This window comes from Ruegeria sp. F11 (genome assembly GCF_056533855.1).
This window is the reverse complement of record NZ_JBQFOW010000011.1, coordinates 55,015-111,323: the sequence shown is the minus strand read 5'-3', so window position 1 is coordinate 111,323 and position 56,309 is coordinate 55,015. Positions and strand designations below refer to the sequence as shown.

Here is a 56,309-nt window from a genome sequence, read left to right as displayed (position 1 = left end):
CCGTCCCCCGATCAGTTCCAGATAGACCTCGGCCAGAATCTCCGAGTCGAGCAGCGCCCCGTGCAGCACCCGGTTCGAATTGTCGATGTTGAACCGGCGGCACAGCGCATCCAATGAGGCCGGAGAGCCCGGAAACCGCTTGCGCGCAATCGCCAGCGTATCCAGCGCCTGATCCATAGGGATGGGCGGCAGGCCCATCCACTTGAGTTCCGCGTTCAGGAACTTCATGTCGAAGGACGCGTTGTGGATCACCAGCTTGGCGTCACCCACGAAATCGCGAAAGCCCTGACCGACCTTGGCAAAAACCGGCTTGTCCTTCAGCGTGACTTCGCCCTTTTCCGGCGGGCGTGGGGTTTCCAGCAGGTCGGGGCCGATGCCGTGCACGCCGAACGCCTCTTCGGGCATCGAACGTTCGGGGTTGATGTAGACATGATAGGTTTCGCCCGTGGCGACATGGTTCCAAAGCTCGACCGCGCCGATCTCGACGATCCGGTCGCCGCTTTCGGGGTCGAACCCGGTGGTTTCGGTATCGAGTACAATCTCACGCATCTGCCAGCCCCGCCCGTATCTGCCTGATCACATCCTGCACCTGCGCGCGGGCGTGGTCCAGCGTATCCGTCACGATCACGTAATCCGACCGCGCGCACTTTTCCTCATTCGGCATCTGTTTGGCGCGGATCTGTTCGAACTGCGCCTCGGTCATCGTGCCGCGTTCCATCACGCGGCGCTTTTGTTCCTGTTCCGGGATCGAGACACAGGCGACGGCGTCCATCGCCGTATCCCCGCCGGTTTCAAACAGCAGGGGGACGTCGAAGATCAGAATATCTGCCGTGGCGCTTTCGCGAAACGCAGCCCGGTCGGCAGAGACCAGAGGATGCACGATGCCCTCGATTACCTTCAGCGCGGTTGGATCGTCCGCAATAGTCACCCTCAGCGCATCGCGGCTGACCGCACCGTCGCGAATGGCAGACGGAAAAGCCGCGCCCATCGGCGCGACAGCCGCGCCACCCTTCGCATAAAGCCGATGCACCGCTGCATCCGCGTCCCACAGCGCGCAGCCTTCCGCGACAAACATCTGCGCCGTGGTGCTTTTGCCCATACCGATAGAGCCGGTCAGGCCCAGCGCGAAGCTCATGCCATGACCGCCGCACGCAGATCGTCATCGACCTCGGGCCGCACACCGAACCAGCGTTCAAAGCCCGGAATGGCCTGATAGAGCAACATGCCGAGGCCATCGACGGTGGTACATCCGGCCTCTTCCGCTTGCTGCAAAAGCCTTGTTTTCATGGGCGTATAGACCAGATCGGTGACAACTGCGCCCGGCTGCAGCCCATCCAACGGAACCCGCAGGTCTGGCTGGCCCTGCATGCCCAACGAGGTCGTGTTGACCACCAGTTCCGCGTTTTCAATGACATTGCCCGCCTGCACCCAGTCGACCACGGTGATCCGCTGGCCGAACTCCTCTTTCAGATGATCCGCCCTGGCACGGGTGCGGTTGGTCAGCAGAATCTCGGGCACGCCGGCATCGGCCAGTGACTGCAGCACCGCCCGCGCTGCACCACCCGCGCCAAAGACCACAGCAGGTCCGTCCTGCGCGTTCCAGTCGGGCGCGCCGCTGCGCAGGTTCTCCATGAAGCCATAGCCATCCGTGTTATCGGCATGGATCGAGCCATCCTCGCGGAACACCAGCGTATTCGCCGCACCGATCACCGTCGCCCGGTCCGACACGTGATCGGCGATGCGCAAGGCGGCCTCTTTATGCGGAACCGTCACATTGGTGCCGACAAACCCGGCCTTGGGCAGGGTGCGAAGAACGGTTTCCAGATCGGCGGGGGCCACATCCATTGGAACATAATGCCCCGGCAGCCCATAGGTTTTCAGCCAATACCCGTGCAGCTTGGGCGACCGTGAATGCCCGATGGGATGCCCGACAACCCCTGCCAGAGGAACCCGATAGTCCGTCATTGATCGATCACCCCTTTGACAGCCAGATAGTTGAGCAGTTCCAACAGGGGCATACCCAAAACGTTAAAGTATTCGCCGTCAATGGTTGCAAACAGCCGCACGCCTTCTTCCTCAAGTTTATATGCGCCCACCGAATGGCGAATACTGTCCCAGTTCCGCGCCACGTAATCGCGCAGATAGGCATCCGAACTGGCCCGCATCCGTAGGCGCACCTGGCCCACATGGCGCCAGATCGGCTCACCATCCTGACAGATCACTGCGGCAGACAGCAACATATGCCGCTTGCCCCGCATCGCCTTGAGCTGCGCAAGCGCATCCTCGGGCGTTTCCGGCTTGGACAGCAGGTGGCCTTCGAAATCCAGCACCTGATCGCAGCCCAGAACCATCGCACCCGGCATCTTGTCACTGACCTTGCGAGCTTTCATTTCCGCCAAAGCATCGGCAATATCCCGTGGTGGCGCATCTTCAGCCAGCAGGGCCGCCTTTACCGCGTCTTCATCCACGCGCGCGACCTGAACAGTAAACGGCACGCCTGCCTTTTCCAGCAGCTGTGCGCGGATCGATGACCCCGAGGCCAGAATGATGGGGACAGACATGTGGACAACCCCGTGTGCAAATCATTGAGCGTTCCTGAACGGTTTGTATGGTTTTCCGGTTGACACGCAACCCCGGGATTTTCGCGCAAAACTTCCCCGAGTCGCCCGAACTCTGTCCATCCGGGACAAGGATAAGTTGCCCGGTCAGGATAACCGGGATTTCCGCAGATACCCCATGATTTATCCCCAAGATACAGTAGATAATCACATTTTAAGTGTATGTAAAAAAACAGTTTTTACTGAAACTAACAGAATCATCGGAAAATCCGGGAATTCTGTCCACCTGGGGAAAACTATAGGGCAAAAAAATAATCCACGGAATTCCTGCACCCTACAAAACCATCATCCTTTTTCTTTTCTTATTTTTTTATTAGGGAGGGTTCCGAACAACGCCCCGAGGCCGGAATGACCGATCTTCTTTTCACGCTATACCCCTGGGTGAAGGCAATCCATATCATGGCCGTGATTTCATGGATGGCCGGGTTGTTCTATTTGCCCAGACTGTTCGTCTATCACGTGGAAAAGGCGCATGCCGTCGAGGGCGCGCAGGACATTTTCTTTGAAATGGAAGAGAAGCTGCTGCGCGTGATCATGCGCCCAGCGATGATCGTGGCCTGGGTCTGCGGGCTGATCATGGTTTTCACCCCAGGCATCGTCGGCTGGGACTGGGCCTGGCCCTGGGTCAAAGGGGCGGCAGTTATTGCCATGACCTGGTTCCATCACTGGCTGATGGCCCGGCGCAAGGATTTCCTTGAGGGGCGAAATAAGCTCACTGGGCGGCAGTATCGCATGATGAACGAGGTTCCGACCGTTTTGATGATTGCCATCGTTCTGGCGGTCGTTCTGAAGTTCTAGGCCCTTTACGTTTCTGTAAATGATATGGATTGAAACGCGCGTTCGACCGAAGGGATAGGCAGCGCGTTTCAATTCAGGTCTAACGTAAAGTGCTTTGACAGGCGTTTGACTCTCGGTCAGTAACCGCTTACTTATCGCTTAACACGCCCGTCCGGGCGACGTGTCTTCCATATTGAAATTCTATCCCGTGCCGCGCGTTATGCGGCCAAGGTTCGTATCATCATGTCCACTGACTCCCTGAATCTGGCTGATCTCAAGGCCAAAAGCCCCAAAGACCTTCTGGCGATGGCCGAAGAGCTGGAAATCGAAAACGCCTCGACCATGCGCAAGGGCGAGATGATGTTCCAGATCCTGCGCGAACGCGCGGATGACGGGTGGACCGTTGGTGGCGACGGCGTGCTGGAAGTACTGCAGGACGGGTTCGGCTTCCTGCGCTCGCCCGAGGCGAACTATCTGCCCGGCCCCGATGACATCTATGTGTCGCCCGACATGATCCGCCTGCACTCACTGCGGACCGGCGACACCGTGGAAGGTGAGATCAAAGCACCGGATGAAAACGAGCGCTACTTTGCGCTGACCAAGGTCACGAAGATCAACTTTGAGGACCCTGAAAAGGCCAAGCACAAGATCCTGTTCGACAACCTGACGCCTCTGTACCCGGATGAGCGGCTGAAGATGGAGATCGAGGACCCGACCATAAAGGACAAATCGGCCCGCGTGATCGACCTGGTCTCGCCCATCGGTAAAGGCCAGCGGTCGCTGATCGTGGCACCTCCGCGGACCGGTAAGACGGTGATCCTGCAGAACATCGCGCACTCAATCGAACAGAACCACCCCGAGTGTTATCTGATCGTCCTGCTGATCGACGAGCGCCCGGAAGAGGTAACGGATATGCAGCGCTCGGTGAAGGGTGAGGTTGTGTCTTCAACCTTTGACGAACCGGCGACGCGCCACGTGGCCGTTTCGGAAATGGTGATCGAAAAAGCCAAGCGTTTGGTCGAGCATAAACGAGATGTTGTTATTCTTCTCGATTCGATCACAAGACTTGGTAGGGCGTTTAACACTGTTGTCCCATCCTCGGGTAAAGTACTGACCGGTGGTGTTGATGCAAATGCGCTCCAGCGGCCCAAACGGTTCTTTGGTGCGGCGCGGAATATCGAAGAGGGTGGTTCGCTCACCATCATCGCCACCGCGCTGATCGACACAGGCAGCCGGATGGACGAGGTTATCTTCGAAGAATTCAAGGGCACCGGTAACTCGGAAATCGTGCTGGATCGGAAAATCGCCGACAAGCGCGTGTTCCCGGCCATCGATATCCTCAAGTCCGGCACACGGAAAGAGGATTTGCTGGTCGACAAGGGCGATCTGGCCAAGACCTTCGTGTTGCGTCGCATCCTGAACCCGATGGGCACCACCGACGCCATCGAGTTCCTGTTGTCGAAGTTGAAACAGACCAAGACAAACGGCGAGTTTTTCGATTCGATGAACACCTGACACAGGTCTTAACGCACGCGAGGCCTTCGAATGGACACGATATTCGCCTTGGCCAGCGCGCAGGGCAAAGCTGGTGTTGCTGTTATCCGTTTGTCGGGACCGGGCGCGCATGCAGCTGCGTCTGGGCTCACCGGAGGCGCTCTGCCGCCGCGCGGGATGAATCTGCGTACCCTGCGGGACCGGGATGGAACGCGGCTGGACGACGGGCTGGTCCTGACCTTTCAGGCCCCGGCCAGTTTCACCGGCGAAGATGTGGCCGAGTTGCAAATCCATGGAAGCACGGCCTCGGTGAACGCCGTGCTGCGCTGCCTGTCCGAGACCGAGGGCCTGAGGATGGCAGACCCCGGCGAATTCACCCGGCGGGCGCTGGAAAACGGCAAGATGGACCTGACACAGGTCGAAGGCCTGGCGGATCTCATCGACGCGGAAACCGAAGCGCAGCGCAAACAGGCCCAGACCATTCTGGCGGGCGGGCTGGGTACGCTGGCCGAGCGCTGGCGGCGCGATTTGATCCGGGCGGCTTCTTTGTTGGAAGCCGTGATTGATTTCGCCGATGAGGATGTGCCCACCGATGTGACGCCGGAAGTGCGCATGCTGGTGACCGGCGTGATGGATGACCTCCGGCAACAAGCGGATGGCGTCAAAATCGCCGAACGAATCCGCACCGGGTTTGAGGTCGCCATTGTCGGCCTGCCCAACGCGGGAAAGTCTACATTGCTGAACGCGCTGGCCGGGCGCGAAGCCGCGATTACGTCAGAATACGCAGGGACCACGCGGGATGTGATCGAAGTGCGAATGGATCTGGCGGGCTTGCCTGTCACCCTGCTGGACACGGCAGGAATGCGGCAGACCGAGGACTACGTCGAAAATCTGGGGATCGAATTGGCCCGCAAGCGGGCTTATCAGGCCGACCTTCGGGTGTTTCTGACCGACACGCCCGACCAGTTGGGCGTCGCGATGCAAGACGGGGATATTCAGGTTTTGCCGAAAGCGGATCTTCGGTCTGATGCCTCTGGCGGGATTTCTGGAAAAACGGGGCAGGGTATCGATGCACTCATTTCCCAGGTTTCGCGTGTTCTTGGTCAGCGAACTACCAGTTATGGTATTGCAACCCGCGAACGACACCGTATTGCGATCCTCAAGGCCGCTGATGCGCTGCAGGCCGCAATGGCGGTTCTGGAATCAGGCCCGGACCTGTATGATATCGCTGCCGAAGAACTTCGAACGGCCATTCGGGCCCTTGAATCTTTGGTCGGTCGCATAGATGTCGAAAACCTGCTGGACGAAATATTCTCCAGTTTCTGTCTGGGTAAGTGAGGAGTGTTTCACGTGAAACATTCGAGATTTGATGTCGTCGTCATCGGCGCCGGTCACGCCGGAACCGAGGCCGCCCACGCCGCAGCCCGCATGGGTGCGAAGACCGCTCTGGTCACCTTATCGGCCAATGACATTGGTGTCATGTCCTGCAACCCAGCCATTGGCGGATTGGGTAAAGGCCATCTCGTGCGTGAGATTGATGCGCTGGACGGCGTCATGGGCCGCGTGGCGGACCGGGCGGGAATTCAGTTCCGGCTGTTGAACCGCCGCAAGGGACCGGCGGTTCAGGGGCCAAGAACACAGGCGGATCGGGCGCTTTACCGCGCGGCGATGCAGCAGGAAACTCAGAATCAGCGGAATCTTTCGGTTCTCGTCGGTGAGGTTGTTGACTTCCTGATGGAAGGGGATCGCGTCGCCGGAGTGAAACTCGCCGATGGGTCCGAGGTTCCGGCGCGGTCTGTTATCCTGACCTCGGGCACATTCCTGCGCGGTGTTATTCATATCGGAGATGTATCGCGCCCAGGCGGACGTATGGGCGACCGCCCATCGGTTAAACTGGCGGAACGCCTGGACAGCTACAACCTGCCCATGGCGCGCCTGAAAACCGGCACCCCGCCGCGCCTGGACGGGCGCACAATCGACTGGAGCGATCTTGAACGGCAGGACGGGGACGAAGAGCCCACCCTGTTTTCCTTTCTGTCCAGCTCTGTTACGGCCCCGCAAATTTCGTGTGGCATTACCCATACGAACGCTCGAACGCATGAGATCATTGAACAAAACCTGTCTAAATCCGCCATGTATGGCGGTCATATTGATGGGGTGGGGCCCCGCTACTGCCCGTCGATTGAGGACAAGATTGTGCGTTTTGCGGACAAGGACTCCCACCAGGTGTTTCTGGAGCCCGAGGGCGTCAACGATCACACGATTTATCCCAACGGAATCTCGACCTCATTACCGCAGGATGTTCAGCTGGATTATGTCCGGTCTATCAAAGGGCTGGAACAGGCTGAAATTTTGCAGCCCGGCTATGCCATTGAATATGACTATATCGACCCCCGGGTTTTGACATCTTCCCTGTCTCTGCCAGAGGTTCCGGGCCTATATCTGGCGGGTCAAATTAACGGAACCACAGGATATGAGGAAGCCGCAGCGCAGGGCATGGTTGCAGGCCTGAACGCGGCTCTGGCCGTTCAGGACCGCGAGCCTATCCATTTCACCCGCGCGGACAGTTATATCGGGGTAATGATTGACGATCTGACGACGCGGGGCGTGGCAGAACCCTACCGGATGTTCACCTCGCGCGCGGAATTCCGTTTGTCTCTGCGCGCGGACAATGCGGATCAGCGTCTGACACCCATTGGATTGCAAATTGGCTGTGTTGGCGAAACCCGGCGGCTTCATTTTGATGCAAAAACTGAGAAATTGGATGCGGCGAAATCCAAGCTGACTGATCGCACGTATACGCCAAAGGACATGCGTGCGGCGGGTATCAGCGTCAATCAGGATGGCAACCGTCGCGACGGTATGGCGATTTTGGCTTTCCCGGATGTGTCTTTCGAGGACCTGCTACCTCTGATACCAGGTCTGGAAGATGTTGAACGCGATATCCGCCTCCAGGTTGAGCGTGACGCCCTTTATGCAAACTATATCGCCCGGCAGCAGCGCGACGTTGAGGCTATGAAGCGGGATGAATCCTATGAAATCCCCAGAGAATTCGACTATTTCGCGTTGGATGGGCTGTCATCCGAAATGAAGCAGAAGCTGTCTCAGGCGAAGCCAGCTAATATTGCGCAAGCCAGTCGGGTTGAAGGTGTCACGCCCGCTGCGCTGACCCTGGTTCTGGCGAAGCTGCGGCGGGACCAGAAGGTCCGCAAGGCATGACCGCAGATTACTCGAGTTTCGAACAGCTGGATGTTTCACGTGAAACATTCGCGCGTCTGGAAACGTATGTTGAGCAGGTCCAGCGCTGGAATCCCCGGATCAATCTGGTGTCCCGCAACAGCCTGAACGAGATATGGACGCGGCATATCTTGGATTCTGTGCAGGTATACCGCTGTGCGGATGAATTCGAGACCTGGGTCGATCTGGGCAGCGGCGGTGGTTTCCCCGGTATGGTCTGCGCCATCATGGCGATTGAGGACTCCCCCGCATCCCGCTTCACCTTTGTCGAAAGCGACCAGCGCAAATCCGCCTTTTTGCGCACTGTCGCACGGGAATGTGGCGCCAACTGCAAAGTTGTGTCCCGGCGCATTGAGGCTGTCGAACCGCTGAATGCGGATATCCTAAGCGCCCGTGCACTGGCAGATTTACCCACGTTATTGTCCTTTTGTGACAGACATTTAAGCAAGACAGGCACCGCCTTGTTGCCGAAAGGCGCAAGCTGGAAAAAAGAACTGGACGAGGCGCTCAAGGAATGGAAATTCGAGGCCGAGCCGATTACAAGTTTAACTGAACCTCAAGCCGTAATCCTTAAGGTTAAAGGAGTATCACGTGGTTGATCTGTCTCGCCCCACCGGACCCCGTATTATTGCGGTCGCCAACCAAAAGGGCGGAGTTGGAAAAACCACAACAGCGATCAACCTGGCGGCAGGGCTAGCGGAAGCCGGGTGTAAGGTCCTGGTGGTGGATCTGGACCCGCAGGGCAACGCATCGACCGGGCTGGGGGTCGAGGATCGGGATTGGACAACCTACGATCTGATTCTGGATGACGCACCGCTTGAGGCCGTGGTGCAGGAAACGGAAATCGGTGGGTTGTTTGTCGTTCCCGCCACGGTTGATCTGAGCTCGGCGGATATCGAGCTGATTTCCAACGAAAAACGCAGCTATCTGCTGCATGATGCCCTGCGCCAGACGGCAATTGACCAGTTTGATCTGGATTTCGTGCTGATCGACTGCCCGCCCTCGCTGAATCTGTTGACCGTCAACGCCATGGTGGCTGCGCATTCTGTGCTGGTTCCCCTGCAAAGTGAGTTCTTTGCGCTGGAAGGTTTGTCACAGCTGATGCTGACGATCCGAGAGGTGCGCCAGACCGCGAATCCGGACCTGAGAATCGAAGGTGTTGTGTTGACCATGTATGACAACCGCAACAACTTGTCCCGTCAGGTCGAAAAGGATGCGCGTGACAATCTGGGTGAGATGGTATTTAAAACCAAGATACCCAGAAATGTGCGGGTCAGCGAGGCGCCGTCTTACGCGCTGCCGGTCTTGCAATACGACTCGGGGTCTTTGGGGGCGATGGCCTATCGGCACCTGGCCCGCGAGGTCATGCACAAGAACAATAAAGCCGCCGCATAAGTGGCACTAAGGAGAGTTACGTGAACTCCAAAAAAACAAAACCAAGAGGGCTGGGGCGCGGATTGTCGGCGCTGATGGCCGATGTCACGCAAGACGCCGAGGGCCGTCCGGCGGCCGAGGCCAGGCGTCCCGACCTGAAGGTCCCGATTGAAAAGCTGCGCGCAAACCCGAACCAGCCGCGTCGGACCTTCATGCCGGAACAGCTTGATGAACTGGCCGCGTCGGTGAAGGAGAAGGGCATTATCCAGCCTCTGATCGTGCGCGAGATCAGCGGCGGGGACTATGAGATCGTCGCTGGCGAACGCCGCTGGCGGGCGGCGCAAATGGCGCAACTGCATGATATCCCGGTGATTGTGCGGGATTTCGACGATACCGAAGTTCTTGAAGTTGCGATCATCGAAAACATCCAGCGGGCCGATTTGAACGCAGTGGAAGAGGCTGCGGGCTACAAGCAATTGATGGACCGTTTTGGCCACACGCAGGAAAAACTGGCCGAGGCACTGGGGAAAAGCCGCAGCCATATCGCGAACTTACTGCGTTTGTTGTCTCTGCCGATGGATGTGCAGGCTCTGGTCATCGAAGGGAAACTGTCCGCAGGCCATGCGCGGGCGCTGATTACCGCCGAGAACCCGTCGGAACTGGCGAAACTCATCGTCAAGGATGGGTTGTCGGTTCGGGCGACTGAGGCGCTGGTCAAAAAGCAGCAGCGGGGCGACGCCCCGCAGGCGGCCCCCCGGTCCAGAAACCTGAATGCGGGCAAGGACGCGGATACGCGGGCGTTGGAAAAGGATCTTTCGGCGATTCTGGCGATGAAAGTGTCGATCAATCACAAGCCGGGGTCCGAGACGGGGCAGGTGATCCTGACTTATGAGAACCTCGATCAGTTGGACGATCTGTGTGCAAAACTCAGCCGTTAGGGCGGGTCCAGATAAACACCATGACCGCGCTTAGCACGACGGCCTGAATGATCAGCACGTGCGGGGGCAGGGCGAGTGCAAGTGACAAGGCAAAGACAGCGGCGACCGACAGGGTGGCCGCTTTTTTGGCTGCAGGGCGGATTGCGCCCGAGCTTTGCCAGTCGAGGATCATCGGCCCGAAGGTCCGGTGACTGACGAGCCAATTGTGCAGGCGCGACGAGGACCGGGCGAAGAAAAACGCAGCCAGCAGCAGGAACGGGACGGTCGGCAGCAGGGGCAGAACCACGCCAATCATCGCAAGCGCGACGCAAAGCAATCCCAGAGTGGCCCAGACATAGTGCATGCTCTACCCCAAAAGTTCCCGGATCACGGCGTTCAGCACGGCGCGCCCGTCTTTTGTTGCGAACAGCTGGTTGCCCTGCTGTGCGATCATGCCGATCTCGGCCAGATGATCGATCCTGGATTGGGGCAGGGCTGAGCCGGAAATAGCGTGGTAGCGGTCAATATCTAGTCCTTCGCTTACTCTCATTCCCATCATAAGGTATTCGCTTGCTTGATCTGCGATGGATAGCGGGCTGCGGTCCTTCTCTCCCGAACCGGCGAGGGCTGCGGTCAGCCATTTTTGCGGCGACAGATAAGTTTCAGTTGCAACTTTCTGCCCGTTTACCGTGATCCGGCCATGCGCGCCGGGCCCAATCCCGACATAGTCGCCATAGCGCCAATAGATCAGGTTGTGCTGCGATTCCGCGCCCGACCGTGCGTGGTTCGAGACCTCGTAGGCGGGCAGGCCGTGTGCGTCGCAGATGTCTTGCGTGGCCAGATACATATCGGCGGCGTGATCGTCTTCGGGCAGGCCGCGCAGCTTGCCCACCGCATAGCGGTCGCCGAAGGCGGTGCCCTCTTCGATGGTCAACTGGTACAGCGACAGGTGATCGACGGCCATCGACAAGGCCTCGGTCAGTTCGGCCTGCCAGTCGGCCAGCGTCTGGTGCTGACGGGCATAGATCAGGTCAAAGCTGACCCGGTCAAAACAGTGCCGCGCGATGTCAAAGGCGGCGCGGGCCTCGGCGACGGTGTGGATGCGGCCCAGTCGGCGCAGGTCATCATCCTTCAGCGCCTGCACGCCCATGGAAATCCGGTTCACGCCTGCGTCGCGATAGGCGGCAAAGCGCCCAGCCTCGACCGAACCGGGATTGGCTTCGAGCGTGATCTCCATGTCATTGGCCGGGCGCCAGAGCGCGCGGGCCTCGTCGATCACAGCAGCCACAGTCTCGGGCTCCATCAGGGACGGGGTGCCGCCACCGAAGAAGATCGTGTTCAAGACCCGGTCGGGCGTTTCGGCGGCAGAACGGCGCAGTTCGTTTAGATACGCATCAAGCCATTGTTTTTGATTGATATTTCTGGAAACATGGCTGTTGAAGTCGCAATAGGGGCATTTGGCCTCGCAAAAGGGCCAATGCACGTACAGGCCAAAGCCCCCGTTGCGCCAATCATCCGCCAAAGCAGCCTTTCACGAACATCTCCACCGCGCGGCCGCGATGGCTGATCTTGTTCTTTTCCCAGCGATCCATTTCCGCAAAGGTAATGTCGTGGCCCTCGGGGACAAACATCGGGTCATATCCGAACCCGCCCTCGCCGCGGATCGGCCAGACCAGATGGCCGGGGGCGATGCCCTCGAACACTTCGTCATGACCGTCGGGCCACGCCAGCACCAAGGTACTGCGGAATTGTGCGGTGCGGGGGTGGGGGGCGTTTTTCGCCTCAAGCTCATTATGGGCGCGGGTCATCGCCATCAGGAAATCGCGGCCATTGCCGGTTTCGGCCCAATCGGCGGTGTAAACACCGGGCGCACCGTCCAGCGCGTCGATGGTGATCCCGGAATCGTCTGACAGGGCAGGCAGGCCAGTGGCCTTGGCTGCGGCGTGGGCCTTGATCCGGGCGTTGCCGACGAATGTATCCTCGGTTTCCTCGGGTTCCGGCAGGTTCACGTCGCCCGCACCCACTACCGTGACGCCAAAGGGTTCGAGAAGATGCGCCATCTCCTCAAGCTTGCCTTTGTTATGCGTGGCGACCAGCAGCCGGTCACCGTCGAATTTGCGGGTCATGCGGTGGCGGCCTTTTGCGCGGCGGCCAGTTCGCCGACGCCTTTTTCGGCCAGATCCATCAGCTGATCCATCTGCGCGCGGCTGAAGACGGACCCTTCGGCGCTCATCTGAACTTCGATCAGTTTGCCCGAGCCTGTCATGATGAAATTGCCATCGACCCCGGCCTCGCTGTCTTCGGGGTAATCCAGATCCAGCACCGGTTGACCCGCGTAGATACCGCAGGACACCGCAGCCACCGGATCGACTAAGGGATCAGAGATCACGTCACCCGCTTTCATCAACTTGTTGACCGCCAGACGTAGCGCCACCCAGCCACCGGTGATCGAGGCACAACGGGTGCCGCCGTCGGCCTGAATGACATCGCAGTCGACGGTGATCTGGCGTTCGCCCAAGGCGACCCGATCCACACCAGCCCGCAGGGCACGGCCGATCAGGCGCTGGATTTCCACGGTGCGACCGCCTTGCTTGCCGCTGGCGGCCTCACGCCGCATCCGCGTGTTGGTTGCGCGGGGCAGCATGCCGTATTCCGCCGTTACCCAGCCCAGACCCGAGCCCTTGATGAAGGGCGGCACGCGATCCTCGATCGTGGCGGTGCACAGCACATGGGTGTCGCCCATCTTGATCAGGCAGGACCCTTCGGCATGTTTGGTGAAACCTGTCTCGATGGAAACAGCGCGCATTTCGTCTAGATTACGTCCTGAGGGTCGCATGGGCATTCCTTTATCTGATGGCTTGGGGATACCGCCCCGTGGCGTTACGATGCAACCCCGATTGACCTTTCGAATACCTGCTATTTAATGACGACCCAGCAGGGGATGCGGATGAGCGAAGCAAGCAAGATTCTGAACGAGATGAACGACCGGTCGCGCGAGGTGTTCCGGCTGATCGTCGAAAGCTATCTGGACAGTGGCGAGCCGGTGGGCAGCCGCACCCTGACCCGCACCCTGTCGGAAAAGGTCAGCGCCGCCACCGTGCGCAACGTGATGCAGGATCTGGAGTTTCTGGGCCTGCTCGACAGCCCCCATGTCAGCGCTGGGCGGATACCGACGCAGCAAGGGTTGCGCATGTTTGTGGACGGGCTGCTTGAAGTCGGCGATCTGGGGGTCGATGACCGGCAGAAGATTGACGAGACATTAGGCTCTAACGCGGGCGATGTGGGCGGAATGCTGGACCGGGTGGGTTCGGCCCTGTCACACGTGACACAAGGCGCGTCGTTGGTGCTGACGCCCAAACATGAGGCCGAGATCAAACATATCGAGTTCGTCTCGCTGGGTCATGACCGGGCGTTGGTGGTGCTGGTGTTCTCGGACGGGCATGTGGAAAACCGGTTGTTTTCGCCGCCGCCGGGGCAGACGCCCAGTTCCATGCGTGAGGCGGCGAATTTCCTGAATGCGCTGATCGAGGGGCGGACCCTGGGTGAAGTGCGCAAGCAGATGCTGTCTCAGATCGATGCGCGCAAACAGGAAATTGATGTCCTGGCCCGCGAGATGGTCGAAAGCGGGATTGCGGCCTGGGACGGGGATGGCAGCGACTCGGCCCGGCTGATCGTGCGGGGGCGGGCGAATCTGCTGGGTGATCCCGGTGAGGCCGAGGAGTTGGACCGCATTCGTACCCTGTTTGACGATCTGGAACGCAAACGTGATATCGCCGAATTCCTTGAATTGACCGAAGACGGTGAGGGTGTGCGCATTTTTATCGGCTCTGAGAACAAACTTTTCTCACTTTCGGGTTCCTCTTTGGTGGTGTCTCCATATATGAACGCTGATCGTAAGATAATCGGTGCGGTCGGGGTCATCGGGCCCACACGTCTGAATTATGGACGGATCGTGCCGATCGTGGATTATACGGCGCAACTGGTCGGCAAGCTGATTTCCGACCGGAGCTAGAGGGTAAGAGATGGCAGAGCCCAAGAACGAAGAATTTCTGGACGACATCATGTCCGCCGAAGCGGAAGAACTGGCCGAGGAAATCGCTGAGATCAGCGAAGAAGCGCTGGAGCTGGATGAGCTGCGGGCAGAGCGGGACGATTACAAGGACCGGTTCATGCGCGCGCTGGCAGATGCCGAGAACGCGCGCAAACGCGGCGACAAGGCGCGCCGTGATGCGGAGCAGTATGGCGGGTCGAAACTGGCCCGTGACATGCTGCCGGTTTACGACAACATGAAACGCGCGCTTGAGGCCGCGACCGATGAGCAGAAAGAGGTTGCCGCTGGTCTGCTGGAGGGCGTTGAGTTGACCATGCGGGCGCTGAAGGATGTGTTCCAGAAGCATGGGATCGAAGTGATCACGCCCGAAGTGGGTGATCGGTTTGATCCGAATGTGCATGAGGCAATGTTTGAAGCCCCGGTGCCGGGGACGCGGGCAGGCGATATCATTCAGGTGTCCGCCGAAGGGTTCCTGCTGCATGACCGGTTGCTGCGACCGGCGCAGGTTGGGGTTTCTTCGACGCCTGCGAGCTGATTGGCCTTATCAGGCCAAGCCTCCGGCGGAGGTATTTTTGAACAGAAGAAGGGGCGGTCAGGATTTGGCCGCCTCTTTCAGTTTGTAGATCAGGTCGAGCGCCTCGCGGGGGGTGAGTTCATCGGGGAGGATTTCGGTAAGCATGTCCGCGACGGGCGAGGCTTTGGGGGCGGGCGGCGGCGGTGGCGGCGCGGCTGAGAAGAGGGGCAGGTCGTCGATCAGCGCCTTTTGCTTGCCGCCCTCGCGTTCGGTCTTTTCCAGCTGGTCCAGCACGACGCGGGCGCGGTCGACGACCGAGGCGGGCAGGCCTGCGAGTTGCGCGACTTGAACGCCGTAGGAGCGGTCGGCGGCACCTTTGTGGACCTCGTGCAGGAAGATGACCTCGCCTTCCCATTCCTTGACTGCGACGGTGGCGTTTTCGACGCCTTCGAGTTTTCCGGCCAGCGCGGTAAGTTCATGATAGTGCGTGGCAAACAGGGCGCGGCATTGGTTGGCGGCGTGCAGGTGTTCGAGCGTGGCCCAGGCGATAGAGAGGCCATCATAGGTGGCGGTGCCACGTCCGATTTCATCAAGGATCACCAGCGCGCGGTCGTCGGCTTGATTGAGGATGGCGGCGGTTTCGACCATCTCGACCATGAAGGTCGAGCGGCCGCGGGCCAGATCGTCCGACGCGCCGACGCGGCTGAACAATTGGCTGACGACGCCGATATGGGCCTGTTCGGCGGGGACATAGCTGCCCATTTGGGCCAGCAGCGCGATCAGGGCGTTCTGGCGCAGGAAGGTGGATTTACCGGCCATGTTGGGGCCGGTCAGCAGCCAGATCGCGGCCCCATCCTCGGCGCTGAGATCGCAATCATTGGCGATGAACGCATCGCCGCCTTGCTGGCGCAGGGCGTGTTCAACGACCGGGTGACGGCCGCCCTGAACGTCAAAGCTGCGCGAGGTGTCGACCTGCGGGCGCGCCCAGTTTTCACCGCGCGCGAGATCAGCCAGAGCGGTGGTCAGGTCAAGCTCGGCCAGCCCTCGGGCGGCTTGGTTCAGGTGGGCGGCGCGGTCCAGAATTGCGTCTGATAGCCTTTGATAGAGCCTTTTCTCGATCTCCAGCGCCAGATTGCCTGCGTTCAGGATGCGGGTTTCGATCTCGGAGAGTTCGACGGTGGTGAACCGCACCTGATTGGCCGTGGTCTGGCGGTGGATATAGGTTTCAGAGAACGGCGGGTTCAGCATCTTTTCGGCATGGGTGGCCGTGGTTTCGATGAAATACCCCAGCACGTTGTTGTGCTTGATTTTCAGTGAAGTGATGCCCGTATGTTCCGCGTATTTCTGTTGAAATCCGGCAATGACCGACCGGCCTTCGTCGCGCAGGGTGCGGGCCTCGTCCAGTTCGCTGTCAAAGCCCGGGGCGATGAAGCCGCCGTCGCGGGCCAGCAGCGGAGGCTCGGCTACAAGCGCTTCGTCGAGCAGGGTCAGCAGGTCGTCGAACCCCACAAGGTTCTGCACTGCTGTGGCCAGCAGGACCGGCAGAGTGTGGTTGGTGCACAGACCGGCAATCGCGGCCGCTTGCGTCAGCCCGTTGCGGATGGCGGCCAGATCACGAGGGCCGCCGCGGTCCAGCGACAGGCGCGACAGGGCGCGGTCCAGATCGGGGGTTTTGCGCAACGCCTCGCGCAGATCCGAGGCGGTCAGGCTGTCTTCGGTCGCGAAGGTCACCGCGTCCAGCCGGGCGTGGATCACGTCGAGCGTGCGCGAGGGGCTGGACAAGCGCTGCTCCAGCAGCCGCGCGCCGCCCGGCGTCACGGTGCGGTCGACCACCGACAGCAGCGATCCGGCGCGGCCACCGGACAGCGACCGGGTCAGTTCCAGATTGCGGCGTGTGGCGGCGTCGATCTGGACGGTGCGATCCTCAGATTCCTTCAGCGGGGTTTGCAGCAGGGGCAGTTTGCCCTTCTGAGTGATCTCAAGATAGTCGATCAGCGCGCCCATGGCCGAGACCTCGGCGCGAGTGAAACTGCCGAACGCATCCAGCGCGCCCACGTGAAACAGCCCGCAGATACGCTTTTCCGCAGCCGTGCTGTCAAAGCTGGCGCGTCCGATAGGCGTCAGCGAGATGCCCAGATCGCGGGTGGGTTCGTGCAGCGCAGGCTCGGCTCCGTCGGCCACGATCAGTTCCGACGGGGCCAGCCGCGCCAGTTCCGGACTGAGCCGCGCGCCGGTCAGCGGCATCACGTGAAACGCGCCGGTCGAGATATCGGCCCAAGCCAACGCCGCTTCGTCCCGCACCGCGCTGTAGGCGGCTAGAAAGTTGTGGCGGCGGGCCTCAAGCAGCGCGTCCTCGGTCAGTGTGCCGGGGGTCACCAGACGCACGACATCGCGGCGAACCACCGACTTAGAGCCTCTTTTCTTTGCCTCGGCAGGGCTTTCCATCTGTTCGCAGACGGCGACGCGAAACCCTTTGCGGATCAGCGTCAGCAGATACCCTTCGGCGGAATGCACCGGTACGCCGCACATCGGGATATCCGCGCCCTCGTGCTTGCCGCGTTTGGTCAGGGCGATGTCCAGCGCCTCGGCCGCGTTGACGGCATCGTCAAAGAACATCTCGTAGAAATCGCCCATGCGGTAGAACAACAGCGCGTCGGCATGGGCCGCCTTGATTTCCAGATATTGTGCCATCATGGGCGTGACACTACCGGATGCTGATTTGCTCATACGCCGCCTTGTCCAAATTCTCTGAAATTATCGAAATTACTAGGGTTGCAAGTAATTTTGATAACTTCTATCAGTTTCCTCATGGATCAGGTCACCAATCCGTATACCCCGGGTGCCGGGACGCCTCCGCTTGTTCTTGCCGGACGCGATGACATCTTGCAAGCGGCAGAAACCGCGCTGAGGCGGATCAAGATCGGGCGTCCGGGACGGTCGCAGATGTTTCTGGGCCTGCGGGGCGTCGGCAAGACGGTTCTGTTGAACCATGTGTTCAACGTGGCCGAGGACGAAGGGTTCTTCACCATCAAGATCGAAGCGCCAGAAAATGGCGATTTCGCCCAGCGGTGTTTTCCCGAACTCAAACGTATCCTGCTGCGGTTGAGCACACAGAAGAACCTGCGCCACAAGCTGGAAAAAGCCGGTGCAGCGATGCGCAATTTCGCGTCGGTCTTTCAGCTGTCTTACGAAGGGTTTGAATTCGGCGCGACCCCAAGCCCCGGCGTTGCCGATACCGGCGATTATGAGACCGATTTTGCCGAAATGATCCGCATGGTGATCGAAGCCGCGCAGGCGGCGGACCGGCATGTGGCCCTGTTTGTGGACGAGGTGCAATACCTGTCGCCGGATGAGCTGGCCGCGATCACGGTCACCTGCCACGATGCCGCCCAGCGCAAGCTGCCCTTTGTCTTTTTCGGAGCAGGCCTGCCGCAGATCGCCAAACTGGCCGGGGATGCGAAATCTTATGCCGAGCGGCTGTTTGAATTCCCCGAGGTCGGATCGCTCAGCGATACGGCGGCCATCCGGGCCCTGCGTCAGCCGGCGCAGGATGAAGGCGAGGATTTTGACGACGACGCGCTGCACGAGATTTTGCGGAGATCGCGCAATTACCCTTATTTCCTGCAGGAATGGGGGTCGCATGTGTGGGCAGTGGCGGACACGTCGCCGTTCACCGTGGACGACGTGCGTCGGGCCGAACGCTCGTTGATCCGGCATCTGGATTCCAGCTTTTTCCGCGTGCGGTTCGACCGGTGCAAACCGGTTCAGCAAAAATACTTGCGGGCGATGGCGGAACTGGGTCCGGGCCCTCATACCACCGGCGCAATTGCCGAAGCGCTGGGCTGCGAGCCGTCGCAGGTGTCGACCACCCGCGCGAACCTGATCCAGCTTGGCATGATCTGGAGCCAGCGGCACGGCGAGACAGCCTTTACCGTTCCGCTGTTTGACGAATTCATGCGACGGCAGATGCCCGAGCTTGTGAAACACACACCAAAGAAACGAAAGGCATAAGCCATGCCCAAAACGAAGATCACCAAAGAAGAGGCGCTGGCCTTTCACCTGGACCCCACCCCCGGCAAGTGGGAGGTGCAGGCCACCGTTCCCATGACCACGCAGCGCGACCTGTCGCTGGCCTACAGCCCCGGCGTTGCGGTGCCGTGTGAGGCCATCGCCGAAGCGCCCGAGACCGCGTATGATTATACCAACAAGGGCAATCTGGTTGCCGTGATCTCGAACGGGACGGCTGTTCTGGGCCTTGGCAATCTGGGCGCGCTGGGCGGCAAACCGGTGATGGAGGGTAAGGCGGTTCTGTTCAAACGCTTTGCCGACGTGAACTCGATCGATATCGAGTTGGACACCGAGGACCCGGATGAGTTTTGCCGCGCCGTGCGTCTGATGGGGCCGACCTTTGGCGGCATCAATCTGGAAGATATCAAGGCACCCGAGTGTTTCATCATCGAACAGCGCCTGAAGGAAGAGATGGACATCCCCGTCTTCCACGATGACCAGCATGGAACAGCGGTGATCTGCGCCGCGGGCCTGCTGAATGCGCTGCATATCTCGGGCAAGAAGATCGAAGATGTGAAAATTGTTCTGAACGGCGCGGGGGCCGCCGGGATTGCCTGTATCGAACTGCTGAAATCGATGGGCGCGCGGCACGAGAACTGCATCGTCTGTGACACCAAGGGTGTGATCTACCAGGGCCGGACCGAGGGGATGAACCAGTGGAAATCGGCCCACGCTGTCACAACCGATCTGCGCACGCTGGAAGAGGCGATGAATGGCGCGGATGTGTTCCTTGGCGTGTCGGTCAAGGGTGCGGTGACGCAGGACATGGTTGCCAGCATGGCGGACAATCCGGTGATCTTTGCCATGGCGAACCCGGACCCGGAAATCACTCCGGAACAGGCGCATGAGGTTCGTGTGGACGCCATCGTTGCCACCGGTCGCAGCGATTATCCCAATCAGGTCAACAACGTGTTGGGCTTTCCCTACCTGTTCCGTGGTGCGCTGGATATCCACGCCCGCGCCATCAATGACGAGATGAAGATTGCCTGCGCCCACGCACTGGCCCGTCTGGCGCGCGAAGATGTGCCGGACGAAGTCGCCATGGCCTATGGCAAATCGCTGACTTTTGGCCGGGACTACATCATTCCCACACCTTTTGACCCACGCCTGATCCATCGCATTCCGCCGGCGGTCGCCAGGGCAGGCATGGATACCGGTGCAGCGCGGCGTCCGATCATCGATATGGATGCGTATGAGCTGAGCCTGAAATCCCGCATGGACCCGACCGCCAGCATCCTGCGTGGTCTGAACGCCCGGGCACGTCAGGCGCAAAGCCGGATGATCTTTGCCGAAGGCGATGACCCCCGTGTCCTGCGAGCGGCGGTGATGTATCAACGCTCGGGCTTTGGCAAGGCGCTGGTCGTCGGACGAGCCGAGGATGTGAAGGAAAAGCTCGAGGCCGCTGGCCTGGGTGACGCCGTGCGCGAGCTTGAGGTGGTGAATGCAGCCAACACAATGCATCTCGAAACCTACAAGGATTTTCTGTACCAGCGGCTGCAGCGCAAAGGGTTCGACCACAAGGATATCCACCGGCTTGCGGCCCGTGACCGGCATGTGTTTTCGTCTCTGATGCTGGCACATGGGCACGGTGACGGGCTTGTCACTGGTGCCACGCGGAAATCGGCACATGTGCTGGACCGGATCAATCACGTTTTCGATGCCGATGCCGCGCACGGAGCAGTCGGCGTAACAGCCGTATTGCACAAGGGTCGGATCGTGCTGATTGGCGACACGCTGGTGCATGAATGGCCTGATGAAAACGATCTCGCCAATATCGCCGAACGCTCGGTTGCCGTTGCCCGCCATATGGGGCTTGAGCCGCGCGTGGCTTTTGTCAGCTTCTCGACCTTTGGCTACCCGGTCTCGGAACGGGCGGAAAAGATGCACCGCGCCCCGGCGGTTCTGGACGGGCGCAATGTCGATTTCGAATACGAGGGTGAGATGACCGTGGATGTCGCCCTGAACGTGGACCAGCAAGAGGCCTATCCGTTTTCGCGCCTGACCGGTCCGGCCAACATCCTGATCGTGCCTGCGCGGCATTCGGCCAGTATTTCGACCAAGCTGATGCAGGAAATGGGTGGAGCGACCGTGATCGGCCCGATCCTGTCCGGAATCGATAAGCGGGTTCAGATCTGTTCCACCGTATCGACCGCGAATGACATTCTGAACATGGCCATTCTGGCCTCGTGCGATATTAAATAAGCCATGACGATCTGGAATCTGGGTTCAATCAACGCCGATATGGTCTACGACCTGCCGCATTTGCCTGCGGCGGGTGAAACGCTTGCCGCCAATGGTCTGGATCGGTTTCTGGGCGGGAAAGGGGCCAATATGTCGGTGGCGGCGGCCCGCGCCGGGTCGCAGGTTAGCCATATTGGCGCGGTTGGCTCGGATGGGCGCTGGGCGAAGGATCGGCTGACGGAATATGGTGTCGACACCCGGCATATTGTCGAGGCGGATGTCGCCACCGGCCACGCGATCATCGCGGTCGATGCGCAGGGCGAGAACCTGATCGTGCTCTATCCCGGTGCAAACCACGCGCTGGAGGTCGGGCAGGTGGGGCAGGCGCTGGCCTCGGCCAATACCGGCGACATTCTGGTGATGCAGAACGAAACCAACGCGCAGGTTGATGCCGCGCGGCTGGGCCACAGGCTGGGCCTGACGGTCTGCTATGCGGCAGCCCCGTTTCAGGCGCGGGCGGTGCAGACGGTACTGCCCTATCTGGATTTCCTGATTCTGAATGAGGTCGAAGCCGAACAATTGCGGCAGGACACCGGTCTGGACGCCGCTGATCTGCCGGTGCGCCATGTGATTGTGACGTTGGGCTCAAAAGGTGCGCGGTATCTGCAACAGGGCCGTGATCCGATGGAGTTTGCGGCCCATAAGGTGCAGCCTGTGGATACGACCGGGGCGGGCGATACCTTTACCGGCTACGTTCTTGCGGGCATGGATCGCGGCATGCCAATCGAACAGGCCATCCTGCAGGCAAACCGTGCCGCGGCCCTGATGGTCACGCGGCACGGCACGGCAGATGTCATCCCCGATCTGCAAGAGGTACGCGACGCCCGGTTTGATTAAGACCCGGCGAAGGGCGCATCCGTGCCCCAAAGCTGCTTAACCCGGGCGTCGCGCCCGCAGGCTTTGCGGTAGGCTTTGTAGGCATTCTTCTGGCGTTTGGGACCAAAGCGCGTGAAGACCAGCTTGTCGCCCTTGTAGTAATCCTGATGATAGGCCTCGGCCGGGTAAAAGGTCGATTGCTGCAGGATCGGCGTGACCACTTTTTGCCCAAGGGCGGATTGGGCCGCTGATTTTGCGGCCTCTGCCTGCGCCTTTTCCCCTGAGTTAGAGACGAAAATCGCCGTGCGATAGCTGTCGCCCCGGTCGCAGAACTGACCGCCTGCATCTGTTGGGTCGACCGAGCGGAAGAACATGTTCAGCAGCGTTGCACGTGAAACGCGGGCCGGGTCAAAGGTGATCTGAACCGCCTCATAATGCCCGGTGCCGCCTTTCGACACCTGGTCATAGCTCGGGTTTGCCGCTTTGCCGCCGGTATAGCCCGAAACCGCTCCGATCACGCCGGGCACGGATTCGAAATCGGATTCGACGCACCAGAAGCACCCACCGGCCACTGTCAGCGTCTCGGTTCCGGCGGCGGGGGCTGGCAGCGCGCGCAGCATTGCGGCCACGGCGATCAAGGTAAACAGAAGGGCGGTTTTGAAGTTGTCGAGGTAAGCAGTCCGTGTCATGGCAGGTCTCCTTTTGATCCAAGGGTGGCCAATGTTTAGGCCCGTTGCAATTGCCTGACATGGTTTATAACGCGCTGGTGAGACGAGTTTATCGTCGCTGCTGTGCGGCGCCTGACTTGCACGGCGTCGCCAAAAAGCATCTTCTGATCGGCAAGGCAAAATGGGCTTTGGAGGACGGGATGGCACAGACCGCGCGGGCTGAAACACGGCTGGTGGTAATTGTTGCGCCCAACTTCAACATGGCCGCGACGATGGGCTTTATCGACCCGTTCCGGGCGGCCAACTATCTGGACGGTCGGTCTTATTTCCAGTGGGATATCGTGTCCGAGACTGGGGGTTTTTGCGTGGCCAGCAATGGCGAGGGCATTGAAACCAACCCTCTGACGATGGACCAGGCTGACATCGTCATCGTGTCCGCAAGCTGGACCCCCGAAAAACACCAGACGACAAAGCTGGGCACCGCGCTGCGACACTGGGCACGCGGCGGCGCAACATTGGGCGCGCTCGACACCGGGGCGTTCATTCTGGCGCAGGCCGGGTTGCTGAAAGGGCGGCGGGCGACGGTTCACTATGAACATCTTGACGCCTTTCAGGAGCTTTTTCCGGGCGTTGAGGTGGTGGAAAACCTGTATGTACTGGACGGCAACCGCCTCACCTGCTGTGGCGGCTCAGCGGCGGTTGATTTCGCGCTGCAGATTGTGCAGGGCATCCATGGCAGCGCGATGGCCAATGCAGCCGCCCGGTACATTTTCCACGACCGGCTGCGCGGCCCGGCTGAGATGCAGCAGCCCAGCGGCAGCGAACCGCTGGGCTCGACCGTGCCTGCCAAGCTGCGGGCAGCGATTCAGGTGATGGAGGCCAATCTGGAAGAGCCGATCCCGATCCCCGAGATCTGCCAGCAGGCGGGCCTGTCGCACCGTCAGCTGGACCGGTTGTTCGCCATCTATATCCGCAAAACCCCGGCGCTCTATTACCGGGACATTCGTCTGGACCGGGCGCGCGGGCTGGTGACTCAGACCGAATTGCCGCTGGCCGAGGTGGCGCTGGCCTCCGGCTTTGCCAGTCCGGTGCATTTCAGCCGGTCCTACAAGGACAGGTTTGGCCTGCCGCCCAGTCAGGACCGGATCGAGGGGCGCGTTCCCTTCGAATTCCGCGCCTGGCCGATGCACCGCACGCGCCGGGACTAGGGATGAACGTCCATATAAATTAAAACCGCGGCCAATATTGTTAAGGAGAGATCAGGCTTTCAGCAGATCATATGCGCCAAAGATCAGTTATCCGAGTCGACCATGCGCCAGTTGCCCTCTGAAACCCAGTTCCAGCGTATCTCTGACGGATACAGCCCCGATCCGTTCAACACCAGCTCGCTAAGGGCCGAGGCCTATGTCGATCCGGCATGGCATCAGGTCGATCTGAACGAGATCCTCGCCAAAACATGGCAATGGGTTTGCCACGTCGAAAAGCTGCGCAATCCGGGCTCGTACATGACGGTCGAAATCGCCGGGCGGCCCATTGCCGTGGTGCGCGACCGCGAGGGCACTTTGCGCGCCTTCTACAATGTCTGCAAACACCGCGCCCATCACCTGCTGTCGGGCGAGGGCGAAACCACCCGCATCATGTGCCCCTACCACGCCTGGACCTATAAGCTGGACGGCCAACTGGTCCGCGCGCCCGAGACGGAGAATCTGGCAGAGTTCAGCACCAAGGACATCTGTCTGGATCAGGTGCAGGTCGAAGAATTCGCAGGCTTCATCTATGTAAATTTAGACCCAAATGCTGAACCTTTGCATGAGGTCTCAGGCAATCTGGAAACCGAAATCCGCCACTGGGCCCCGGATATCGAGAACCTCACCTTCGGCCATCGTCTAACCTATGACATCAAGTCGAACTGGAAGAATGTGGTCGACAATTTTCTGGAATGCTACCACTGCCCAACCGCGCATAAGGACTTCTGCGATCTGGTCGACATGGACACCTATAAGGTGACGACCTACGGCATCTACTCCAGCCATATGGCCGAGGCGGGCAAGGGTGCAAACACCGCCTATGACGTGTCCAATGCCACCGTGCGCACCCATGCGGTCTGGTGGCTTTGGCCCACAACCTGCCTGATGCGCTATCCCGGGCGGTCCTCGATGATCGTGCTGAATATCATCCCTATGGGTCCGGATCGAACGCTGGAGACCTATGATTTCTTCCTTGAAACCCCGGAACCGGACGCGGCCGAGAGGGAAGCCATCCGCTATCTCGACGAGGTTCTGCAACGTGAAGACATCGACATCGTCGAAAGTGTGCAACGGGGGATGAGCACACCAGCCTTCACGCAAGGCCGGATCGTGCATGACCCGAACGGCTCGGGCAAATCCGAACATGCGGTGCATCACTTCCACGGGCTGGTGCTGGACGCCTACGCACAGGCCGCGCCGTGAGGCGGCCCAACATCGTTGTGATCATGGCCGATCAACTGGCACCGCAGTTTTGCGGCGCGTACGGCCACCCCGTGGTCAAGACCCCTCATATGAATGCGCTGGCAGCAAGGGGGATGCGGTTTGACGCGGCATATTGCAATTCGCCGCTCTGTGCGCCGTCGCGATTTGCCTTCATGTCCGGGCAGTTGATCAGCCGGATTGCCGCCTATGACAATGCCAGCGAGTTTCGCGCCTCGGTTCCCACCTTTGCGCATTACCTGACGGCGCTGGGCTATCGCACCTGCCTGTCGGGCAAGATGCATTTTGTCGGTCCCGATCAGAAACACGGGTTTCAGGACCGGGTGACCACCGATATCTACCCCGCCGATTTCGCCTGGACCCCGGATTGGGAAGCCCCGGATGAGCGGATCGACAAGTGGTATCACAACATGCAGACGGTCAAGGAAAGCGGTGAGGCTATCGCCACCTTCCAGACCGATTACGATGATGAGGTCGAGTTCGCCGCCCGCCGCTGGCTGATCGACCGGGGCCGGGATCGCGCCGCAGGGGAGGAGGCCCCGTTCTGTTTGGTCGCCAGTTTCATCCACCCGCATGACCCTTATGTGGCCAAGCCGGACTGGTGGAATCTATATGCGGATGTCGACGTTCCAATGCCCGAATTCACCCTGACGCCCGAAGAACAGGACCCGTTCTCGCATCGGGTGATGGACGGGATCGAGGCGAGCTATGTCCCTCTGACCGAAAAAGAAATCCGCCGCGCGCGCCGTGCTTATCTGGCCAATGTCAGTTACTTTGACAGTAAAGTTGGCGCGATGGTCCAGGCGCTTGAGGATATCGGCGAGCTGGACAACACAATCGTCATCATCACCGCCGATCATGGCGACATGCTGGGCGAGCGGGGGCTGTGGTACAAGATGAACTTCTTCGAGTACTCGGCCCGCGTGCCTCTGATCATGGCAGGGCCTGGTGTTGCGCAGGGAGCAGCCACGAACGCCTGTTCCCTTGTCGATCTGCTGCCAACCTTTGTGGACATTGCCGGCGGGTCCGATGCAAATTACGGCGAACCGGTTGACGGGCGCTCTCTGATGCCTCTGGCACGGGGCGAGGGTGACCCGGTGGACGAAGCCATCGGCGAATATTGCGCCGAGATGACGCCCTATCCGGTGTTCATGATCCGGCGCGGGTCGCTCAAATATATTCATTGCGACCCGGACCCGCCGCAATTGTACGATCTGGCCGCCGATCCGCTGGAACGGGTGAATGTAGCAGATGATCCCGCCTATGCCGATTCTGCTGCCGGTTTTGCCGCCGAAGTTGCCCAACGCTGGGACAGTGAAAAACTGCGGGCTGATGTGATCGCGACGCAGAAATCCCGCCGTGCGCTGCATGCGGCGATGGAGGCGGGCGCTGGCGAGCCTTGGGACTACAATCCGCCACGCGATGCCACGCAGGAATATGTGCGCAACCACATGGACTGGACCGTTGCCGCGATCCGCTATCGCTATCCGCCATTGAAGGAGGGCAAAGAATGATGCTGGACGGCAAAACCGCCCTTGTCACCGGCGGGCGCGGCGGCATCGGGCGCGCCATCGTGGCCCGGTTCCTGCGCGAAGGCGCGCGGGTTTACTCTGCCGATTTGACGCCCGAGGGGTCTCTGGCGGCCCATAACGACGACGGCAGCATCTTCGTTAAACTGGATGTCACGCAGGAAGCAGATGTAATCGCCGCAATGGAGCAGGTCGGGGCCGAGGCAGGCAAGCTGGACATTCTGGTCAACGCTGCTGGGATCGAGATCGAAAAGACCATCGAAGAGACCACGCTTGAGGAATGGAACCTGTCTTTTGCGGTGAATGTGACCGGCACGTTCCTAACCTCGAAACACGCGCTGCCGTTGATGCGCAAGGCTGCTTCGGGTGGCACCGCCTCGATCATCAATTTCGGTAGCTATGACGGGTTTATCGCCGATCCCGGCCTCGCCGCCTATTGCGCCACCAAGGGCGCGATTCACGCCCTGACCCGCGCGATGGCCTGCGATCACGGGCCCGAGGGTATCCGCGTGAACGCGATCTGCCCGGGCTATGTCGACACTCCCATGTTGCAGAGCTTTTTCACTGGTGACGGTTCGGGCGGCGGCGGCAAGACCATCGACCAGTTACAGCAAGCCGTGCGCGATGTGCACCCGCTGCGCAGCTATGGCACGCCGGAGGACATCGCCAATCTCGTCAACTGGCTGGCCTCGGACGAGGCGCGATACGCAAGCGGTCAATTGTGGGTATTGGACGGAGGGCTGAGCGCGCAGGTTCAGCAGATGAAGCTATGAGCACGCTGCGTCTGGCAGGGAAACGGGCCTTGGTCACGGGCGGGCGGCAAGGCATCGGGCGCGAGATTGTCGAGGCATTTGCCCGCGAAGGTGCAACGGTCACGACCTGTGGCCGGGGGTCACGGCCCGAAGGGCTGGGTCAGAACGTCCAGTGGTATCAGTTGGACGTCACCGATGCGGTTGCGGTCGAAGAACTGGCCCGGATCACCAATGGCACGGACGTCCTTGTGAACAACGCGGGCGTTCAGGTGGAAAAGACCGTCGTGGACAGCACGGATGCGGATTGGGAGGCGGTGATCGGCACCAATTGCCGGGGCGTGTTCAACCTGTGCCGGGCGTTTATCCCTCGGATATCCGATGGGGGTTCAATCATCAATATCGGCTCTATTTCGGGGCAAAACGCCGATCCGTCCATGGCGCTTTACAATGCGTCAAAGGCGTTTGTGCATGGCTTGACCCGATCCATTGCTGTTGATCATGGCCCCCGGCTGCGCTGCAACGCAATCTGCCCCGGCTGGATTGAAACCGGCATGCTGGACGCCGGGTTCGACCTTGCCCAGGACCCCGGGGCCGCGCGCCGGGACGCCATCGCGCGCCATGCCATGCGCCGCTTTGGCAGGCCCGAGGATATCGCCAGCATGGCGGTCTGGCTGGCCTCGGACGAAGCCGGTTTTGCCACAGGCCAGTTGTTCACCGTCGATGGCGGCCTGACGGCGGCCTCACCTCTAAATCCGGGATTGTTCTGATGGACATACAGCACACGGCTTGTCTGGGCGGTGGGGTTATCGGGGCCAGTTGGGCGGCGCTGTTTTTGGCATCGGGGCGCTCGGTTGCCTTGTTTGACCCGGACCCTGAGGTTGAACGCAAGGTGCACCACTATGTGGAAACCGCATGGCCTACACTGGGTGCGCTGGGCCTGACTAAGAACGGCACCCCCGACGCGATCAGCTTTCATCTTAGCGCTGCGGACGCGGTGCAGGGTGCCGGGTTTGTGCAGGAAAACGTGCCCGAGCGCCTACCGATCAAGCATGGCATATTCGCCGAGATCGAGCCTGCCCTGGACCCCGACGCCATCCTCGCCAGTTCTGCCTCGGGTTTGACGCTGGGCCAGATGCAACCGGGCTGGTCTGATCCATCGCGCTTTGTGTTGGGGCACCCGTTCAACCCGCCGCATCTGATCCCTTTGGTTGAGGTGATGGGGAATGAGAAAACAGCCGATGGCGTGGTCGACTCCGCGCAGGCCTTTTACGAAAGTGTTGGCAAGACCACGATCCGCGTGAACAAAGAGGTGCCGGGTCATGTGGCAAACCGGCTGCAGGCCGCGCTGTGGCGTGAGGCGATTCATCTTGTGGTCTCGGGCGTCGCCTCGGTCGAGGATGTGGACAAGGCGGTCTGGGCCGGGCCGGGGGTCAGATGGGCGGCGATGGGGCCGACCATGCTGTTCAACCTGGGCGCTGGCGAAGGCGGGCTGAAAGCGTTCTGCGACCACTTTACCGATACGTTCAACGGGTGGTGGGACGATCTGGGTCAGGTTCATCTGACCGACGATGTGGCGAAACAGCTTGCAGATGGCGTCGCGACGCAGGCCAAAGGGAGGACCCCAGAGGAATTATCCGCGCAGAGGGACGCGTTGATCGTAGCGATGCAGAAATCCATCGCCGATTTGCGCCGAGCCTAGCCCAATAACTGTCCCAGCTTCATCGCAACGCCCATATTGCCCGAGATCTTGAGCTTGCCCATTGCCACCCCGGTCATCGGATTCAGCTTGCCGGTCAGCAGTTTGGACAGATTGTCCTGCGAGATGCGGATGGTGCAGTCGGTGTCGCGGTCCTGCGTCGTCGCCTGATTGTCGGCCAGAACTATCACCCCGGCCTCACCGCAATCGAATTTCAGCGAGCCGTCGAAACTTTTGCCATTCAGTCCCTTTTGAATCCCGTCAGCGATATCCTGCAGCATCGCAATCCCCTCATGCCATTGACCCATGGGTAAAGGCAGGGCATGCGCACAATCAAGGATGACCCAACTGGAACTTAAGGGTTCCGCAAAATCTCAACCGTCCGCTCACAGGGCTGTCCGCCGTAGAAGGCATCCAGAACGGCCTGAAATTCAGCCGGAGCGTCCGGAACCGAGGAAAACAGCGTCATGGACGAGCGCAGCTTTTTCGCATCAATCCCGCCCAGAACCTCGCTGGCGTCCCGCCCTTGGTGCAGCAGCATCAACCGGGCGGTTTCGGTCAGGCGGCGGCGCAGTTCGGGGTGGTTCAGATAACTGGTCGCCTCATCCAGATCCTCGATCCCGTAAAGCTGCGCCATGTGCGACCGGCCAAGTTCGGCCAGTTGCGGAAACACGAACCACATCCAGTGGCTGGTTTTCTGCCCCTGTTCCAACTCACGCAGGACATCGGCCCACACCGTGTCCTGCGCCTCGATAAACATATCGAGTTCGTTGTCGTCCTCGTCGATCACTTGGACAAACGCTTGTCGCGGGCGGCCAGCAGCTTCAGGCGCAGGGCGTTCAACTGGATGAAGCCTGCCGCGTCGGTCTGATCATAGGCACCTGCGTCATCCTCAAAGGTCACATGTTCCTCGGAATAAAGCGATTGATCCGACCAGCGGCCCACGGTCGAAGCCAGACCCTTGTACAGCTTCACCCGCACCGTGCCGGTGACATGTTCCTGCGACTTGTCGATGGCGGCCTGCAGCATCTCACGCTCGGGCGAGTACCAGAAGCCGTTATAGATCAGTTCCGCATATTGCGGCATCAGCTGGTCTTTCAGATGCATCGCGCCGCGGTCCATGGTGATGGATTCGATGCCGCGATGCGCTTCCAACAGGATGGTGCCGCCCGGTGTCTCGTAGATACCGCGCGATTTCATGCCCACGAACCGGCCTTCGACCAGATCCAGACGACCAATGCCGTGCTTGCCGCCGTATTCGTTCAGTTTGGTCAGCAGCGTTGCGGGGCTCATCGCCTCGCCATTGATGCTGACCGCGTCGCCTTTTTCAAAGCCGATCTCGATGAATTCGGGCTCGTTCGGCGCGTCTTCGGGGTGGACGGTGCGCTGATAGACATAGTCGGGGGCCATATCGGCGGGGTCTTCCAGAACCTTACCTTCTGACGAGGTGTGCAGCAGGTTGGCATCGACCGAGAACGGAGCCTCGCCACGCTTGTCCTTGGCAATCGGGATCTGATGCGCCTCGGCCCATTCGATCAGGCGGGTCCGGCTGGTCAGGTCCCACTCGCGCCACGGCGCAATCACCTTGATATCGGGTTCCAGCGCGTAAGCCGCCAGTTCGAACCGGACCTGATCATTGCCCTTGCCGGTTGCACCATGCGCCACCGCATCGGCCCCTGTGGCATGGGCGATATCGACCAGATGTTTCGAGATCAGCGGCCGCGCGATTGAAGTGCCCAGCAGGTACAGCCCCTCATACAGCGCATTGGCGCGGAACATCGGGAAGACGAAGTCGCGGACGAACTCTTCGCGGATATCCTCGATATAGATGTTCTCGGGCTTGATCCCCAGCATCTCGGCCTTTTGTCGTGCCGGTTCCAGCTCCTCGCCCTGACCCAGATCGGCGGTGAAGGTGATGACCTCACAGCCATACTCGGTCTGCAGCCATTTCAGAATGATCGAGGTATCGAGGCCACCGGAATAGGCCAGAACAACTTTCTTGGGCGCGGACATCTGACTTCCTTTATGCGTAGAACGCTTGGCCCCTAGCGGGTTTTGAACGCGGGGGCAAGTTATGTGCGTTGACCGCAGGCGGGAATTAAGGTGAAACGGGCGGAAAGAGAACAAGGATTGGTTGAGAGGGCGGTTTTCAGGATGTTGTTCAGAAGCTTTCGCCAGAAATCAATGACCACGTTTCGAACAACCTTTGCTTTGCCGTTAGTCGTGGCAGGATTGTTGCCGTTACTTGGGAAGACGGCGGTGGCGCAAGAGGTTTTCGACTGCGGCCCTACAACCTTTCATATTCAGAATATTGGCTCCAAAATACTACTGTCAGTTCCAGGGTTTTCCTCGTTTGAGTTGGAAACAGAAACGAGTTGTAAACTGCAAGGCAAGTGCCCGTTCGTGGTGAGCATTGGTGATACCGGACAATCCTGGGGACGAGCTTTTGAGACGGAAATCAATGGCCTCTGCGCGTCGACCAAGAAAAACTCAGAGACTTACGAGAATAGTTACTTTCGAGAACGTGGCGACTATCGTTTTGTCTTCAAAGAAGCCACGGTCAAAAGAACAACTATTTCTATCCCATCGGGAAAAATCAACTTAATCGAAGTGCGCTACCATACGTTGCCTGACGACTACGGGTGGACGCTGTTTCATGGCGACGACGTGAACGGAGCCACTATGAAGCAGGACATAATTCTTCGGAGTATCTCCATTACGGATTAAGAACGCGGGTTTTCGCGCTGTGATCATCTGTGTCAAAATCCATGCTGACATGTGAGGACGACCCGATACCGCCGTGATAGCCGAAAGATGTCATACTGCGTTGTCTTCATTTTGTTGCTCTTTTTCTTCGGATACGGCACTGAGCCCCCATGACCGATTTCATGACCCGCGCCCGCGCCGCCGAACAGGCGATGCGCTCTGTGTTTCCGGCGACGCCTTTGCAGCGCAATGCCCATCTGTCTGATCGCTACGGGGCCGATATCTGGCTGAAACGAGAAGACCTCAGCCCGGTGCGGTCCTACAAGATTCGCGGTGCGTTCAACGCGATGCGCAAGCAGCAGGGGCAGGATCTGTTCGTCTGTGCCAGCGCGGGCAATCACGCGCAGGGCGTGGCGTTCATGTGCAAGCATCTGAACGTGCGTGGTGTGATCTTCATGCCGGTCACGACACCGCAGCAGAAAATCCAGAAAACCCGCATCTTTGGCGGGGAGAATATCGAGATCCACCTGTCCGGCGACTATTTCGATGACACTCTGGCTGCCGCGCAGGCATGGTGTGCCCAGCAGGGCGGGCATTTCCTGTCGCCTTTCGATGATGAGGATGTGATCGAGGGGCAGGCCTCATTGGCGGTCGAGATCGAGGAACAACTGGGCGGGCTGCCGGATCATGTGATCCTGCCGGTGGGCGGGGGCGGCATGTCCTCGGGCGTGGCGACGTGGTTCGGGGATCGGACCCATTGCCTGTTTGTCGAACCGAAAGGCGGGGCTTGCCTGCATGCGGCAATGGCGGCGGGGCATCCGGTGGCGCTGGATCACGTCGATAATTTCGTCGATGGCGCGGCGGTGGGCCGGATCGGCGCGAAGCCGTTTGAGTTGCTGAAATCGCGTCACCTTTCGGACGTGCTGGTCCTGTCCGAGGACCGGATTTGCACCACCATGATCGAGATGCTGAATGTCGAAGGCATCGTGCTGGAACCCGCCGGGGCGCTGGCGATTGAAGCCATTGCCGATGTGCAGAGTTTCATTCGCGGCAAGACAGTGGTCTGCGTCACCTCGGGCGGGAATTTCGATTTCGAACGCCTGCCCGAGGTCAAGGAACGCGCGCAGCGTTACTCGGGCGTCAAGAAATACTTCATCCTGCGCCTGCCGCAACGCCCTGGCGCGTTGAAAGAGTTCCTGAACATCCTCGGACCCGAGGATGATATCGCCCGGTTCGAATACATGAAGAAATCGGCGCGCAATTTCGGCTCGGTCCTGATCGGGATTGAAACCCGCAAGCCCGAGAATTTCATGCGCCTGTTCGCGCATCTGGACGAGGCCGGGTTTACCTATACCGACATCACCGAGGATGAGACGCTGGCCCAGTTCGTGATCTAAAGCAGGTTCCGGGCCAGGTCGGCCTGAAAGACGGATTTCGATTCATCATAAGCGGTAAGGATTGCCGGGATATCCACATCCGCAGGCTGCCCTGCGGCGGCGCGGCGTTCGCCATCCTGACAAAGTTTCGAGAACCGATCGAACCCAAGGCTCAGCGCGCTGCCCTTGAGGAAATGCAGGTTCTGTTCCAGATCACGCCGTGCGGGGTCGTTTTGCAGGCGCACGATCACCTCCTGCACCTCGTCCAGGAAGATGTCGACCACCTCGTCAAACTCCTCGGCGCCGACCTCGTCCCGCAATTGTCTGACCCTGGGCCAGTGAATCATGGCCGCCCCCTGCATCGGATTGCTCATGCCGGAAGGTAGCCCTCCGCCAGTAAACAGGCGGTTAAGCGAAGCCCTTCACCGGATGTTAAACTCGCCCGCGATAGGGTCGCGCTGTCGGGTCAGGGAACGCAGCGCAGGGTTTTCACAGTGTCACAGACCTTTCCAAAGGATGTCAGGTCCGATCAGGGCTTCGGCGCGATCCGCAAGGTTCTGGTCGTTGATGACAGCCGTTTGCAGCGCCGCATTCTGGTGGCCTCGCTCAAGAAATGGGGCTTTGAGGTGCTGGAGGCCGATAATGGCGAGGCCGCGCTGAACTTATGCGATGGCGATCCGCCGGACCTTGTGCTGAGCGATTGGATCATGCCGGGCATGAGCGGGCTGGAATTCTGCCGCGCCTTTCGCGCGCTGGAGACCGAGCAATACAGCTATTTCATCCTGTTGACCTCAAAAAGCGAAAAGCAGGAGGTGGCGAAGGGGCTGGATGCCGGGGCCGATGATTTCCTGATCAAACCGCTTGAGGCGGATGAGCTGCGTGCGCGTATCTCGGCCGGCGCCCGTATTCTGGATATGCAGCGCGAACTGTCCGAGAAAAACAAGATGATCGCATCGGCGCTGGAGGAACTGAAGCTTGCCCATGACGCGATCGACAAGGATCTGATTCAGGCGCGTAAAATTCAGGATTCGCTGGTGCCCGAACTGACCCGCACGTTCGGCAACTCGCGGGTCAGCCTGCTGCTGAAACCCTGCGGCCATATTGGGGGCGATCTGGTGGGCATGTTCTCACCCGGCGTCAACCGGCTGGGGTTTTACAGTATCGACGTGTCCGGCCACGGCATCACCTCGGCGATGATGACGGCGCGGCTTGGCGGTTATCTGTCCAGCACGCATTTCGATCAGAACGTCGCGATGGAAAAGCGGTTCAACAAGTTTTATGCTCTGCTGCCGCCCGAGGAAGTGGCCGAAATGCTCAATTGTCGCCTGATGGCCGATGCCGGGGTCGAGGAGTACTTCACCATGGTTTACGCCATTGTGGACCTGCGCAATGGGCATCTGAAAATGGTGCAGGCGGGGCACCCGCACCCGCTGCTGTTGCGCCGCGATGGCAGCACAGAGTTTCTGGGTGAGGGCGGATTGCCCATCGGTCTGCTGCCGGATGTGTCCTTTCAGCAGATCGAAACGCATCTGAACCCCGGCGACAAGCTTTTGCTGTATTCCGACGGGTTTACCGAATGCCAGATGGCGGATGGCGAAATGCTCGACGAAGACGGGCTGCGCCGGATGGCGCAGGAGTGCGCGGTAGGGCAGAGCGGCCCCGAGTTTCTGGAGGATATGTTTTGGCGATTGTCCGAGACCCTGTCCCCCGGCAGCGGGACGGATGACGATGTGTCGGCGGTGTTCTTCGAATATAACGGCCCCTAAAGCTCGTTCAAATGCTGTTGGGCGAAATGGCGGTCGCCGTCATTGCCAAGCAACTCTACCGCGTCGGCGCAGTCCATCCAAAGCGCCTCGTGAAACGGCTCGGAGGGCGGGCCCATTCGGCGCACCGGGCGGGCGCGGTAGATCAGGCAGATTTTCTCGGCCCACAGGTCATATTCCGGCATATAGGTGAAGCGGCGGAACGCGCCGACGCGGCGGGGCGCAGCCACAAGCCAGCCGGTTTCTTCGAACACTTCGCGGTGCAGGGCGGTGACAGGCGATTCGCCCGGGTCGATTCCGCCGCCGGGCAATTGCAGATCCGGCCCCGGTTCGGTCTGGCAGGTCAGCAAAAGATGCCGGCCGCGCGGCAGCAGGGCATAGACGCCGACACGCCGAGTATACGTCCGCCCGGCTTCGGGGCTTTCACCGAACCGTCTGATCATGTATGGCCCCTTACAACCCAATCTGTACGACCTATATGGTGCCGGTATGCCAACCTGTGGCGTGTAAGGAAACCCCATGTCTCTTGGAACGAAAATCGCGTGGGACGATACCGTCCTGCCCTTTCAACTCGATGTATCGGATATGCGCGGCCGCGTGGCCCGGCTGGATGGCGTGCTGGACGGCATCCTGAAGCAGCACGACTATCCCGAACAGGTCGAGGCGCTGGTGGCCGAGATGGCCCTGCTGACCGCGTTGATCGGCCAGACGGTATCCTTGCGCTGGAAGCTGTCGCTGCAGGTGCAATCCAAGGGCGCGGTGCGCATGATCGCAACCGATTACTACGCCCCGAAGGTCGAGGGTGAACCAGCCCGCATTCGCGCCTATGCCAGCTTCGACCGGGATCGGCTGACCGACAGCGCGCCCTTCGATCAGGTGGGTGAGGGCTATTTCGCCATAATGATTGATCAGGGCGAGGGCACGCAGCCCTATCAGGGGATCACGCCCCTTGCCGGAGGCTCGATCAGCGCCTGCGCCGAGGCGTATTTTGCCCAATCCGAGCAGTTGCCAACCCGGTTTTCCCTGAGCTTCGGCAAATCGACCGAGCCCGGTGTCGGTGAACACTGGCGCGCGGGCGGGATCATGTTGCAGCATATGCCCAAAGCCTCACCCTTTGCCGCATCAGGCGAGGGTACCGGGGAAATCCTCACCGCTGCCGATCTGGTCGACGGGGAAGAGGGTGAGAACTGGGGCCGCGTCAACATCCTGCTGGATACGGTCGAGGACCTGGAAATGATCGGCCCTTCGGTTGCACCCACCGACCTGCTGATCCGTCTGTTTCACGAGGAAGGCCCGCGGGTCTTTGACGCGCAGGCAGTGCAGTTCGGCTGCACCTGTTCCGAGGATCGCGTGCGCCAAAGCCTGTCGATCTATTCGGCCAAGGACATCGAAAAGATGACCACGCCCGAGGGCGATGTGACCGCCGACTGCCAGTTCTGCGGCGCGCATTACGTCCTTGATCCGGCGACGGTCGGGTTCGATGCCGATGATGCTACAGGTGCATGACCCCAGCGCCATGATCCGGGCGGCTTTGGGCCGCCCCGGTCACGGGTCGAGCGATTTTGACCTGAACCCGGAAACCGTTCTGCCGCCAGGGCGCAAGCTGCGCCCGGCGGGGGTTCTGGTGCCAATCTCGGTCACAGGCGACGCGCCGCGTCTGATCCTGACGAAACGGTCCTCGGCCCTGAAACACCATCCCGGCCAGATCGCCTTTCCGGGCGGCAAGCAGGACGAAGGCGATGTGGATGTCACCGCCGCCGCCTTGCGTGAGGCGCAAGAGGAAATCGGCCTGCCCCGGGACTTGCCCGAGGTTCTGGGCTTTTTGCCGACGCATGAAACGGTGACCTCGTTCTCGGTCACGCCGGTGGTTGCGATCATCCGGCAGCCGTTTCAGGTCATCCCCGAACCGGGCGAGGTGGATGAGGTGTTCTCGGTGCCGCTCTCTCATGTGTTGGACCCGGCAAACTACCTGATCGAGTCGCGCCGCTGGCGTGGCCACAGGCGAAAATACTTCACAGTGCCCTTCGGTCCCTATTACATCTGGGGCGCGACGGCTCGCATCCTGCGGGGGCTGGCAGCACGGGTGAGTGAATGAAGCAGATCAAAGCGCCGTGGGTTTCGGAACCTGCGACTCAGGCGGTATGTGCCGCTCTGACCGGATCAGGCGCGCAGGCGCTGTTTGTCGGTGGCTGCGTGCGCAATGCTCTGCTGGGCGCGCCGGTCTCGGATATCGACATCGCCACCGATGCGCGCCCGGACAGGGTGGTCGAACTGGCGCAAGGCGCGGGTCTCAAGGCGATCCCAACCGGCATGGATCACGGCACGATCACCGTGGTCAGCCAGGGCATCCCGCACGAGATCACCACCTTCCGCCGCGATGTCGAAACCGACGGGCGGCGCGCCGTTGTGGCGTTTTCTGACACGGTCGAGGAAGACGCGGCGCGGCGCGATTTCACCATGAACGCGATCTACGCCCGGCCCGATGGCTCCGTGTTAGACCCGCTTGACGGCCTGCCGGACCTTGAGGCGCGGCATGTGCGTTTCATCGGAACGGCGGCGCATCGCATTCGCGAGGACTATCTGCGCTCACTGCGTTATTTCCGGTTTCACGCTTGGTACGGCAACCCCGAGGCCGGGTTCGATGCCGACGCGCTGGCGGCGATTTCGGCAAATCTGGAAGGCTTGGCAGGGTTGTCTCGCGAACGGGTCGGGGCGGAATTGTTGAAACTGCTGGGCGCGCCCGATCCGGCCCCGTCCGTGGCGGCAATGCGCAGCGCCGGTGTTTTGGCGCAGCTGCTGCCGGGGGCGGATGACCGGGCGCTGGCCCCGTTGATCCATCTGGAACAGGCCGCAGGGGCGACACCGGACCCAGTGCGCCGACTGGCCGCGATCGCAACGCCAGAGGACGCCGCCACTCTGCGCCTTAGCCGCGCGCAACTGCAGCGCCTGACCCGAATGCGGGACGAGGCCGCCGGGACAACCAGCGTTGCCGAACTGGGGTACCGGTACGGGGATGAGGGCGGTTTGCACGAAACCCTGCTGCGCTACGCCTTTCTGGAACAGCCATGGTCCGACGACCTGAAAACCGCGCTGCATCATGGGGCCGCCGCCCGGTTCCCGATCAAGGCCGCAGACCTGATCCCCGATTTCACCGGCCCCGCGCTAGGCAAAAAACTGGCCGAGCTGGAGGCGCGCTGGATCGCCTCGGGATTTGCCCTGACCCGCGACGATCTGCTGTCAGAATAGCGGGAAGTCTCAAAAGGGGATGACAAATTCGCGCGTTTGTGGTTACGTGCGCCTGTACCTGATTTGGAGGGAGGCATGCGAATGTATTACGGGATCTGGTTCGGCTAAAGCCGGAACGCTCGACCCGTAGGGGTGGTGTTCTGGCGCCATCTTTCTTCGCACGTCCTTATTTACCCGCTCAATCGGAGCACCCTCCATGTTTCGCTATTTCGAAAACCTTGTTGACCCTTTTGTTGCTTATACGGAATCCGACAGGCCGCCGACGCGGTTGTGGCCGTTCATGCTGGACTACTCGCGCCCGTTTTTCCGGGTGTTCTTCTGGGCGGGGCTGATCTCGGTCATCGTGGCGGGGGTCGAGATCGGGCTGATCTATTATATGGGCCGTGTTGTCGACTTGCTGGGCGGGTCTCCGTCCGAGGTCTGGCAGGAGCACGGGACCGAGTTGCTGCTGATGGCTGCATTTGTTCTGTTTCTGCGGCCCCTGCTGCATCTGGTCGATGTTCTGCTGTTGAACAACACGATCCTGCCGAATTTCGGCACGCTGATCCGTTGGCGTGCGCATAAACACGTCCTGCGCCAGTCGGTCGGCTGGTTCGAGAACGATTTCGCCGGGCGCATCGCCAACCGCATCATGCAGACCCCGCCCGCGGCGGGGGAGGTGGTGTTTCAGGTCTTTGACGCCATTTCCTTCTCGCTCGCGTACATGATCGGCGCCGCGATCCTGCTCTATGCCGCTGATCCGCGCCTGCTGATCCCGCTGCTGATCTGGTTTGTCTTCTACGCCCTGCTGGTGCGCTGGACGGTGCGGCGGGTCGGGCCTGCGTCCAAGGCGGCCTCGGACGCGCGGTCGACCGTGACCGGGCGGGTGGTGGACAGCTATACCAACATCCACTCGGTCAAGATGTTCGCCCATGACACGCAGGAACTGGACTATGCGCGCGAAGCGATCGAGGAAACCCGTCGCACTTTTCAGATCGAGATGCGAATCTTCACCATCATGGATGCCGTGCTGGTTGCGCTGAACGGTCTGCTGATCGTGGGTGTTGTGGGTTGGGCGATTTCGCTGTGGATGCAGGGCAGCGCCTCGGTCGGTGTGGTCGCGGCGGCAACCGCCCTGACCCTGCGGTTGAACGCCATGACCGGCTGGATCATGTGGGCGCTGACCAGTTTCTTCCGTGAATTGGGGATCGTCTCGGAAGGGATGGAAACGATTGCCCAGCCCATCGATCTGCTAGATGTGTCTGGCGCGAAACCGCTGAACCTGACCAAAGGTGAGATTCAGGTGCGCGACCTGTCGCACCACTACGGTCGCACAACTGGCGGGCTGGATCACGTCAATATGACCATCCAACCGGGTGAAAAGATCGGCCTGATCGGGCGGTCCGGGGCCGGGAAATCGACCCTGGTGAAGCTGCTTTTGCGGTTTTACGATGTCGAACGCGGTGCGATCCTGATCGACGATCAGAACATTGCGCACGTGACGCAGGACAGCCTGCGCAGCCATATCGGCATGGTGCAGCAGGACAGCGCCTTGCTGCACCGCTCGGTCCGCGACAACATCCTCTATGGTCGTCCTAACGCGACCGAGGCGCAAATGATTGCCGCCGCAAAACAGGCCGAGGCGCATGAATTCATCCTTGACCTGCAGGACCCGCAAGGGCGCACCGGCTATGACGCGCATGTGGGTGAACGCGGCGTGAAACTGTCCGGCGGTCAGCGGCAGCGGGTGACGCTGGCCCGGGTAATCCTGAAAGACGCGCCGATCCTGCTGTTGGACGAGGCGACATCCGCCCTAGATTCCGAGGTCGAAGCATCCATTCAGGAGACCCTCTACGGTATGATGCAGGGTAAAACCGTGATCGCCATTGCCCACCGGCTGAGCACCATTGCCCAGATGGACCGCATTCTGGTGATGGATGCGGGCCGGATCGTCGAAGAGGGTACCCATGCTGATCTGCTGGCGCAGGGCGGCCTTTACGCGCAGTTCTGGGCGCGGCAATCTGGGGGCTTCATGAACCCGGAGGCCGCTGAATGAGGATCGCCGACCTCATCAACCCGTTCAAGGACATTGAAACGCCCCCGCCGCAAATGCTGGGGGCGTTCATTCGCTGGAGCCTGTCCGGGGCATGGCCCATGCTGTTCGTGGCTGCGTTCTTTTCGGCCTTCGCCGGCACGATGGAGGCCGGAACCGCTTGGATTCTGGGTCGCGTCATCGATGTCGCAACCGCCAGCGGACCGGAAGATTTCCTGAGAGCGGAAAACCTGTGGCTCATATTCGGTGCGGTGGCGTTCTTCATGCTGCTGCGCCCGGTCTTCTTCGGGCTGTCCGCGCTGTCAAACAATTACATCGTCATGCCCAACATCACGCCGCTGGTTCTCGCCAAGCTGAACCGCTGGACGCTGGGCCAATCCGTCACCTATTTCGACGACGATTTTGCCGGTCGCATTGCGCAGAAGCAGATGCAGACCTCGAACGCGATGGCCTCGGTGGTGTCGGAAACGATCAGTGCGATTGTCTTTGCGCTGGCCTCATTGATGGGCTCTTTGCTTTTGTTAGGGTCTATTCATCCGCTGGTGATGCTGCCCTTTGTCGCCTGGCTTGTGGTCTACTTCCTGCTGGTGCGCTGGTATCTGCCGCGCATTCGCGTGCGCTCGGCGGCGCGGGCCGGGGCGCGGGCGATGGTGTCGGGGCAGGTGGTGGACACGATCACCAACATCAAAACGGTAAAGCTGTTTGCCCATGCCGAATTCGAGGATCAGGCGGCGCGGAACGCGATGGTCGATCTGCGTGAGAAGTCTTTGGATTTCGGGCGGCTCTCGGCCAGCTTCCGGTTCATCCTGATGACGCTGGCAGGCATTCTGCCGGTGCTGCTGCTGGGGGCGACGCTGTGGCTGTGGCAGTTCGGCATGGCGACGCCCGGGGATATCGTTGCGGCAGGCGCGATCTCGATCCGGATCGCGCAGATGACCGGTTGGGTCAGTTTCACGCTCATGGGCCTTTATGCGAATGTGGGCGAGATCGAGAACGGCATGAAAACCCTGGCCAAGCGCGACCGGGTCGAGGATCTGGCGCAGGCCGCTGAGTTGGCAGTGACCGAAGGCAGTATCGCTTTCGATGCGGTTAGTTTTGCTTACGGCCGCGATATCGGCGGTGTAACGGACCTGAATCTGATGGTGCAGCCCGGTGAGAAACTGGGCATCGTCGGCGCGTCGGGGGCCGGGAAATCCACCCTCGTTTCACTGTTGCTCAGGCTCTATGACGGTGAAAAAGGTGCAATCCGCATTGACGGGCAGGATGTCTCGCAGGTCACGCAGGACAGTCTGCGCCGTCAGATCGGTATGGTCACGCAGGAAACCGCGATGTTCAATCGCTCTGCGCGCGAGAATATCCTCTATGGCCGCCCCGACGCGACCGAGGCAGACCTGATCGAAGCGGCGCACAAGGCTGAGGCGCATGAGTTCATTCTGGGCCTGAAGGATGCGCATGGGCGCACGGGCTATGATGCCCATCTGGGCGAACGGGGCGTGAAACTCTCCGGCGGTCAGCGGCAACGCATCGCACTGGCCCGCGCCATTCTGAAGGACGCACCGATTCTGGTGCTGGATGAGGCAACCTCGGCGCTGGATTCCGAGGTTGAGGCGTCGATCCAGACCGCTCTGCATCGGGTGATGCAGGGCAAAACGGTTCTGGCAATCGCCCATCGCCTGTCGACGCTCAGCGAAATGGACCGGATCGTCGTTCTGGACCACGGGCGCATCGTGGAGAGCGGAACGCATGAGGCGCTGTTGGAACAAGGAGGGCTTTACGCCCGGTTCTGGCATCGCCAGTCTGGCGGCTTCATTCAGGCGGAAGCTGCCGAATAAGGGCTTCTGACGAATCAAGCATCGAAATGCGCGTTCGACCGAAGGGAGAGGCAGCGTATGTCGATCCAATACAAATGCAAAAGACCCAAAGGGGTTTTTTTGTCCGCAAAGCCCGGCTATCAGGCCGGTCATGAGGCAGAACTTCACCATTAACCGTTTAGGGCATCAGGGCGACGGCATTGCCGACGGCCCGGTCCACGCCCCGCGCACCTTGCCGGGTGAGGAGGTCAGCGGCGTGCTCGACGGGCAGGTTCTGACCGATATCCGCATTGAAACGCCCTCGGATCAGCGGGTGAAAACGCCCTGCCGCCACTACAAGGCTTGCGGGGGGTGCCAGTTGCAGCACGCCTCGGACGCGTTTGTGGCCGATTGGAAGGTGGCGGTGGTGCGCAACGCGCTGACCGCGCAGGGGCTCGATGCCCCGATGCGGCCCATCCATACTTCACCCGAACGATCCCGCCGCCGTGCGACCATTGCGGTCAGGCGGACGAAAAAGGGGACACTTGCCGGATTCCATGGCCGCGCCTCGGATACCATCACCGAAATCCCCGAATGCCACCTGCTGGACCCGGCCCTGATCGCTGCCATTCCCGTGGCCGAAGCACTGGCAGTGTTGGGCGGCAGCCGTAAAGGTGTGCTGGCCGTGACCCTGACCCTGTCCGAATCCGGTTTGGACGTGGCGGTCAAAGGCGGCAAGCCGCTGGATGGCCCGCTGGAACTGGCACTGGCGCAGGCGACCGAAAAACACGGGCTGGCGCGGCTCAGTTGGGACGGTGAGGTGATCGCCATGCGCCATCCGCCCGTGCAGCGGTTCGGAAGCGCCGAAGTGACGCCGCCGCCGGGGGCCTTTCTGCAGGCGACGAAAGATGGTGAACAGGCTCTAACACAGGCGGTTTCCGAGGCAACCGAAGGCGCGAAGCGCATCGTCGATCTGTTTGCGGGCAGCGGTACCTTCTCGCTACCGCTGGCACAATCCGCTGAAATCCACGCGGTCGAAGGCGAGGCTGCGATGACGCAAGCGCTGGATCAGGGCTGGCGCCGCGCGCGGCGCCTGAAACGCGTCACCAGCGAGGCGCGCGACCTGTTTCGCCGACCGCTGATGCCGGATGAACTGAAAACCTTTGATGCGGTCGTACTGGACCCGCCCCGAGCCGGGGCCGAGGCGCAGGTGGCGGAACTGGCACAGGCCAAACGCCCGGTGATCGCTTATGTCTCGTGCAACCCGGTCACGTTCGCACGGGATGCTAAAACGTTGGTTAACGCGGGCTACACCCTTGAATGGGTACAGGTCGTTGACCAATTTCGATGGTCGTCACATACGGAACTTGCCGCGCGGTTTGTGCTGAACCCCGCAACTTGAGCAGACAGGAAAGAGGCAGACATGGGGTTCAAGCAGCGTTTGCTGTCCATTATCGAAGCGCCCGCCTTCGGGCGGTTCATCACCGGCGTTATCATCTTTAATGCGATCCTGCTGGGGATGGAGACCTCACCCACCCTGATGGAGGCGGCTGGCCCTGTGATCGTGATCCTGGACAAGCTGTGCCTTGCCATCTTTGTGGCCGAGATTGCGATGAAACTGATCGCCACGGGTCGTCGGTTTTTCACAAGCGGTTGGAATATCTTTGATTTTCTGATCGTCGGCATCGCTCTTGTGCCCAGCGCAGGCAGCCTGTCGGTGCTGCGGGCGCTGCGGATTCTGCGGGTCCTGCGCGTCATCTCGGTCGCTCCGCGCCTGCGCCGGGTGGTCGAAGGCTTCATCTCGGCCTTGCCCGGCATGGCCAGCGTGTTCCTGTTGATGGCGATCCTGTTCTATATCGGCGCGGTGATTTCGACCAAGCTGTTCTCATATTCCTTCCCCGACTGGTTCGGCGATCTGGGCCTGTCGGCCTATACGCTGTTCCAGATCATGACGCTGGAAAGCTGGTCCATGGGCATCGTCCGCCCTGTAATGGAGGTGTATCCCTATGCCTGGCTGTTCTTCGTGCCCTTCATCATGGTTACCACGTTCGCGGTGGTGAACCTGCTGGTGGGTTTGATCGTGAATTCGATGCAGGATGCGCATCACGCCGAAGACGAAGTGAAAACCGACGCTTACCGGGATGAGGTGCTGGAGCGGTTGGAAAACATCGAACGCCGCCTGATTGAGCAGGCAAACAGCAAAAAGTGATTTCAGTTTTCAGGAATTTTGGCATAATGCTGAAAAAAAACAGCAGGCAGTGAAACATGGATCGTCGAGCATTTGGATTGGGTGCGATGGCTACGCTGAGCCTTTCGGCTTGTGCCTCAGCTAACCCTAGATTTCTTACTTATGATGGGCCGGAAGTGACCTCATTGGTGGTCAACAAGGGTGCGCGCAAGCTGTACCTTTTGCATAACGATAAGATTTTGAAGGAATACGAGGTGGATCTGGGCTTTGCGCCAGGTGGCACCAAGACCAAGAAAGGTGACGGTCGCACGCCCGAGGGCACTTATCTGATCGACCGCCGCAACCCGCGCAGCCGTTATCATCTGTCGCTGGGGATTTCCTACCCGAACTCTGCCGACCGGGCGCAGGCCAAGGCCGCCGGGGTCGATCCGGGTGGTGATATCTTTATCCACGGACAGCCTAATCTGCGATCCGAGTTCAAGCGCGCGAAGAAAACCCCCGACTGGACGGCGGGTTGCATCGCGGTGAAGAACGAAGAGATCGAAGAGATCTACGCGATGGTCAACGAAGGCACCGTGATCACCCTGCGCCCGTAAGCGGTTTCCACGCGTCAAAGCCGAATTGCACATAGTCCTGCTGGTAGGTTTCGGCCGCCAGCGCCTCAAGCTGTGCGTCGTATATCTGGTCGAGCGTATAGGGCGTTTCTGGTGCGCAGCTTTCCACGGTCGGCGATTTAGTGTGCCCCAAACTGCGGGCCAGATCGGGCAGGGCTGTGGAAATTTCTTCTTCCCGCAAAATCAGGTCGGGCAGGGCAAAGCCCGACATCCCCTCAAGCACGCGGGACTGGCTGCACCATGTCCCGTCCACCCGGATCGGGGTCTGGCCGTTCAGGTTGTGGCGCAGAAACCGCAGAAAGGCGGCGAAGGCCTCGCGGTGCTGATCGAGCGAATAGTTGTGGTCGCGTATCTGACCGGGGATTGGAAGCTTGAATTTGTTGCGCAGCGTGTTGCGGATGATCTGATAGCTGCCGGGGTCCTTGTTCAGAATGCGCGTGCAAAAGGCGGTATGCGCGCGGGCCAGCGGGTGACGCAGGACCGTGAACTTGCGATGGCCGGGATGCGAGGACATCCAGCTCCGCGTCTGTTTGCGGTTGCGATCGGTCAGCAGCCCCTCGGGTTTGACCCCGTCCAGCTTTGCCAGCCAATCGGTAATCGCAGGTTCGATCCCGCTGCGGATGGGCAGATACATCAGCGGCGTTTTCGGTGCGGCGACGTAAAACACCACCGCATGCCCGCGCCGGGGCTCGAAATCCGGGGCGTGGTGCAGGGAAAACCTGTCGAGCTGAGACAGGGCCTGCTCCATCTCCTCGGGGTTGGTGACTTTGTCCTGCGCGGTGCCGGGGTTTTGCGGTTTCAGCGTGTCGTCCAGACGATCCAGCCGCGCCCCGACCCCCAGCCAGGCGGCGAGGCCGTTCAGAACGTCCAGCTGACTCAAATCATCATAACTCAGGCAAAACGCCACCTGCCCCGAGGTTTGAAGCCGGTGCTGCAACATCTGCTGATAGCGTTGCTGCTGATCCAGATACTCCGCGAATTCATCGGCCAGAAATGCGACCTTGGCGTCGAGGCGGCGTTTGATGTTCTTTAACTGCCACTGCTTTGTCTCGCGCGCGATTTTCAGCGACAGGTAGCTGTCCAGCGGATTGCGGGTCAGGATGATCTTGGCGCAGCGCGGATCGTCCAGCGCCATGTCCAGAACGCGCTGGTCATGATCGTGGAAATAGCGAAACCCGTTCAGCGCGCCGGGTGCCGTACGAATGGCCTGGATCAGCCGGGCGGGATCTTCGTCGCGGTCGTCCAGCGTGACGCCCAGCAGATCCTGCGATTTTACCTTGCCGATGAAATGCGGGTTGAACGCCTCGCCATGACCGGTCACGCCGTCCAGCGCGTTCAGATTGGCCTCGAGCAGGTTCGAGCCGGTGCGCATGGCGGCCAGAATGATGAAATAGTCAAACTTGGCGGTCATGGGCGGTTATTGCACCAGATAGGGTTTGCGATAAGGTCTGGTCTGGGTGCCGAACACGTCATCCACCGGGAAATCGCCCATCAATTGCGGGTGCATCCCCTGATTCTTAAGGTTCTGCAGGAATTTCCCAAAGCCCGACAGATCGACCATTTTCGGGGTTTCGATCAGATGCGGCGGGTGCGGCGTTCCGATCTCTTCAATGATCGTGTGCAGCAGTTCCATCGGGGATTCGATGAACTCTACCAGCGACCAGCGCCGCATCCGCGCCTTGGTCCAGACCGAGGTCAGAACCTCAAGCTGTTTGGTCTCGATCTGCTGCAGTCGGGCGGCCTCGGTCCGGATGTCGGCGAAATTCATGTTCGAGCGGAACAGAGGAATGGCCCAGGCCCCGGTGATGACCGAGATCTGGGCGTTCTTGTCGCGGGCCAGGAACCAGTTGATCTCCTGCGTGTCGGTCGGGCCGAATTGAAAGCACTGCCGCTCGCCCCGCGTGTTCCAGATCAGGTTCGACAAAAATGCCGTCGGGTTGTAGTCGCGCAAGGTCGCGCAGTTGCTGAGCGCACCATGGGTGATAGTTTCCCCGTTGGCGAACTCGGCCCGATCGGGGCCAAACAGATGCCCGTGCACGCGGGTTCCGGTGGCGGCGGTCAGCCACGGCTGAAAATCTTCAAACAGTTCGGTGAAGCCCTGAAACACCGAATAGGGCGATGAGGTCAGGCCGTTTTCCGACCCGTGCCGCGGAAAGCGGCCCTGCATATACAGCCCGTCGCGCCCGCGTCTGCGCCGTTCGACCGCCTTGGCGAAGACGCGGTCGATCTTGCCGGGGTTGGGTTCCGCAGGTTTCATTGCGCAGGTCTGATCGGTCAGAAAGGCCTGATACAACCGCTCGGCCCGCCACCAGATTTTGCGGGCGACAAAGCAATCGGACCGGCGTAGCAATTGCAGGTGATCGTCGTAGAAGATGTGCGGGCGGCCTTCGTGGTCGAACTTGGACAGGGTCAGCGAACGGCTTTCGATATGCGTGGAATAAAGCCGCGCCAGCGTCTGGAAATAGCTTTCGTCGGGTATCCAGACCCGGCGGAAATAGCGGTCATAGAGCTTGCGCTTGGGGTCCTGCAGGATCGCAGACAGGGTCTGGCGGGTCAGGCACCACCACTGGCTGCCCATATGCGGCACCAACCCCTCGGGGATTTGCCGCCGCATGCCCAGCGCGCGCTGCAATTTGACATAGGCGTCGAACAGCTTGCGCTGCCTGCGCCAATAAAACGGAAACCGCAGGGTGAAGCGTTCTTGATCCAACCCGCCGATTGTCCAGCTGACATCCGCCGTCGTCGCGCTTTCGATAAAATCGACACGGGGGCGTTCGGAGAGGTAGTCGACCAACTCCTGCACCGGGCGCAGGGGCAGGCACGCGCCCGAGGACAAAAACACATGGCGCACGTCCGGGAACCGATCGAGCATCATCGCAGATGCAGATTGCGAGGCGGCAACGATGCCCCAACCGCCCCATTCGCAGGTGTGCCGGTCCGAGAACAGGATCAGCGGATTGTCGGAACACGCTTCGACGAACGCGGAATAAGCACTATTAGACACTTTACCGTCTACATGGACCACCACCGGACAGCCCGAGGCCGCCCAGTGCCGCGCCACCTGCTCGGCCCGGTCCAGCGCTGTATGCACCAGCATGACGATGCCCAAGCTGCTCATGCCCAGTTTCCTTTCGACATGAGGCCCAGAATTTCTAACTGCCGCCAATTGATGTAGCGCTCCGACCAGTCGCAGTGAAAGACCGGGCTGTCCTGCAACTGCGTGGCATAGGCGCGGTATTCCGATGAACTGCTGAAATGCTGGCCGCGCTGCAATTCCTCGCGCGCCTTGTCGCCCAGCGTGCTGATCAGCTTGGCGTGCAGCAGCGCGCCGCTGATCTTTTCGCCGCCCCATTCGTCATAGACCTGATTCAACCCGCGCGGCAGCAGCGCATGGGTGGAGCTGACATAGACATAGCGCCGGTCCCATTTCACCAGCGGGATCTTGTTCAGCGCGGGCGCTTTTGACGGGTTGTCGCGAAAGAACACCCGCGCGCGTGGGCCACCTTGAATCCAAAGGTTCCGGTAATCGGGGTTCTTGCTGATCACGTAATTGCCCGCATCGAACCAGTTTGCGGCCTCGAACGGGTTCTGGCCTTCGCGGTAGGGGTCTGCGTCCACCGGGCCTTCGGGATACATGTCGATCAGCATGGTGCCGAAACTGCGCACACCGGTCATATCCAGCCAGTCGGTCAGCGCGCGGATGGGGCGGGTGTCGCAGAACGGGTAGACAAAGAATTCGTCCGGGTCGACGGTCAGAACCCAGTGTTTATGCGCATATTTCCGCAGTAGGTAGTTGGACCAGTCCAGCCCGTAGCCCGCTTTTTTATAGCTGGTCTTGGTTTGCCAGACCGAAACATCCGGCTGTGCTTCCAGAAACGCGGCCGTGCCGTCGTCACTGTCATTGTCGACGAACAGAAAGTGATTGATGCCCAGCGTGCGGTAGTAGTCCAGAAAGAACGGCAGGCGGATTTTTTCGTTGCGCACCACGCTCATCAGCAGGACATCGTCGCGGCGGATGGTCTGCGTGTTGTTGCTGACCGGCTTCAATTGCCGCCGTTTGCGCAGACAACGCACCAGACGGCGCTTGCGCCGCAACCTCATTCGGTATGATTCCAACAGGCTCACGCGACTGCCAAACCTATACTCCTACGCGAGCATGCCCGGGGCTGGTTCAGGCCAGAGTGGTGCCGGGCAATTGCCGTGTTATGACATTTTTGCATGTTTCGAGGCAATGAGTTTAAAACCCGTTAGTTCCCCCTAGTGGTTTTTAGCCGACGTCCCGGGCCCGTTCAGGCAAATCCGCCGGAATTCATCAGACCCAGAGCCTGCATCTGTTCCCAATCGGTGTATTTGACCGAGTGTGAAGTCCACATGTCGGGCTGATTAACAATGTCGTCGTAATAGCCTGCAAACTGGTCCGGATCGTGAAAATGCTGCCGCCTTTGTTTCTCGATCCGGGATTTTTCGATGATTTCGGGCAGGAACTTGGTGTGCAGCAAAATGCCCGAGGGGGTCTGACCGTCTGGCCCGTCATAGCCCGCGTTCAGGTGCCGGGGCAGGATGGAATGGCTGGAAATGACGTAAGCATACCGGCGCGACCATCGGATCAGGGGGATTTTGTTCAGCGTCGGCGATTTGCGCGGTGTGTCGGCAAAGAAAACCCGCTCGCGCGCGCCGCCCTGCAGCCACAGATTGCCCATCGGGCTTTGCCGCACGGCCCGGTAGGGGCCGGGGTCGAACCAATTGACCAACTCGGTCGGGTCGGTTTCGGGATCATAGCTTTGCGTGCCCAGCGGGCCCTTGGGATAAAGGTCCAGCATCAAAGCGCCAAAGGTGGTCCGGCCTGTGTCGTCCAACCATGCGGTCAGGTCGTGCAGGGATCGCGCCTCGTGATGGGCATAGATCAGCAACTCATCAGCGTCGACCATCAAGGTCCAGTGCCCGTGGCCGTAGCGCATTTGCAGCCAGGTCAGCCACAGCATCCCATAGCGCGCTTCGCGGTAGCTTGCTTGGGTCTGCCAGACCGAGACATCCGGTTGCCGCAACAGATACTCGGTACTGCCATCGTCGCTGCCATTGTCCACGAACAGAAAGTGGTTCACCCCAAGGCGGCGGTAGTGATGCAGGAACCACGGCAGGCGGGTGATTTCGTTGCGCAGGGCGGTAAAGGCCAGAATGTCGCCGGGGCCGATCCGGTTGGTGCGGTCGCTCAGGCTGGTCAAGTCGCGGCGGCTTCGGAAGGAGTGCCACAACAGCCTGCGCCGTTTCCACCGCAACCGATAGCTCTGCGCCCAGCTTATGGGCGGCAGTGTCTGGGCCGCGCTGGTCACAGACCCCTCACTTGTCGTAGTGGCCGTTCTGATGCCAGCGCCAGGCATCGCCGATCATCGTCTCTAACGTTGACCGTTTTGGCGTCCAGCCCAGTTCGGCCTCGGCCCGTACTGAGCCCGAGACAAGCTTGGTGCAATCGCCCGCCCGGCGCGGCCCGACCGAATAGGGCACGGGGCGATTGGTGACGCTGCGCGATTGTTCGATCACTTCCAGCACCGAAAAACCCGAGCCGGTGCCAAGGTTGAACACCCGGCTGCCCTTGTCCTGTTCCAGCCAGTTCAGCCCCAGTACATGGGCATCGACCAGATCGCAGACATGGACGTAATCGCGAATGCAGGTGCCGTCGGGCGTGTCGTAATCGGTGCCGAACACGGTCAGCCCGTCGCGCTTGCCGTCGATGGCGTCGAGCATCAGCGGCACCAGATGGGTTTCGGGGCGGTGGAACTCGCCCACCTCGCCATCCGGGTCCGCTCCGGCCACGTTGAAGTAGCGAAAGATCACGCTGCGCAGGCCGTGGGAGGCTTCGAAATCCCGCAGGATGTCTTCGATGGCACGTTTTGAAGCGCCATAGGCGTTCAGCGGGTGTTGCGCGGCGGTTTCGTCCAGTACCACATTGTCCTGATCGCCATAGGTCGCGCAGGTCGAGGAGAACACGAAGTTCAGACAACCTGCCGCCACCGCCGCCTCGATCAGGTTCAGCGAGCCGGTGACATTGTTCGACCAGTAGCGCCCCGGCTCGCGCATCGCCTCGCCCACCTGGCTGAGGGCAGCGAAATGCATGACGGCGGCGGGCTGGTATTCGGCAAACACCTCGTCCAGACGCGCTCGGTCCAGCAGATCGCCCTGCGCGAAGGGGCCGAATTTCACCGCGTCCTGCCAGCCGGTAACCAGATTGTCGAAGGTTACCGGCGTGTAGCCCGCCTGCGCCAGAGCCTTGCAGGCATGCGATCCGATATAGCCCGCACCGCCGGTTACAAGAATGTTCGTCATGATTTGCTCACCGTCAAGAATCCCGGCGTATGTAGGGGGTTTGGGCGCTCAGCGCCACCGGGAAAACGGATCAATCCAACCCCATCGCGGCCATCATCGCCTCGATCTTGGGCACGTCCTGGGGGTTGTTCAATTCCCAGAACTGGCGGCCTTTGGCCTCGACCTCGACGCACAGAACGGTGCGACCGTTTTCCATGAAGCGCAGTTGCTCCAGCCCCTCAAGCTGTTCCAGCGGGCCGGTGGACCATGTGGGATAGGCGGCCAGCGCGTCGGGCCGATAGGCATAGACGCCGACATGGTGGAACACAGGCGTCGGTTCGTCATCTGCATAGGTCTGCGCGGTGTAGGGCACGACCTCTTTCGAGAAATACATCGCACTATGGTCGGCAGCGAACACAGCGGTTGTCCCGCCTACCCGCCCGTGTTTGCGGTCGTTCAGCAACCCGTTCAGAGCCGCGCCGTCACAGCGCAGCACCGGCGTGGCAACGCCCGCATCCGGTGCGGCGCGCAGGCCGGTGATCAGGTCTTCGACAAACCAATGCGGTGTCAGGGGGGCGTCGCCCTGCAGGTTGACCACGATATCGTAGCCTCCGCCCAGAACTTCCTGCGTCTCGGCACAACGTTCGGTGCCGTTGAAACACGTGTCCGAGGTCATAACCACCTCGGCGCCAAACCCCTCGGAGACCTCGCGGATGCGGTCGTCGTCGGTTGCAACCACCACCTTATCCACGCCCGAGACCGATTTCGCCGCCCGCCACGACCGTTCAATCAGCGTCATCGCGGTACCATTCGCCCCGGTCAGCGGCACCAAAGGCTTGCCCGGATAGCGGGATGAGGCATAGCGGGCGGGGATCGCGATAAGAACGGACATCAGGCCTCCTTCAGCTCAACACCCGGAGCGTAGGCGATGAAGAACGGGTTTGCATAGGCATCCTTGCCATAGGTCAGCGGGCTATGATCGTCGAACCGCACCACATGACCGCCTGCACCCGTCAGTACGGCGTGGCCTGCGGCGGTGTCCCATTCCATCGTCCGGCCCACACGGGGGTAGAGGTCAGCCTCACCCGTCGCGACCAGACAGAATTTCAGCGAAGACCCTGCGCTTTTGCTGTCAGCTACCTGATATTTGTTGATGTAATCTTCGGTCGCTTGATCGCGATGCGATTTGGACGCGACGATCAGAAGCGCGGAATTGTCCGGAATAGACACTGATATTGGCGTCAACTCACCTGTCTGCGCCTTGTCCAGCGCGCCGGTTTCCTCGACCGATTGCCCGTCGGGTTGCGTGTAGAACATGCGCCCTTTGGCGGGGGCGTAAACCACACCGCGGGTCGGAACCCCGTTTTCCACCAGAGCGATATTGACGGTGAAATCGCCACGCCGGTTGATGAATTCCTTGGTGCCGTCCAGCGGATCAACAATCAGGAACGTATCGCCTTTTTCTGAATGCGATTCCGCCTGTTCCTCGGTCACCAGCAGGATATCGGGAAAGGCGTCGCGCAACCCGGCCGAGATCAGGGCATCGGCGGCCTCATCCGCTTCGGTCACGGGGCTGGCGTCGGATTTGACCTTTACGTCGAAATCATCAGCCTCGTAAATCTCCATGATCCTGTCGCCTGCTTCCAGGGCCAGACGCCGGATAACAGGGATAAGCGCGTCGTAGGTCACAAAAAAGCTCCGTTCCTGTGGTTTGTTGATCCAAAATCCTGACGGACTTATGATGTGCCGGTTACGGAACGGCAAGACAATGATGCCAGATTGAGGGCAACCAAGCAGGAAAGACCCACCACGTGTTCTATTTCGACCGCAACAAAACGCTGCTGGGCGGTGCGTTCACCACGGCGGAACTGGTGTTCCACGGCGTTGTGCGTGATGTGCGCGCCAGGCATTCGAATGCGGTTGTGGCGATTGTGCTGAACATTCTGCAGATCGTCCTGATGGCAATGGTGTTCTATCTGATCATGTCCTTCATGGGCACGCGCGTGGCGAAAATCCGGGGGGAGTTCATTCTGTATCTTCTGTCCGGCGTTTTCCTGTTCATGACTCATATTCAGGGCGTCAGCGCGCTGTCTAAGCTGGGCGGGCAAAACAATCCGATGATGTTGCATTCACCGATGAACGCGATGGTGATGATCCTGTCCGCCGCGTTTGGCACGCTGTACAAGCAGTTGATGTCCATTCTGGTGATCCTGTTTGTCTACAGTGTCGGCGTTGCGCCGCTGGAGATGCAGGACCCCGGCGGTGCTTTTGCGATGCTGATCCTGGCCTGGTTCACCGGCTGCGCCGTGGGCCTGGTTTTTATGGCGATGAAACCGTGGTTTCCTACAACCGCAGGCATGCTCAGCAATATCTACCGCCGTATGAACATGGTGTTTTCCGGCAAGATGTTTGTCGCCAACGCGCTGGGCGGGGGGCTTTTGATGATGTTTGCCTGGAACCCGCTGTTTCACGTGATCGATCAATGCCGCGGCTTTGTGTTCCGCAATTATTTTCCACGCAACACCAGTTGGGAATATGCGCTGTGGGTTGGGATTGCCTTGCTGATGATCGGGCTGCTGGCCGAGTTCTACACCCGCCAGCATGTCTCGAAAAGCTGGAACGCCCGGCGCTAGTTTGCCACCCGCATCGTCAGGTTGATCCGCCCGCCTTTCGGCAACAGCTTGGATGATCCGAACCGGATACGGTCCACCCCGTGATAGGCCAGTCGGGCCGGTCCCCCCATGATCACTACATCGCCTGAATTCAGCCAGAGGGATTCGGTCTTGCCGCCGCGCGTCAGGTTGCCGATCCGGAACAGCGCATCATCGCCCAGCGAGACGGACAGGACCGGCCAGGAAAAATCCGCCTCGTCCTTGTCCTGATGCAGACCCATCCGCGCGCCTTCGCCATAATAGTTGATCAAGCAGCAATCCGGCGCACGATCTGTGCTGACAAGATCGCGCCAGATATCAAGGATCGGGTTTGGTATACCCGGCCACGTGCCGCCCTTGGGGTGTTCGGACTGATATCGATACCCGCCTTTGTCCGTGACCCAACCCAGCGCCCCGGCCGAGGTCATGCGCACCGACATTTCCTTGCCCGAGGGCGTCACCGGGCGAAACAGCGGCGCAGTTTTCAGAATCGGGCGCAGCAGGTCGATCAGCCGCGTCTGAGCAGCCCCATCCAGATAGCCCTTTCTGATGTCGAAATCCCGCAAAAGCAGCCGCGTCATTCCAGAAACCCCATTCCTTTCCAAATCCTTGCCAAAAAAGGCCTCAGATTCCCGAAAACCTGCGTTTTACGGTGCTTGCAGGCCCTTGGTCTGGCCCTTATATACGCCGGGACGCGCGATGGTGTAGTGCTGTCGCGCACATCAGATCGGGGACAGGATGCCGTAACGGGTCCGGCCCTCGGGACATCGCCTTGAAGAGAAAGGGATTGCAAAAATGGGAAAAGTAATCGGGATTGACCTCGGCACCACCAACTCGTGTGTGGCCATCATGGACGGCTCGCAGCCGAAGGTCATCGAAAATGCCGAAGGGGCGCGGACCACGCCATCGATCGTCGCCTTCACCGAAGATGAGCGTCTGGTCGGTCAGCCTGCAAAACGTCAGGCGGTCACCAACCCCGACAACACGATCTTTGGCGTCAAGCGTCTGATCGGTCGTCGCGTGGATGATGCCGAAGTCGAAAAAGACAAGAAAATGGTGCCGTACGCCATCGTCGATGGCGGCAATGGCGACGCATGGGTGGAAGCCCGCGGTGAAAAGTACTCCCCGAGCCAGATCTCGGCCTTCACGCTTGGCAAGATGAAGGAAACCGCAGAAAGCTATCTGGGTGAGGACGTCACACAGGCGGTCATCACCGTTCCCGCATACTTCAACGACGCGCAGCGTCAGGCCACCAAAGACGCCGGTAAAATCGCCGGTTTGGAAGTGCTGCGGATCATCAACGAACCGACAGCGGCTGCTCTGGCCTATGGTCTGGACAAGGAAGAAACCCAAACCATTGCGGTTTATGACCTTGGCGGCGGTACCTTCGACGTGACCATTCTGGAAATCGACGACGGTCTGTTCGAGGTTAAATCGACCAATGGTGACACCTTCCTTGGTGGTGAAGACTTTGACATGCGCATCGTCAACTACCTGGCGGATGAGTTCAAAAAGGAACATGGCGTCGATCTGTCTGCCGATAAGATGGCCCTGCAGCGTCTGAAAGAAGCCGCTGAGAAAGCCAAGATCGAGCTGTCCTCGACCTCGCAAACCGAAATCAACCAACCGTTCATCTCGATGGGTTCGAACGGCCAGCCGCTGCACATGGTCATGAAACTGACCCGTGCCAAGCTGGAATCGTTGGTTGCGGACCTGATCAAAAAGTCGATGAAGCCCTGTCAGGCGGCCCTGAAAGACGCAGGCCTGTCGGCTGGCGACGTCGATGAGGTCGTTCTGGTCGGTGGTATGACCCGGATGCCGAAAGTCATCGAAGAGGTCACCAAATTCTTCGGTAAAGAGCCGCATAAAGGTGTGAACCCGGACGAAGTGGTTGCCATGGGCGCCGCCATTCAGGCTGGTGTTCTGCAGGGCGACGTCAAAGACGTGGTTCTGCTGGACGTGACCCCGCTGTCGCTGGGCATCGAGACGCTGGGTGGCGTGTTCACCCGCCTGATCGACCGCAACACGACAATTCCGACCAAGAAGTCTCAGGTCTTCTCGACCGCCGAAGACAACCAGAACGCCGTGACCATCCGCGTGTTCCAGGGTGAGCGTGAAATGGCTGCGGACAACAAGATCCTGGGTCAGTTCAACCTCGAAGACATCCCGCCCGCACCCCGCGGCATGCCTCAGATCGAGGTGACTTTTGACATCGACGCCAACGGTATTGTCTCGGTTTCGGCCAAGGACAAAGGTACGGGCAAAGAGCAGAAGATCACCATTCAGGCCTCGGGCGGTCTGTCCGATGACGATATCGAAAAGATGGTCAAGGACGCCGAAGAGAACGCGGAAGCCGACAAGGAACGCCGCGAGCTGGTCGACGCCAAGAACCAGGCGGAAAGCCTGATCCACTCGACCGAGAA

General features: G+C 60.2%; 54 protein-coding genes (2 of these 54 only partly in view). 31 read left to right on the top strand and 23 right to left on the bottom strand.

Going from position 1 to position 56,309, the window contains the following annotated elements:
• The 4 genes in view from dnaQ to ACR0NJ_RS15855 are tightly spaced (each overlapping or abutting the next) and all read right to left on the bottom strand, a layout consistent with a single transcriptional unit that may run on beyond the window.
• Positions 1-549, bottom strand: partial view of a DNA polymerase III subunit epsilon gene (gene dnaQ / locus ACR0NJ_RS15870; protein ID WP_480818104.1) — the 5' portion only. The gene continues 174 nt to the left of window position 1, outside the view; only the first 549 of its 723 coding nucleotides appear in the window; the start codon lies at positions 547-549; its stop codon lies off the left edge, out of view.
• Positions 542-1,135 carry a dephospho-CoA kinase gene (gene coaE / locus ACR0NJ_RS15865; protein ID WP_480818103.1) on the bottom strand — a complete coding sequence of 198 codons (594 nt, stop codon included), beginning with the start codon at positions 1,133-1,135 and terminating at the stop codon, positions 542-544. The genes dnaQ and coaE overlap by 8 nt, the downstream gene beginning before the upstream one ends.
• Positions 1,132-1,965: a shikimate dehydrogenase gene (locus ACR0NJ_RS15860; protein ID WP_480818102.1), complete on the bottom strand. Its 834-nt coding sequence runs from the start codon at positions 1,963-1,965 to the stop codon at positions 1,132-1,134. Before ACR0NJ_RS15860 ends, coaE begins: the two co-directional genes overlap by 4 nt.
• Positions 1,962-2,561: a Maf family protein gene (locus ACR0NJ_RS15855; RefSeq protein ID WP_480818101.1), complete on the bottom strand. Its 600-nt coding sequence runs from the start codon at positions 2,559-2,561 to the stop codon at positions 1,962-1,964. Before ACR0NJ_RS15855 ends, ACR0NJ_RS15860 begins: the two co-directional genes overlap by 4 nt.
• 405 nt (positions 2,562-2,966) lie before the next feature.
• On the opposite strand from ACR0NJ_RS15855, the gene ACR0NJ_RS15850 reads away from it, so the two are divergent.
• The 7 genes from ACR0NJ_RS15850 (at position 2,967) to ACR0NJ_RS15820 (ending at position 10,438) form a co-directional block, all read left to right on the top strand.
• Positions 2,967-3,416, top strand: coding sequence for a CopD family protein (locus tag ACR0NJ_RS15850; RefSeq protein WP_480818100.1), 450 nt, complete (start codon positions 2,967-2,969; stop codon positions 3,414-3,416).
• Between the two features lie 222 nt (positions 3,417-3,638).
• Positions 3,639-4,910 (top strand): transcription termination factor Rho, encoded by a 1,272-nt coding sequence (gene rho / locus ACR0NJ_RS15845; protein WP_480818099.1) that lies wholly within the window; start codon positions 3,639-3,641, stop codon positions 4,908-4,910.
• A 30-nt stretch (positions 4,911-4,940) separates the two neighbouring features.
• Complete coding sequence (gene mnmE, locus ACR0NJ_RS15840) at positions 4,941-6,227, top strand: tRNA uridine-5-carboxymethylaminomethyl(34) synthesis GTPase MnmE (RefSeq protein WP_480818098.1); 1,287 nt, start codon at positions 4,941-4,943, stop codon at positions 6,225-6,227.
• Positions 6,228-6,239: 12 nt separating this feature from the next.
• Complete coding sequence (gene mnmG / locus ACR0NJ_RS15835; protein ID WP_480818097.1) at positions 6,240-8,108, top strand: tRNA uridine-5-carboxymethylaminomethyl(34) synthesis enzyme MnmG; 1,869 nt, start codon at positions 6,240-6,242, stop codon at positions 8,106-8,108.
• Entirely contained in the window at positions 8,105-8,725 is a 621-nt protein-coding gene (gene rsmG / locus ACR0NJ_RS15830) for a 16S rRNA (guanine(527)-N(7))-methyltransferase RsmG (RefSeq protein WP_480818096.1), read from the top strand. Before mnmG ends, rsmG begins: the two co-directional genes overlap by 4 nt.
• Positions 8,718-9,521, top strand: coding sequence for a ParA family protein (locus ACR0NJ_RS15825; protein WP_480611860.1), 804 nt, complete (start codon positions 8,718-8,720; stop codon positions 9,519-9,521). The genes rsmG and ACR0NJ_RS15825 overlap by 8 nt, the downstream gene beginning before the upstream one ends.
• A gap of 20 nt (positions 9,522-9,541) precedes the next feature.
• Positions 9,542-10,438, top strand: a complete 897-nt coding sequence (locus ACR0NJ_RS15820) for a ParB/RepB/Spo0J family partition protein (protein WP_480818095.1) — start codon at positions 9,542-9,544, stop codon at positions 10,436-10,438.
• On the opposite strand, the gene ACR0NJ_RS15815 is transcribed toward ACR0NJ_RS15820, so the two are convergent.
• The 4 genes from ACR0NJ_RS15815 to rph are packed head-to-tail and all read right to left on the bottom strand — an operon-like array spanning position 10,428 to position 13,253.
• Positions 10,428-10,781 carry a YbaN family protein gene (locus ACR0NJ_RS15815; RefSeq protein ID WP_480818094.1) on the bottom strand — a complete coding sequence of 118 codons (354 nt, stop codon included), beginning with the start codon at positions 10,779-10,781 and terminating at the stop codon, positions 10,428-10,430. The two genes, ACR0NJ_RS15820 and ACR0NJ_RS15815, sit on opposite strands and share 11 nt — an antisense overlap.
• Positions 10,782-10,784: 3 nt before the next feature.
• The gene (gene hemW / locus ACR0NJ_RS15810) at positions 10,785-11,939 is read right to left on the bottom strand and encodes a radical SAM family heme chaperone HemW (protein ID WP_480818093.1); all 1,155 of its coding nucleotides are present in this window, start codon (positions 11,937-11,939) and stop codon (positions 10,785-10,787) included.
• Positions 11,929-12,543, bottom strand: a complete 615-nt coding sequence (gene rdgB / locus ACR0NJ_RS15805; RefSeq protein WP_480818092.1) for an RdgB/HAM1 family non-canonical purine NTP pyrophosphatase — start codon at positions 12,541-12,543, stop codon at positions 11,929-11,931. Before rdgB ends, hemW begins: the two co-directional genes overlap by 11 nt.
• Positions 12,540-13,253: a ribonuclease PH gene (gene rph / locus ACR0NJ_RS15800; RefSeq protein ID WP_480498089.1), complete on the bottom strand. Its 714-nt coding sequence runs from the start codon at positions 13,251-13,253 to the stop codon at positions 12,540-12,542. Before rph ends, rdgB begins: the two co-directional genes overlap by 4 nt.
• A 111-nt stretch (positions 13,254-13,364) precedes the next feature.
• On the opposite strand from rph, the gene hrcA reads away from it, so the two are divergent.
• Both hrcA and ACR0NJ_RS15790 read left to right on the top strand, forming a co-directional pair.
• Complete coding sequence (gene hrcA, locus ACR0NJ_RS15795; protein WP_480818091.1) at positions 13,365-14,429, top strand: heat-inducible transcriptional repressor HrcA; 1,065 nt, start codon at positions 13,365-13,367, stop codon at positions 14,427-14,429.
• A 10-nt stretch (positions 14,430-14,439) separates the two neighbouring features.
• Complete coding sequence (locus ACR0NJ_RS15790) at positions 14,440-15,003, top strand: nucleotide exchange factor GrpE (RefSeq protein ID WP_480818090.1); 564 nt, start codon at positions 14,440-14,442, stop codon at positions 15,001-15,003.
• A gap of 57 nt (positions 15,004-15,060) precedes the next feature.
• On the opposite strand, the gene mutS is transcribed toward ACR0NJ_RS15790, so the two are convergent.
• Positions 15,061-17,676, bottom strand: a complete 2,616-nt coding sequence (mutS, locus tag ACR0NJ_RS15785) for a DNA mismatch repair protein MutS (RefSeq protein WP_480818171.1) — start codon at positions 17,674-17,676, stop codon at positions 15,061-15,063.
• A gap of 114 nt (positions 17,677-17,790) precedes the next feature.
• Here mutS and ACR0NJ_RS15780 point away from each other — a divergent pair, with 114 nt between their 5' ends.
• Genes ACR0NJ_RS15780 through ACR0NJ_RS15770 form a run of 3 tightly spaced genes read left to right on the top strand, consistent with a single transcriptional unit; the run spans position 17,791 to position 22,128 of the window.
• On the top strand, positions 17,791-18,993 hold the full coding sequence (locus ACR0NJ_RS15780) for an ATP-binding protein (protein WP_480818089.1): 1,203 nt from the start codon (positions 17,791-17,793) through the stop codon (positions 18,991-18,993).
• A 3-nt stretch (positions 18,994-18,996) separates the two neighbouring features.
• Positions 18,997-21,252: an NADP-dependent malic enzyme gene (locus ACR0NJ_RS15775; protein ID WP_480818088.1), complete on the top strand. Its 2,256-nt coding sequence runs from the start codon at positions 18,997-18,999 to the stop codon at positions 21,250-21,252.
• 3 nt (positions 21,253-21,255) lie between these two features.
• On the top strand, positions 21,256-22,128 hold the full coding sequence (locus ACR0NJ_RS15770) for a ribokinase (protein ID WP_480818087.1): 873 nt from the start codon (positions 21,256-21,258) through the stop codon (positions 22,126-22,128).
• Here the strand turns inward: ACR0NJ_RS15770 and msrA are convergent.
• A complete protein-coding gene (msrA, locus tag ACR0NJ_RS15765; protein WP_480818086.1) occupies positions 22,125-22,796 on the bottom strand; it encodes a peptide-methionine (S)-S-oxide reductase MsrA in 672 nt (223 codons plus the stop codon). The two genes, ACR0NJ_RS15770 and msrA, sit on opposite strands and share 4 nt — an antisense overlap.
• Before the next feature lie 179 nt (positions 22,797-22,975).
• On the opposite strand from msrA, the gene ACR0NJ_RS15760 reads away from it, so the two are divergent.
• From ACR0NJ_RS15760 to ACR0NJ_RS15735, 6 genes are all read left to right on the top strand, one after another.
• Positions 22,976-23,983, top strand: coding sequence for a GlxA family transcriptional regulator (locus tag ACR0NJ_RS15760; protein ID WP_480818085.1), 1,008 nt, complete (start codon positions 22,976-22,978; stop codon positions 23,981-23,983).
• Positions 23,984-24,085: 102 nt separating this feature from the next.
• Positions 24,086-25,225: an aromatic ring-hydroxylating oxygenase subunit alpha gene (locus tag ACR0NJ_RS15755; RefSeq protein WP_480818084.1), complete on the top strand. Its 1,140-nt coding sequence runs from the start codon at positions 24,086-24,088 to the stop codon at positions 25,223-25,225.
• A complete protein-coding gene (gene betC / locus ACR0NJ_RS15750) occupies positions 25,222-26,757 on the top strand; it encodes a choline-sulfatase (RefSeq protein ID WP_480818083.1) in 1,536 nt (511 codons plus the stop codon). Before ACR0NJ_RS15755 ends, betC begins: the two co-directional genes overlap by 4 nt.
• Positions 26,754-27,545, top strand: a complete 792-nt coding sequence (locus ACR0NJ_RS15745; RefSeq protein ID WP_480818082.1) for an SDR family NAD(P)-dependent oxidoreductase — start codon at positions 26,754-26,756, stop codon at positions 27,543-27,545. The genes betC and ACR0NJ_RS15745 overlap by 4 nt, the downstream gene beginning before the upstream one ends.
• Positions 27,542-28,291 (top strand): SDR family NAD(P)-dependent oxidoreductase, encoded by a 750-nt coding sequence (locus ACR0NJ_RS15740; protein WP_480818081.1) that lies wholly within the window; start codon positions 27,542-27,544, stop codon positions 28,289-28,291. The genes ACR0NJ_RS15745 and ACR0NJ_RS15740 overlap by 4 nt, the downstream gene beginning before the upstream one ends.
• Positions 28,291-29,223, top strand: a complete 933-nt coding sequence (locus tag ACR0NJ_RS15735) for a 3-hydroxyacyl-CoA dehydrogenase NAD-binding domain-containing protein (RefSeq protein ID WP_480818080.1) — start codon at positions 28,291-28,293, stop codon at positions 29,221-29,223. The genes ACR0NJ_RS15740 and ACR0NJ_RS15735 overlap by 1 nt, the downstream gene beginning before the upstream one ends.
• Here the strand turns inward: ACR0NJ_RS15735 and ACR0NJ_RS15730 are convergent.
• From ACR0NJ_RS15730 to ACR0NJ_RS15720, 3 genes are all read right to left on the bottom strand, one after another.
• Positions 29,220-29,501, bottom strand: coding sequence for an SCP2 sterol-binding domain-containing protein (locus ACR0NJ_RS15730; protein ID WP_480818079.1), 282 nt, complete (start codon positions 29,499-29,501; stop codon positions 29,220-29,222). The genes ACR0NJ_RS15735 and ACR0NJ_RS15730 overlap by 4 nt on opposite strands.
• 74 nt (positions 29,502-29,575) lie before the next feature.
• Entirely contained in the window at positions 29,576-29,980 is a 405-nt protein-coding gene (locus ACR0NJ_RS15725) for a DUF1810 domain-containing protein (RefSeq protein WP_480818170.1), read from the bottom strand.
• A 26-nt stretch (positions 29,981-30,006) separates the two neighbouring features.
• The gene (locus ACR0NJ_RS15720; protein WP_480818078.1) at positions 30,007-31,233 is read right to left on the bottom strand and encodes an argininosuccinate synthase; all 1,227 of its coding nucleotides are present in this window, start codon (positions 31,231-31,233) and stop codon (positions 30,007-30,009) included.
• 90 nt (positions 31,234-31,323) lie between these two features.
• Here ACR0NJ_RS15720 and ACR0NJ_RS15715 point away from each other — a divergent pair, with 90 nt between their 5' ends.
• Together ACR0NJ_RS15715 and ilvA are read left to right on the top strand one after the other, a co-directional pair.
• Entirely contained in the window at positions 31,324-31,947 is a 624-nt protein-coding gene (locus ACR0NJ_RS15715) for a hypothetical protein (protein WP_480818077.1), read from the top strand.
• A gap of 149 nt (positions 31,948-32,096) precedes the next feature.
• Entirely contained in the window at positions 32,097-33,323 is a 1,227-nt protein-coding gene (gene ilvA / locus ACR0NJ_RS15710) for a threonine ammonia-lyase IlvA (protein WP_480818076.1), read from the top strand.
• On the opposite strand, the gene ACR0NJ_RS15705 is transcribed toward ilvA, so the two are convergent.
• Complete coding sequence (locus ACR0NJ_RS15705; RefSeq protein ID WP_480818075.1) at positions 33,320-33,649, bottom strand: Hpt domain-containing protein; 330 nt, start codon at positions 33,647-33,649, stop codon at positions 33,320-33,322. The genes ilvA and ACR0NJ_RS15705 overlap by 4 nt on opposite strands.
• Before the next feature lie 147 nt (positions 33,650-33,796).
• Between ACR0NJ_RS15705 and ACR0NJ_RS15700 the strand changes: the two genes are divergently transcribed.
• Complete coding sequence (locus ACR0NJ_RS15700; protein WP_480818074.1) at positions 33,797-35,068, top strand: PP2C family protein-serine/threonine phosphatase; 1,272 nt, start codon at positions 33,797-33,799, stop codon at positions 35,066-35,068.
• Here ACR0NJ_RS15700 and ACR0NJ_RS15695 read toward each other — a convergent pair.
• Positions 35,065-35,508, bottom strand: coding sequence for an NUDIX hydrolase (locus ACR0NJ_RS15695; RefSeq protein ID WP_480818073.1), 444 nt, complete (start codon positions 35,506-35,508; stop codon positions 35,065-35,067). The genes ACR0NJ_RS15700 and ACR0NJ_RS15695 overlap by 4 nt on opposite strands.
• Before the next feature lie 76 nt (positions 35,509-35,584).
• Between ACR0NJ_RS15695 and hslO the strand changes: the two genes are divergently transcribed.
• The 8 genes from hslO to ACR0NJ_RS15655 all read left to right on the top strand — a co-directional run bounded on the left by hslO (position 35,585) and on the right by ACR0NJ_RS15655 (position 44,917).
• Positions 35,585-36,571, top strand: a complete 987-nt coding sequence (gene hslO, locus ACR0NJ_RS15690) for an Hsp33 family molecular chaperone HslO (protein WP_480818072.1) — start codon at positions 35,585-35,587, stop codon at positions 36,569-36,571.
• The gene (locus tag ACR0NJ_RS15685) at positions 36,546-37,160 is read left to right on the top strand and encodes a CoA pyrophosphatase (RefSeq protein WP_480818071.1); all 615 of its coding nucleotides are present in this window, start codon (positions 36,546-36,548) and stop codon (positions 37,158-37,160) included. Before hslO ends, ACR0NJ_RS15685 begins: the two co-directional genes overlap by 26 nt.
• The gene (locus ACR0NJ_RS15680) at positions 37,157-38,311 is read left to right on the top strand and encodes a CCA tRNA nucleotidyltransferase (protein WP_480818070.1); all 1,155 of its coding nucleotides are present in this window, start codon (positions 37,157-37,159) and stop codon (positions 38,309-38,311) included. Before ACR0NJ_RS15685 ends, ACR0NJ_RS15680 begins: the two co-directional genes overlap by 4 nt.
• A gap of 196 nt (positions 38,312-38,507) precedes the next feature.
• Positions 38,508-40,346: an ABC transporter ATP-binding protein gene (locus tag ACR0NJ_RS15675; RefSeq protein WP_480818069.1), complete on the top strand. Its 1,839-nt coding sequence runs from the start codon at positions 38,508-38,510 to the stop codon at positions 40,344-40,346.
• Positions 40,343-42,175, top strand: a complete 1,833-nt coding sequence (locus ACR0NJ_RS15670; RefSeq protein ID WP_480818068.1) for an ABC transporter ATP-binding protein — start codon at positions 40,343-40,345, stop codon at positions 42,173-42,175. Before ACR0NJ_RS15675 ends, ACR0NJ_RS15670 begins: the two co-directional genes overlap by 4 nt.
• A gap of 130 nt (positions 42,176-42,305) precedes the next feature.
• Positions 42,306-43,535 carry a class I SAM-dependent RNA methyltransferase gene (locus ACR0NJ_RS15665; RefSeq protein ID WP_480818067.1) on the top strand — a complete coding sequence of 410 codons (1,230 nt, stop codon included), beginning with the start codon at positions 42,306-42,308 and terminating at the stop codon, positions 43,533-43,535.
• 21 nt (positions 43,536-43,556) lie between these two features.
• Complete coding sequence (locus ACR0NJ_RS15660) at positions 43,557-44,342, top strand: ion transporter (RefSeq protein WP_480818066.1); 786 nt, start codon at positions 43,557-43,559, stop codon at positions 44,340-44,342.
• Positions 44,343-44,398: 56 nt separating this feature from the next.
• Positions 44,399-44,917: a L,D-transpeptidase family protein gene (locus ACR0NJ_RS15655; RefSeq protein WP_480818065.1), complete on the top strand. Its 519-nt coding sequence runs from the start codon at positions 44,399-44,401 to the stop codon at positions 44,915-44,917.
• Here the strand turns inward: ACR0NJ_RS15655 and ACR0NJ_RS15650 are convergent.
• The 7 genes from ACR0NJ_RS15650 to cysQ all read right to left on the bottom strand — a co-directional run bounded on the left by ACR0NJ_RS15650 (position 44,901) and on the right by cysQ (position 52,924).
• Positions 44,901-46,346 carry a nodulation protein NodH gene (locus ACR0NJ_RS15650; protein ID WP_480818064.1) on the bottom strand — a complete coding sequence of 482 codons (1,446 nt, stop codon included), beginning with the start codon at positions 46,344-46,346 and terminating at the stop codon, positions 44,901-44,903. The two genes, ACR0NJ_RS15655 and ACR0NJ_RS15650, sit on opposite strands and share 17 nt — an antisense overlap.
• 6 nt (positions 46,347-46,352) lie before the next feature.
• Entirely contained in the window at positions 46,353-48,053 is a 1,701-nt protein-coding gene (locus ACR0NJ_RS15645; protein WP_480818063.1) for a DUF5927 domain-containing protein, read from the bottom strand.
• Positions 48,050-49,036, bottom strand: a complete 987-nt coding sequence (locus ACR0NJ_RS15640; protein ID WP_480818062.1) for a glycosyltransferase family 2 protein — start codon at positions 49,034-49,036, stop codon at positions 48,050-48,052. Before ACR0NJ_RS15640 ends, ACR0NJ_RS15645 begins: the two co-directional genes overlap by 4 nt.
• Positions 49,037-49,224: 188 nt before the next feature.
• Positions 49,225-50,313, bottom strand: coding sequence for a glycosyltransferase family 2 protein (locus ACR0NJ_RS15635; protein ID WP_480818061.1), 1,089 nt, complete (start codon positions 50,311-50,313; stop codon positions 49,225-49,227).
• Positions 50,273-51,256 carry a UDP-glucose 4-epimerase GalE gene (galE, locus tag ACR0NJ_RS15630; protein WP_480818060.1) on the bottom strand — a complete coding sequence of 328 codons (984 nt, stop codon included), beginning with the start codon at positions 51,254-51,256 and terminating at the stop codon, positions 50,273-50,275. The genes ACR0NJ_RS15635 and galE overlap by 41 nt, the downstream gene beginning before the upstream one ends.
• Before the next feature lie 70 nt (positions 51,257-51,326).
• Positions 51,327-52,127 carry a 3-deoxy-manno-octulosonate cytidylyltransferase family protein gene (locus tag ACR0NJ_RS15625; RefSeq protein WP_480818059.1) on the bottom strand — a complete coding sequence of 267 codons (801 nt, stop codon included), beginning with the start codon at positions 52,125-52,127 and terminating at the stop codon, positions 51,327-51,329.
• Positions 52,127-52,924, bottom strand: a complete 798-nt coding sequence (cysQ, locus tag ACR0NJ_RS15620; RefSeq protein ID WP_480818058.1) for a 3'(2'),5'-bisphosphate nucleotidase CysQ — start codon at positions 52,922-52,924, stop codon at positions 52,127-52,129. The genes ACR0NJ_RS15625 and cysQ overlap by 1 nt, the downstream gene beginning before the upstream one ends.
• A 122-nt stretch (positions 52,925-53,046) precedes the next feature.
• On the opposite strand from cysQ, the gene ACR0NJ_RS15615 reads away from it, so the two are divergent.
• A complete protein-coding gene (locus ACR0NJ_RS15615) occupies positions 53,047-53,868 on the top strand; it encodes an ABC transporter permease (protein ID WP_480818057.1) in 822 nt (273 codons plus the stop codon).
• Here ACR0NJ_RS15615 and ACR0NJ_RS15610 read toward each other — a convergent pair.
• Entirely contained in the window at positions 53,865-54,467 is a 603-nt protein-coding gene (locus ACR0NJ_RS15610) for an alpha-ketoglutarate-dependent dioxygenase AlkB family protein (protein WP_480818056.1), read from the bottom strand. The two genes, ACR0NJ_RS15615 and ACR0NJ_RS15610, sit on opposite strands and share 4 nt — an antisense overlap.
• A 214-nt stretch (positions 54,468-54,681) precedes the next feature.
• Here ACR0NJ_RS15610 and dnaK point away from each other — a divergent pair, with 214 nt between their 5' ends.
• Positions 54,682-56,309: the 5' portion of a molecular chaperone DnaK gene (dnaK, locus tag ACR0NJ_RS15605; RefSeq protein WP_480818055.1), read on the top strand. 280 nt of this gene lie beyond the right edge of the window; only the first 1,628 of its 1,908 coding nucleotides appear in the window; the start codon lies at positions 54,682-54,684; its stop codon lies off the right edge, out of view.

Coding starts and splice junctions, on each gene's coding strand:
- coaE (WP_480818103.1), bottom strand. CDS start 1,135: ATGAGCTTCGCGCTGGGCCTGACCGGCTCTATCGGTATGGGCAAAAGC.
- ACR0NJ_RS15860 (WP_480818102.1), bottom strand. CDS start 1,965: ATGACGGACTATCGGGTTCCTCTGGCAGGGGTTGTCGGGCATCCCATC.
- ACR0NJ_RS15855 (WP_480818101.1), bottom strand. CDS start 2,561: ATGTCTGTCCCCATCATTCTGGCCTCGGGGTCATCGATCCGCGCACAG.
- ACR0NJ_RS15850 (WP_480818100.1), top strand. CDS start 2,967: ATGACCGATCTTCTTTTCACGCTATACCCCTGGGTGAAGGCAATCCAT.
- rho (WP_480818099.1), top strand. CDS start 3,639: ATGTCCACTGACTCCCTGAATCTGGCTGATCTCAAGGCCAAAAGCCCC.
- mnmE (WP_480818098.1), top strand. CDS start 4,941: ATGGACACGATATTCGCCTTGGCCAGCGCGCAGGGCAAAGCTGGTGTT.
- rsmG (WP_480818096.1), top strand. CDS start 8,105: ATGACCGCAGATTACTCGAGTTTCGAACAGCTGGATGTTTCACGTGAA.
- ACR0NJ_RS15815 (WP_480818094.1), bottom strand. CDS start 10,781: ATGCACTATGTCTGGGCCACTCTGGGATTGCTTTGCGTCGCGCTTGCG.
- rdgB (WP_480818092.1), bottom strand. CDS start 12,543: ATGACCCGCAAATTCGACGGTGACCGGCTGCTGGTCGCCACGCATAAC.
- rph (WP_480498089.1), bottom strand. CDS start 13,253: ATGCGACCCTCAGGACGTAATCTAGACGAAATGCGCGCTGTTTCCATC.
- hrcA (WP_480818091.1), top strand. CDS start 13,365: ATGAGCGAAGCAAGCAAGATTCTGAACGAGATGAACGACCGGTCGCGC.
- ACR0NJ_RS15790 (WP_480818090.1), top strand. CDS start 14,440: ATGGCAGAGCCCAAGAACGAAGAATTTCTGGACGACATCATGTCCGCC.
- mutS (WP_480818171.1), bottom strand. CDS start 17,676: ATGATGGCACAATATCTGGAAATCAAGGCGGCCCATGCCGACGCGCTG.
- ACR0NJ_RS15780 (WP_480818089.1), top strand. CDS start 17,791: ATGGATCAGGTCACCAATCCGTATACCCCGGGTGCCGGGACGCCTCCG.
- ACR0NJ_RS15775 (WP_480818088.1), top strand. CDS start 18,997: ATGCCCAAAACGAAGATCACCAAAGAAGAGGCGCTGGCCTTTCACCTG.
- ACR0NJ_RS15770 (WP_480818087.1), top strand. CDS start 21,256: ATGACGATCTGGAATCTGGGTTCAATCAACGCCGATATGGTCTACGAC.
- msrA (WP_480818086.1), bottom strand. CDS start 22,796: ATGACACGGACTGCTTACCTCGACAACTTCAAAACCGCCCTTCTGTTT.
- ACR0NJ_RS15760 (WP_480818085.1), top strand. CDS start 22,976: ATGGCACAGACCGCGCGGGCTGAAACACGGCTGGTGGTAATTGTTGCG.
- ACR0NJ_RS15755 (WP_480818084.1), top strand. CDS start 24,086: ATGCGCCAGTTGCCCTCTGAAACCCAGTTCCAGCGTATCTCTGACGGA.
- ACR0NJ_RS15745 (WP_480818082.1), top strand. CDS start 26,754: ATGATGCTGGACGGCAAAACCGCCCTTGTCACCGGCGGGCGCGGCGGC.
- ACR0NJ_RS15740 (WP_480818081.1), top strand. CDS start 27,542: ATGAGCACGCTGCGTCTGGCAGGGAAACGGGCCTTGGTCACGGGCGGG.
- ACR0NJ_RS15735 (WP_480818080.1), top strand. CDS start 28,291: ATGGACATACAGCACACGGCTTGTCTGGGCGGTGGGGTTATCGGGGCC.
- ACR0NJ_RS15730 (WP_480818079.1), bottom strand. CDS start 29,501: ATGCTGCAGGATATCGCTGACGGGATTCAAAAGGGACTGAATGGCAAA.
- ACR0NJ_RS15725 (WP_480818170.1), bottom strand. CDS start 29,980: ATGTTTATCGAGGCGCAGGACACGGTGTGGGCCGATGTCCTGCGTGAG.
- ACR0NJ_RS15720 (WP_480818078.1), bottom strand. CDS start 31,233: ATGTCCGCGCCCAAGAAAGTTGTTCTGGCCTATTCCGGTGGCCTCGAT.
- ilvA (WP_480818076.1), top strand. CDS start 32,097: ATGACCGATTTCATGACCCGCGCCCGCGCCGCCGAACAGGCGATGCGC.
- ACR0NJ_RS15705 (WP_480818075.1), bottom strand. CDS start 33,649: ATGATTCACTGGCCCAGGGTCAGACAATTGCGGGACGAGGTCGGCGCC.
- ACR0NJ_RS15695 (WP_480818073.1), bottom strand. CDS start 35,508: ATGATCAGACGGTTCGGTGAAAGCCCCGAAGCCGGGCGGACGTATACT.
- hslO (WP_480818072.1), top strand. CDS start 35,585: ATGTCTCTTGGAACGAAAATCGCGTGGGACGATACCGTCCTGCCCTTT.
- ACR0NJ_RS15685 (WP_480818071.1), top strand. CDS start 36,546: ATGCCGATGATGCTACAGGTGCATGACCCCAGCGCCATGATCCGGGCG.
- ACR0NJ_RS15680 (WP_480818070.1), top strand. CDS start 37,157: ATGAAGCAGATCAAAGCGCCGTGGGTTTCGGAACCTGCGACTCAGGCG.
- ACR0NJ_RS15675 (WP_480818069.1), top strand. CDS start 38,508: ATGTTTCGCTATTTCGAAAACCTTGTTGACCCTTTTGTTGCTTATACG.
- ACR0NJ_RS15670 (WP_480818068.1), top strand. CDS start 40,343: ATGAGGATCGCCGACCTCATCAACCCGTTCAAGGACATTGAAACGCCC.
- ACR0NJ_RS15665 (WP_480818067.1), top strand. CDS start 42,306: ATGAGGCAGAACTTCACCATTAACCGTTTAGGGCATCAGGGCGACGGC.
- ACR0NJ_RS15660 (WP_480818066.1), top strand. CDS start 43,557: ATGGGGTTCAAGCAGCGTTTGCTGTCCATTATCGAAGCGCCCGCCTTC.
- ACR0NJ_RS15655 (WP_480818065.1), top strand. CDS start 44,399: ATGGATCGTCGAGCATTTGGATTGGGTGCGATGGCTACGCTGAGCCTT.
- ACR0NJ_RS15650 (WP_480818064.1), bottom strand. CDS start 46,346: ATGACCGCCAAGTTTGACTATTTCATCATTCTGGCCGCCATGCGCACC.
- ACR0NJ_RS15645 (WP_480818063.1), bottom strand. CDS start 48,053: ATGAGCAGCTTGGGCATCGTCATGCTGGTGCATACAGCGCTGGACCGG.
- ACR0NJ_RS15640 (WP_480818062.1), bottom strand. CDS start 49,036: ATGAGGTTGCGGCGCAAGCGCCGTCTGGTGCGTTGTCTGCGCAAACGG.
- ACR0NJ_RS15635 (WP_480818061.1), bottom strand. CDS start 50,313: ATGCCTGGCGCTGGCATCAGAACGGCCACTACGACAAGTGAGGGGTCT.
- galE (WP_480818060.1), bottom strand. CDS start 51,256: ATGACGAACATTCTTGTAACCGGCGGTGCGGGCTATATCGGATCGCAT.
- ACR0NJ_RS15625 (WP_480818059.1), bottom strand. CDS start 52,127: ATGTCCGTTCTTATCGCGATCCCCGCCCGCTATGCCTCATCCCGCTAT.
- ACR0NJ_RS15610 (WP_480818056.1), bottom strand. CDS start 54,467: ATGACGCGGCTGCTTTTGCGGGATTTCGACATCAGAAAGGGCTATCTG.